The sequence below is a fragment of the Sorangium sp. So ce363 genome (assembly GCF_051520435.1).
Classification (GTDB): Bacteria; Myxococcota_A; Polyangia; order Polyangiales; family Polyangiaceae; genus Sorangium; species Sorangium cellulosum_B.
In genome coordinates this window covers 7,395,487-7,452,081 of record NZ_CP150333.1, presented here as the reverse complement: position 1 = coordinate 7,452,081, position 56,595 = coordinate 7,395,487, and the positions used below count along the sequence as shown (strand labels likewise).

General features: G+C 71.1%; 50 protein-coding genes and 1 tRNA gene (2 of these 51 cut by a window edge). 29 read left to right on the top strand and 22 right to left on the bottom strand.

Annotation, left to right across the window (positions count from 1 at the left end):
* Window positions 1-672 carry the end of a GMC family oxidoreductase gene (locus tag WMF12_RS27940; protein WP_437850273.1) on the top strand. Its footprint begins 942 nt before the window's first position, so 672 of the gene's 1,614 nt are visible here — the last part of the coding sequence; its start codon lies off the left edge, out of view; it ends in the stop codon at window positions 670-672.
* A 255-nt stretch (window positions 673-927) separates the two neighbouring features.
* Here WMF12_RS27940 and WMF12_RS27935 read toward each other — a convergent pair whose 3' ends face one another.
* Window positions 928-1,611 (bottom strand): HAD family hydrolase, encoded by a 684-nt coding sequence (locus WMF12_RS27935; protein ID WP_437850272.1) that lies wholly within the window; start codon window positions 1,609-1,611, stop codon window positions 928-930.
* A gap of 801 nt (window positions 1,612-2,412) precedes the next feature.
* Between WMF12_RS27935 and WMF12_RS27930 the strand changes: the two genes are divergently transcribed.
* The 6 genes from WMF12_RS27930 (at window position 2,413) to WMF12_RS27905 (ending at window position 8,454) form a co-directional block, all read left to right on the top strand.
* Window positions 2,413-3,453: a hypothetical protein gene (locus WMF12_RS27930; RefSeq protein ID WP_437850271.1), complete on the top strand. Its 1,041-nt coding sequence runs from the start codon at window positions 2,413-2,415 to the stop codon at window positions 3,451-3,453.
* A gap of 583 nt (window positions 3,454-4,036) precedes the next feature.
* Entirely contained in the window at window positions 4,037-4,693 is a 657-nt protein-coding gene (locus WMF12_RS27925; RefSeq protein ID WP_437850270.1) for a hypothetical protein, read from the top strand.
* Window positions 4,690-5,571, top strand: a complete 882-nt coding sequence (locus WMF12_RS27920) for a hypothetical protein (RefSeq protein WP_437850269.1) — start codon at window positions 4,690-4,692, stop codon at window positions 5,569-5,571. Before WMF12_RS27925 ends, WMF12_RS27920 begins: the two co-directional genes overlap by 4 nt.
* A 56-nt stretch (window positions 5,572-5,627) precedes the next feature.
* Window positions 5,628-6,422: a hypothetical protein gene (locus tag WMF12_RS27915; protein WP_437850268.1), complete on the top strand. Its 795-nt coding sequence runs from the start codon at window positions 5,628-5,630 to the stop codon at window positions 6,420-6,422.
* 194 nt (window positions 6,423-6,616) lie between these two features.
* Entirely contained in the window at window positions 6,617-7,411 is a 795-nt protein-coding gene (locus WMF12_RS27910) for a hypothetical protein (protein ID WP_437850267.1), read from the top strand.
* A gap of 245 nt (window positions 7,412-7,656) precedes the next feature.
* Window positions 7,657-8,454 carry an AraC family transcriptional regulator gene (locus WMF12_RS27905; protein WP_437850266.1) on the top strand — a complete coding sequence of 266 codons (798 nt, stop codon included), beginning with the start codon at window positions 7,657-7,659 and terminating at the stop codon, window positions 8,452-8,454.
* Here the strand turns inward: WMF12_RS27905 and WMF12_RS27900 are convergent.
* Entirely contained in the window at window positions 8,420-9,181 is a 762-nt protein-coding gene (locus WMF12_RS27900; protein WP_437850265.1) for a methyltransferase domain-containing protein, read from the bottom strand. The genes WMF12_RS27905 and WMF12_RS27900 overlap by 35 nt on opposite strands.
* A gap of 354 nt (window positions 9,182-9,535) precedes the next feature.
* Here WMF12_RS27900 and WMF12_RS27895 point away from each other — a divergent pair, with 354 nt between their 5' ends.
* Both WMF12_RS27895 and WMF12_RS27890 read left to right on the top strand, forming a co-directional pair.
* Complete coding sequence (locus WMF12_RS27895; RefSeq protein ID WP_437850264.1) at window positions 9,536-10,822, top strand: efflux RND transporter periplasmic adaptor subunit; 1,287 nt, start codon at window positions 9,536-9,538, stop codon at window positions 10,820-10,822.
* On the top strand, window positions 10,819-14,001 hold the full coding sequence (locus WMF12_RS27890; RefSeq protein ID WP_437850263.1) for an efflux RND transporter permease subunit: 3,183 nt from the start codon (window positions 10,819-10,821) through the stop codon (window positions 13,999-14,001). Before WMF12_RS27895 ends, WMF12_RS27890 begins: the two co-directional genes overlap by 4 nt.
* Here the strand turns inward: WMF12_RS27890 and WMF12_RS27885 are convergent.
* Entirely contained in the window at window positions 13,978-15,333 is a 1,356-nt protein-coding gene (locus WMF12_RS27885) for a Vgb family protein (RefSeq protein WP_437850262.1), read from the bottom strand. The genes WMF12_RS27890 and WMF12_RS27885 overlap by 24 nt on opposite strands.
* A gap of 157 nt (window positions 15,334-15,490) precedes the next feature.
* Here WMF12_RS27885 and WMF12_RS27880 point away from each other — a divergent pair, with 157 nt between their 5' ends.
* The 6 genes from WMF12_RS27880 to ribA all read left to right on the top strand — a co-directional run bounded on the left by WMF12_RS27880 (window position 15,491) and on the right by ribA (window position 19,973).
* A complete protein-coding gene (locus tag WMF12_RS27880; RefSeq protein ID WP_437850261.1) occupies window positions 15,491-15,628 on the top strand; it encodes a hypothetical protein in 138 nt (45 codons plus the stop codon).
* Between the two features lie 243 nt (window positions 15,629-15,871).
* Window positions 15,872-15,982: transfer RNA gene (locus tag WMF12_RS27875), tRNA-OTHER, on the top strand.
* 437 nt (window positions 15,983-16,419) lie between these two features.
* The gene (locus WMF12_RS27870) at window positions 16,420-16,662 is read left to right on the top strand and encodes an addiction module protein (RefSeq protein WP_437708192.1); all 243 of its coding nucleotides are present in this window, start codon (window positions 16,420-16,422) and stop codon (window positions 16,660-16,662) included.
* A complete protein-coding gene (locus WMF12_RS27865; RefSeq protein ID WP_437850260.1) occupies window positions 16,659-16,985 on the top strand; it encodes a type II toxin-antitoxin system RelE/ParE family toxin in 327 nt (108 codons plus the stop codon). The genes WMF12_RS27870 and WMF12_RS27865 overlap by 4 nt, the downstream gene beginning before the upstream one ends.
* Before the next feature lie 146 nt (window positions 16,986-17,131).
* Entirely contained in the window at window positions 17,132-18,934 is a 1,803-nt protein-coding gene (locus WMF12_RS27860; protein WP_437850259.1) for an acyl-CoA dehydrogenase, read from the top strand.
* A gap of 361 nt (window positions 18,935-19,295) precedes the next feature.
* Window positions 19,296-19,973, top strand: a complete 678-nt coding sequence (gene ribA / locus WMF12_RS27855; RefSeq protein ID WP_437850258.1) for a GTP cyclohydrolase II — start codon at window positions 19,296-19,298, stop codon at window positions 19,971-19,973.
* 15 nt (window positions 19,974-19,988) lie between these two features.
* Here ribA and WMF12_RS27850 read toward each other — a convergent pair whose 3' ends face one another.
* The 4 genes from WMF12_RS27850 to glmU all read right to left on the bottom strand — a co-directional run bounded on the left by WMF12_RS27850 (window position 19,989) and on the right by glmU (window position 23,098).
* A complete protein-coding gene (locus tag WMF12_RS27850; RefSeq protein ID WP_437850257.1) occupies window positions 19,989-20,792 on the bottom strand; it encodes a family 1 encapsulin nanocompartment shell protein in 804 nt (267 codons plus the stop codon).
* Between the two features lie 2 nt (window positions 20,793-20,794).
* Complete coding sequence (locus WMF12_RS27845) at window positions 20,795-21,178, bottom strand: encapsulin-associated ferritin-like protein (protein WP_437850256.1); 384 nt, start codon at window positions 21,176-21,178, stop codon at window positions 20,795-20,797.
* 18 nt (window positions 21,179-21,196) lie between these two features.
* The gene (locus tag WMF12_RS27840; RefSeq protein ID WP_437739731.1) at window positions 21,197-21,376 is read right to left on the bottom strand and encodes an FmdB family zinc ribbon protein; all 180 of its coding nucleotides are present in this window, start codon (window positions 21,374-21,376) and stop codon (window positions 21,197-21,199) included.
* Window positions 21,377-21,676: 300 nt separating this feature from the next.
* On the bottom strand, window positions 21,677-23,098 hold the full coding sequence (gene glmU / locus WMF12_RS27835) for a bifunctional UDP-N-acetylglucosamine diphosphorylase/glucosamine-1-phosphate N-acetyltransferase GlmU (RefSeq protein WP_437850255.1): 1,422 nt from the start codon (window positions 23,096-23,098) through the stop codon (window positions 21,677-21,679).
* A gap of 176 nt (window positions 23,099-23,274) precedes the next feature.
* On the opposite strand from glmU, the gene WMF12_RS27830 reads away from it, so the two are divergent.
* Window positions 23,275-27,144, top strand: coding sequence for a hypothetical protein (locus tag WMF12_RS27830; protein ID WP_437850254.1), 3,870 nt, complete (start codon window positions 23,275-23,277; stop codon window positions 27,142-27,144).
* Window positions 27,145-27,149: 5 nt separating this feature from the next.
* Window positions 27,150-28,646 (top strand): OmpP1/FadL family transporter, encoded by a 1,497-nt coding sequence (locus WMF12_RS27825; protein ID WP_437850253.1) that lies wholly within the window; start codon window positions 27,150-27,152, stop codon window positions 28,644-28,646.
* Here WMF12_RS27825 and WMF12_RS27820 read toward each other — a convergent pair.
* The 3 genes from WMF12_RS27820 to WMF12_RS27810 form a co-directional block, all read right to left on the bottom strand.
* Window positions 28,612-29,112: a host attachment protein gene (locus WMF12_RS27820; RefSeq protein WP_437739727.1), complete on the bottom strand. Its 501-nt coding sequence runs from the start codon at window positions 29,110-29,112 to the stop codon at window positions 28,612-28,614. The two genes, WMF12_RS27825 and WMF12_RS27820, sit on opposite strands and share 35 nt — an antisense overlap.
* Window positions 29,113-29,395: 283 nt before the next feature.
* Window positions 29,396-30,358, bottom strand: coding sequence for a prolyl aminopeptidase (pip, locus tag WMF12_RS27815; protein WP_437708176.1), 963 nt, complete (start codon window positions 30,356-30,358; stop codon window positions 29,396-29,398).
* Window positions 30,359-30,502: 144 nt separating this feature from the next.
* Entirely contained in the window at window positions 30,503-32,347 is a 1,845-nt protein-coding gene (locus WMF12_RS27810) for an AMP-dependent synthetase/ligase (RefSeq protein ID WP_437850252.1), read from the bottom strand.
* A 257-nt stretch (window positions 32,348-32,604) separates the two neighbouring features.
* On the opposite strand from WMF12_RS27810, the gene miaB reads away from it, so the two are divergent.
* The 4 genes from miaB (at window position 32,605) to WMF12_RS27790 (ending at window position 36,418) form a co-directional block, all read left to right on the top strand.
* The gene (gene miaB / locus WMF12_RS27805) at window positions 32,605-34,095 is read left to right on the top strand and encodes a tRNA (N6-isopentenyl adenosine(37)-C2)-methylthiotransferase MiaB (protein ID WP_437850251.1); all 1,491 of its coding nucleotides are present in this window, start codon (window positions 32,605-32,607) and stop codon (window positions 34,093-34,095) included.
* A 1-nt stretch (window position 34,096) separates the two neighbouring features.
* Window positions 34,097-34,681 (top strand): gamma carbonic anhydrase family protein, encoded by a 585-nt coding sequence (locus tag WMF12_RS27800; protein ID WP_437850250.1) that lies wholly within the window; start codon window positions 34,097-34,099, stop codon window positions 34,679-34,681.
* Window positions 34,678-34,878, top strand: a complete 201-nt coding sequence (gene thiS / locus WMF12_RS27795; protein ID WP_437850249.1) for a sulfur carrier protein ThiS — start codon at window positions 34,678-34,680, stop codon at window positions 34,876-34,878. The genes WMF12_RS27800 and thiS overlap by 4 nt, the downstream gene beginning before the upstream one ends.
* A gap of 163 nt (window positions 34,879-35,041) precedes the next feature.
* Window positions 35,042-36,418, top strand: a complete 1,377-nt coding sequence (locus WMF12_RS27790) for a VanW family protein (protein ID WP_437850248.1) — start codon at window positions 35,042-35,044, stop codon at window positions 36,416-36,418.
* A gap of 264 nt (window positions 36,419-36,682) precedes the next feature.
* On the opposite strand, the gene WMF12_RS27785 is transcribed toward WMF12_RS27790, so the two are convergent.
* Both WMF12_RS27785 and WMF12_RS27780 read right to left on the bottom strand, forming a co-directional pair.
* Complete coding sequence (locus WMF12_RS27785) at window positions 36,683-37,645, bottom strand: MBL fold metallo-hydrolase (protein WP_437850247.1); 963 nt, start codon at window positions 37,643-37,645, stop codon at window positions 36,683-36,685.
* 151 nt (window positions 37,646-37,796) lie between these two features.
* A complete protein-coding gene (locus WMF12_RS27780; protein WP_437739720.1) occupies window positions 37,797-38,768 on the bottom strand; it encodes an aldo/keto reductase in 972 nt (323 codons plus the stop codon).
* A gap of 267 nt (window positions 38,769-39,035) precedes the next feature.
* On the opposite strand from WMF12_RS27780, the gene WMF12_RS27775 reads away from it, so the two are divergent.
* On the top strand, window positions 39,036-39,605 hold the full coding sequence (locus WMF12_RS27775; RefSeq protein WP_437850246.1) for a hypothetical protein: 570 nt from the start codon (window positions 39,036-39,038) through the stop codon (window positions 39,603-39,605).
* A 64-nt stretch (window positions 39,606-39,669) separates the two neighbouring features.
* Here WMF12_RS27775 and WMF12_RS27770 read toward each other — a convergent pair whose 3' ends face one another.
* Window positions 39,670-40,650, bottom strand: coding sequence for a LysR family transcriptional regulator (locus WMF12_RS27770; protein WP_437850245.1), 981 nt, complete (start codon window positions 40,648-40,650; stop codon window positions 39,670-39,672).
* A 240-nt stretch (window positions 40,651-40,890) separates the two neighbouring features.
* Here WMF12_RS27770 and WMF12_RS27765 point away from each other — a divergent pair, with 240 nt between their 5' ends.
* Entirely contained in the window at window positions 40,891-41,439 is a 549-nt protein-coding gene (locus WMF12_RS27765) for an ester cyclase (RefSeq protein WP_437850244.1), read from the top strand.
* 93 nt (window positions 41,440-41,532) lie between these two features.
* Here WMF12_RS27765 and WMF12_RS27760 read toward each other — a convergent pair whose 3' ends face one another.
* Window positions 41,533-42,828 carry a hypothetical protein gene (locus WMF12_RS27760; RefSeq protein ID WP_437850243.1) on the bottom strand — a complete coding sequence of 432 codons (1,296 nt, stop codon included), beginning with the start codon at window positions 42,826-42,828 and terminating at the stop codon, window positions 41,533-41,535.
* Between the two features lie 283 nt (window positions 42,829-43,111).
* On the opposite strand from WMF12_RS27760, the gene WMF12_RS27755 reads away from it, so the two are divergent.
* Window positions 43,112-43,750 (top strand): hypothetical protein, encoded by a 639-nt coding sequence (locus WMF12_RS27755; protein WP_437850242.1) that lies wholly within the window; start codon window positions 43,112-43,114, stop codon window positions 43,748-43,750.
* Between the two features lie 52 nt (window positions 43,751-43,802).
* Here WMF12_RS27755 and WMF12_RS27750 read toward each other — a convergent pair whose 3' ends face one another.
* Both WMF12_RS27750 and WMF12_RS27745 read right to left on the bottom strand, forming a co-directional pair.
* A complete protein-coding gene (locus WMF12_RS27750; protein WP_437850241.1) occupies window positions 43,803-45,077 on the bottom strand; it encodes an expansin EXLX1 family cellulose-binding protein in 1,275 nt (424 codons plus the stop codon).
* Window positions 45,078-45,502: 425 nt separating this feature from the next.
* A complete protein-coding gene (locus tag WMF12_RS27745; RefSeq protein ID WP_437850240.1) occupies window positions 45,503-46,246 on the bottom strand; it encodes a formylglycine-generating enzyme family protein in 744 nt (247 codons plus the stop codon).
* 145 nt (window positions 46,247-46,391) lie between these two features.
* Here WMF12_RS27745 and WMF12_RS27740 point away from each other — a divergent pair, with 145 nt between their 5' ends.
* Genes WMF12_RS27740 through WMF12_RS27730 form a run of 3 tightly spaced genes read left to right on the top strand, consistent with a single transcriptional unit; the run spans window position 46,392 to window position 49,856 of the window.
* Window positions 46,392-47,165: a hypothetical protein gene (locus tag WMF12_RS27740; protein ID WP_437850239.1), complete on the top strand. Its 774-nt coding sequence runs from the start codon at window positions 46,392-46,394 to the stop codon at window positions 47,163-47,165.
* Window positions 47,166-47,186: 21 nt separating this feature from the next.
* A complete protein-coding gene (locus WMF12_RS27735; protein ID WP_437850238.1) occupies window positions 47,187-48,155 on the top strand; it encodes a hypothetical protein in 969 nt (322 codons plus the stop codon).
* Window positions 48,156-48,176: 21 nt separating this feature from the next.
* Entirely contained in the window at window positions 48,177-49,856 is a 1,680-nt protein-coding gene (locus WMF12_RS27730) for an NFACT RNA binding domain-containing protein (RefSeq protein ID WP_437850237.1), read from the top strand.
* An 84-nt stretch (window positions 49,857-49,940) separates the two neighbouring features.
* Here the strand turns inward: WMF12_RS27730 and WMF12_RS27725 are convergent, their stop codons facing one another.
* Together WMF12_RS27725 and WMF12_RS27720 are read right to left on the bottom strand one after the other, a co-directional pair.
* Complete coding sequence (locus tag WMF12_RS27725) at window positions 49,941-50,399, bottom strand: tellurite resistance TerB family protein (protein WP_012237886.1); 459 nt, start codon at window positions 50,397-50,399, stop codon at window positions 49,941-49,943.
* A 25-nt stretch (window positions 50,400-50,424) separates the two neighbouring features.
* On the bottom strand, window positions 50,425-51,204 hold the full coding sequence (locus tag WMF12_RS27720) for a sensor histidine kinase (RefSeq protein ID WP_437850236.1): 780 nt from the start codon (window positions 51,202-51,204) through the stop codon (window positions 50,425-50,427).
* 268 nt (window positions 51,205-51,472) lie between these two features.
* On the opposite strand from WMF12_RS27720, the gene WMF12_RS27715 reads away from it, so the two are divergent.
* Window positions 51,473-51,688 (top strand): hypothetical protein, encoded by a 216-nt coding sequence (locus WMF12_RS27715; protein ID WP_437850235.1) that lies wholly within the window; start codon window positions 51,473-51,475, stop codon window positions 51,686-51,688.
* On the opposite strand, the gene WMF12_RS27710 is transcribed toward WMF12_RS27715, so the two are convergent.
* From WMF12_RS27710 to WMF12_RS27700, 3 genes are all read right to left on the bottom strand, one after another.
* The gene (locus WMF12_RS27710; protein ID WP_437850234.1) at window positions 51,685-52,998 is read right to left on the bottom strand and encodes a lamin tail domain-containing protein; all 1,314 of its coding nucleotides are present in this window, start codon (window positions 52,996-52,998) and stop codon (window positions 51,685-51,687) included. The two genes, WMF12_RS27715 and WMF12_RS27710, sit on opposite strands and share 4 nt — an antisense overlap.
* A gap of 99 nt (window positions 52,999-53,097) precedes the next feature.
* Window positions 53,098-53,568, bottom strand: a complete 471-nt coding sequence (locus WMF12_RS27705; protein WP_437850233.1) for a hypothetical protein — start codon at window positions 53,566-53,568, stop codon at window positions 53,098-53,100.
* Window positions 53,569-54,058: 490 nt separating this feature from the next.
* Window positions 54,059-54,553, bottom strand: a complete 495-nt coding sequence (locus tag WMF12_RS27700) for a DUF1801 domain-containing protein (protein WP_437850232.1) — start codon at window positions 54,551-54,553, stop codon at window positions 54,059-54,061.
* A gap of 310 nt (window positions 54,554-54,863) precedes the next feature.
* Between WMF12_RS27700 and WMF12_RS27695 the strand changes: the two genes are divergently transcribed.
* Window positions 54,864-55,715: a hypothetical protein gene (locus WMF12_RS27695; protein ID WP_437850231.1), complete on the top strand. Its 852-nt coding sequence runs from the start codon at window positions 54,864-54,866 to the stop codon at window positions 55,713-55,715.
* Between the two features lie 135 nt (window positions 55,716-55,850).
* On the opposite strand, the gene WMF12_RS27690 is transcribed toward WMF12_RS27695, so the two are convergent.
* Window positions 55,851-56,595, bottom strand: partial view of an SDR family oxidoreductase gene (locus WMF12_RS27690; RefSeq protein ID WP_437850230.1) — the 3' portion only. Its footprint extends 11 nt past the window's final position; 745 of the gene's 756 nt are visible here — the last part of the coding sequence; its start codon lies beyond the right edge, outside the window; it ends in the stop codon at window positions 55,851-55,853.

The following is a 56,595-nucleotide window of genomic DNA, read 5'->3' as shown; positions in this document are numbered from 1 at the left end:
CAGCTGAGCTGGGCGCTCGCCGGGGAAGCGCTCGGTCAGCCCCGCGGACCGCTCTCGACGGGGGGAATCGACGCCACGCGGAACAGCGCCTCTCGGGGGGTGCGCGCCGCGTTCCGGGTGGAGCTCGGCAACAGCGGGTGGCAGTGGCCGATCGGCGGGCCCGAGGTCGCCGCGGCCGATCTCGTGCGCAAGGGTCTACGTGGCCAGCAGCTCGCTGCCGAGCTCGCGTGGCATTGCACCCGGCAGCTCTGCGTGTCCAGCTTGATGGAGCAGCTCCCCGATTCCGACAACCGCGTCACGCCTGCCTTCGATGAGCGCGACGCGCTCGGGTTGCCGCGGCCGCGCCTTCATTACCGGATCGACCCCTATACCCGCGACGGCATGACGGCCGCGCGCGCGATCCACGACCGGATCTTCGACGCGCTCGGGGCCACGCTCCGCGAGCACCGGCTCGATCACGAGGGCGCCGGGCACATCATGGGCACCTACCGGATGGGCGCCGACCCGAACACCTCGGTGGTCGACCCGAACCTGCGCGCGCACGACCACGACAACCTCTACCTGCTTGGCAGCGGCGTCTTCTCCACCGGCGGCGCCGTGAACCCCACGCTCACCATCGCCGCTCTCGCGCTGCGCGCCGCGCATTCCATCGCGACCGCGCTCGGGCGCTGACCCCGGGCGTCGCGAGGAACATTGCCGGTGCTGAATGCAACATGTCGTACAGAGTTGTATCCGCCCCGATGCGCCCCTCCCTCACCCTCGACGTGCTCGGCCGTTCGGTATCCCGGAGGGTAGGTCATCTTGGAACTTTCGCGGACTTGTGGTCTGGGATCAAACGGCCGGTTATGCGCGCTTCATGTCGCAGAGGCACTCTGTCGTATCGGCGCCGCAGCGGTCAGCCGGCCGCTCGTCGAGAGATCTCGGATCTCAACCGAGCAGCGCATCGAGCGCGCCCCTCGCCCGGAGGTCGGTGAAGCTGTGGGTCGGGGCGCATGCGGCGAGCTCTGCGAGGGCGTAGGTGCCGGTGGCCACGGCGATCGACTCGGCGCCGATCGCCCGGGCCGCCGCGATGTCCTTCGGGGTGTCGCCGATGACGACGACGCGGCACGCGTCGAGCGGCGCCTCGAGCATCGCCGCCCCGCGCGCGGCGCCGATGCGCAGGAGCTCGTCGCGGCGCTCGTGATCGCAGCCGAAGCCGCCGAACGCGAACCGCTCGTAGATGCCGACCCGGGTGAGCTTCGCCTGCGCCCCGGCGCGGACGTTCCCTGTGCCGAGGCCGATGGCGCACTTCGCGCGCCGGGCGGCGGCGTCGAGCGCCTCGATGACGCCGACGTGGACCCGGGTGTCGCCGGCGAGCGACATCTCCTGCGCGAGGATCTCGACGTAGATCGCGAGGAGCGCGTCGATGGCGTCCTCCGTGGCCTCGCGCCCGACCGTCTCGAGCCCTGTCCGGATGATGGCCCGGTCGGTCATGCCGGCAAACGAGAACGCCTCGCACGCGTCGCGCCGGTCGGCGTACCGGGCGAACGCGTGCTCCATGGCGCGCCGGCCTGCGCCGCCGGTGGAGAGCAGGGTGCCGTCGATGTCCCAGAGGAGCACGGTGGGGCGCATGTCCCCATGGTATAGACCGGCGCCGCCCCAGGGCGAGCGCGGAAGGGCGGCGGGCGCGACGGCCTCGTCGCGGCCTCGGCTGGCGGCTCGGCCGGGGGTCGTCGGCGTCATCGTGGGTCGACCGGCGCGGGGACTTCCGGTGGCTGGTTGAAGGCTCGCCGCGTCGCCCGCCCCGCGCGAGCTCACCCAGGTTGGGAGCTTCCGGAGCGTCGGCTGACCCATCGGCTGACCCAGACCCAGGTTGAGGAGCTGTCAGCTCGCCCCGTCAGCTCACCCAGGTTGAGGCGCCAGCTCAGGTTGAGGCGACAGCTCTCTGCGTCGCGTCGGCTGACCCAGGTTGAGAATTCTGGGAGCGTTAGCGCATCAAACATGAGAAAATTATACCGCTCGATGCAATGCGACGAGCTCGCCTTGATGTCGATCCTACATAGTGAGTGGTTCGAACGCAGCTGTGCGGTGATCTCGGGCGCCAGCTGATCCAGGTTGAGAACACAGTCAACTTTTGGGGGCAAAAGCTCATTTGGTGTGAGAATTTTTGTTCGCTGAACGCAATGCGCGCTGTTGGCCCTGGCGCCTTCTTGTCGCGTCGTTCGTCCTCACATCTTCTCTTGATGTCGAGCGTTTCGAGCGCAACCGTGCGGTGATCTCTGGTAAGAGAGGCGCTGGAAATCGAGAGAGCGCGTTGCCCGAGCGCCCGTGCCAGGCCCTCGACCCTGAGCCCGAGGCGCTCCACGCCTGCGGCGCCCTCGCGACCTGCGCAGGGCGCCCTCGCCGCGCGGAGGAGACCCGGAAGACAAGACCATGCGACGCCCGCTGCTCAGCCCGATCACCGCGATCCTGCTGCTGCTCACCTGCCCAGCGCCGGCGGCGGCAGCGCCCCTCCCGCAGCGGCCGCCGCCGACCGGGCCGGAGCGTGAGATGCTCGACGAGGCGAAGCGGCTCCTGGACGAGGGGCGGCTCGCGGACGCGCGCGACATCCACCTGACGCTGTGGGGGCTCACGAAGAGCGCCTCCGATGCGTTCCGCGTGGGGATGCTGTCGTTCAGGCTGCACGACTTCGAGAGGGCGGCGGAGTTCCTCTCGATCTACTTCGACATGGTCGGCACCCCCGACGCCCCGAAGATCTGGGTGCCGCCGGGCTTCAAGGAGAGCTACGAGCTCGCGAGGGCCAATTTCGCGGAAGCGCGGCGGCACGTCGGCGCGCTCGATGTGCGCGTGAGCGAGCCTGGCGCCGCCGTGCTCGTGGACGGGCGGCAGATCGGTGTGTCCCCGCTCCCGCGCCCCGTGTACGTGGCTCCCGGCCAGCACCGCGTGAGCGGACAGCTCGCCGGGGCGCAGCGCGAGGACGTGGCCGCGGTCGACGCGGGCGGCGAGAGGACCGTCTGGCTGACGTTCCCGCGCTCCCGAGCCGAAGCGCCAGCGCATCCTCCGGTGAGCAAGGTGGCCTCGCGGCCCGTCGCGCCACCGCCTCCTTCCACGCGCAGCCCCGCGCTCCGGTGGTGGACTGTGGGCGCGCTCGCGGCCACGTCGGCCGCCTTCGCCACCGTCGGGGCCCTCTCGGTCGTGGAGGCCAACGACGCTGCCGAGGAGCGGGACGCCGCCTTTTCCCGGGCGGAGCGGGAGGTCTTCCATTGCCGGCCGGGGCTCCCTGCCTGCGACGCATATGCCGACGCCGATGGGCGCACGAAGACGTTCACGGCCCTGTCCGTGGGCGCCTTCGTCGGTGCGGGTCTTTCGGCCGGCGGCGCCGTGGCCGCGGGGTTCCTGCTCGCGCCACAGGCAAAGGTCCGCGTGGAGGCCGCGGGGACCGCCCCGGGCCTGGGGCTCTCGTTTTCGTGGTAGCGCCCGAGCTCCGCAGAGACGTGCTCCCGCGCGGAGAGCCGACTTCATCTTTCTGAATGGCAGTTCATCTTTGGTGGAGAATTTGCGGACGTTGATCGCAATGCGAACAGCACGCGTCGATCGACGCATGGCTGGGATCTCCACGATCCTCCGGACGAGGAGGCCTGATATCATGGCTCCAATGTGGCAGCGCGGGCTGTGCGCTTCCGGCGCGGTGTTCCTGGGCTGCTTGCTCTGGGCTGCCTGCAGCGGTGACGCCTATGTCGATGTGGAACAGGAACCTCTCTGCGATTCAACCGCAGACTGCCACCCCAAGCTGAGCGGAACGCAGTGCATCGACGGGCGCTGCCGGTGTCCGGACCCGGAGGAGGCGCGCTGCTGCGAGCCCGGTGCGAGGGAGGAAGACGGCGATTCCTGCAAGCGGGAGTGTCGGCCCATCAGCGAGTGCAACGCCATGCTGTGCAAGACAGCCGAGGATTGCCCGAAGCCTGCGGACCCCCGCTGCGGCGAGGCCATGTGCGACGCGGAGGTCTGCAGGCTCGCCCTGCGAGAGCGATTCCCTAACCAGCGGGCTGGCGATTGTGTGACCCTGCGCTGTGACGAGGCTGGGCGGGTGGTCGCCGAGGCCGACGACGGCGACGTCTTCAACGACGGCAACGAGTGCACGATCGACGCATGCGTGCAAGGGGTCAGCGTGCACCGTCCGAGGGCAGCGGGGAACGCCGAAGAGGGTTCCGGGTACTGCGATGGCGAAGGGCATCTGGTCGGATGCCTTCGCGACGAGGACTGTGGGACCCCCTCGTACGCCTGCTCGACATCGGGCACGTGCGTCCTCGAGTGGTGCGACAACGCCATCTTTGACGATGCCTCGGGCGAGACGGCGCGGGACTGCGGTGGCCGGTGCCAGCCTTGCAGGGCAGGACAGCCGTGCACGGCCGACAGCGACTGCATCGAGGGTGCGTGCGGCTCGGACATGCTGTGCAAGGAGACGAGCTGCCGTGATGGCATCCTGAACGGCGCCGAGACCGACGTCGATTGCGGCGCGCCGTCGTGTCCCGCATGCGCCGCCAGCCGGCGGTGCGACGCTCACGAGTCCTGCCAGAGCGGTGTGTGCGCGGACGGCAGGTGCCGTCGCCCGACGTGCGAGGATGGAGTGATGAACGGCAACGAATCAGGCATCGACTGCGGCGCGAACTGCCCCACTGCCTGCCCGCTGTTCATCTCAGGCGAAGAGACATGAAGAAAGGCAACATGACCACGAGCAGGCACCTTTGGGCCGCCGGCGCGATGCTCTCCGTGGCCTCGCTGTGGATCGCGTGCTCGGAGGGGGCCCCAGCGCCTCCGCCGGAGCGCCCCGAGTGCGTGACCGAGTACGATTGCGACGACCCGCCGGACCCCGCCTGTGGCACGGTGAAGTGCGTCGATGGCAAGTGCCAGCGAGAGGTGGGGGAGTACCGGGGCCAGTACCCCGGCGACTGCATGACGATCGCGTGCGACAGGGACGGGCAGAAGGTCGTCTTGCCCGCGCCGGACGACGTGCCGGACGACGGCAACCCTTGCACGGATGACTTCTGCGACGGCGCGCATCAGCTGAACGAATGGACCCGGCGAGGTCCGGCCCCTGACGGCTCGGGGCTGTGCGACGGCCAGCAAAACCTGGTCGAGTGCCTGTCGGACGCGGACTGCGGGGACACGACCATGTACTGCTCACCGCGCAGCAAGTGCATCCCGCTCGACTGCGACAATGGCGAGCTCGATGTAGGCACCGGCGAGTCCTATGTGGACTGCGGTGGCCTCTGCGATCCGTGTCGCCCGACGTACCCGTGTACCACGGGCGAGGATTGCAATACCGGTGTGTGCGGCTTCGATGACCGGTGCAGCTTTGCCACGTGCAGCGATGGCATCCAGAACGAGCATGAGGTCGACATCGACTGCGGATCCAACTGCCGTACCTGCGCCGCTGGAGACAAGTGCATCGACGGCCCGGATTGCCTGACGAAGGTGTGCTTCCAGGGCAGGTGCCAGCCGCCGAGGTGCGATGACGATCGCCAGAATGGCCTGGAAATAGGTGTAGATTGTGGTGGTGACTGCCCTCCCTGCCCGGAGGGGCTCCCCTGAGCGGAAGGCGCATCGTCGCCGTCTCCCTCAAAAAGCACGGGAGCGAGGCGGATATCATGAGCAATATCGCGAGGCCGGCCGTGATCGCGGCGCTGGGTCTTTCGGGAGTGGCGTGCGCGCCGGACGAGTACCGGCCGCTCGCGGAGAACGACGCTGTTCGCATCGACGTCTACGGGTTCGAGCCGCCCCTCGTCCGCGATGGCGTCACGTACCGGGGCGAGGTGGAGGGCTACGTCTGGAAGACGGACAACCCCAATGCCTTCGGTGTCCGGAAACACGACGACGGGGAGTATCTCCCCGACAGGTTCGTCGTGAGCAACGGCCTCGAGGAGACGACGCTCCGCTGCGTCCTCTACGAGGACAGCTATCCGGAGGACGACCTCATTGCCACCTTCTGTCGCGGTCAGTTCATCCAGGCCGAACCCGGCCGTGGGATCCGTGCCACCTTCAACGAGTTTGACGGCTGGGAGGTCGTGATGCCCGAGCTCTCGAAGCTCACGTCTCCCGAGCAGGACATCGAGTTCAGCCTCAGCTCCGGCGAGGATCTGGTGCTCTCGTGGGAGCCGCTAGGCGCGGACGACCGGATGGGATGGTCTCTCGGACCCGTCAGCTTCGACGACCCAGGGCCGTGTGTGGATGACGTAGAGTGGTACCGTTCGGACGGGTCCATGGATGACACCGGGGCGTTCGTCGTTCCCAGGGACTCGTATCCCACGGGCCTGCCCCCCGAGGGGTGTCAGGCTTTCCTTCGGTTCGACCGCGGCCGGCGCGGGACCATCGATCCTGGCGTCCAGAGGGGCTCGATCTTCGCGCGCCAGTCTTACGAGGTACGGATCACGCTGAAGCCGTAGCTTCGTTCAAACGGGAACGTGCACAGGTTGGGTAGTGCTCAAATTTGCCCGGAGAGAGTTCACATGAAGGCGGGAAGATCATTGAGCTTTTCTTCCCGCCTTGCCGCCTCCATGTTCAATTTTGAGCACTACCCACAGGTTGCCCCGTGCGGCGCAGCCGTCTCTTGCAAAGACGTCGGATCGTGGAGGATCTCATGAGAGACATCGTGTGGTTGGCTTTGGTCGCCGTCCTGGGTCTTTCCGGGGCAGCGTGTGGGCCGGACGAGTACCGGCCCTTGGCGGATAACGAGGCGGTCGTCATCCGGGTCTACGGATACAACGTGCCGATCGTCCGCGATGGCGTCGAGTACCTGGGCGAAGCGGAAGCCTACGTTACGAAGGTGGACGCCAGCGGCGGGTTCGGTGTGCGAGATCCCGGGGACGGGGAGTACCTCCCCGACAGGTTCGTCGTGAGCAACGGCGCCGAGGAGGCGGAGCTCGCCTGCTACTGGTGGCATGACAGCAAGCCGGAGGACAACCTCATCGCCGCCAAGTGCCGCGGTTATCTCAAGCACGCCGAGCCGGGCCGCGCGATCCGCGCCCGATTCAACGACCTCGACGGCTGGGAGATCGTGATGCCCGAGCTCTCGGAGCTCACGTCTCCCGAGCCGGAGAGCGTGTTCAGCCTCGGCTCTGGCGAGGATCTCGTGCTGGCGTGGGAGCCGCTGGGCAAGGACGACATGATGAGATGGTCCATCGGACCTGTCAGCTTCGATGAGCCGGGCCCTTGTCTGGATGACGTATCCTGGGTCGACTCGTCGGGGGAGGTGGACGACACCGGCTCGTTCACCGTTCCCGAAGGCTCGTACCCCACGGGGCTTCCCGCCGAGGGCTGTCAGGCCTTCGTGCGCTTGAGCCGCGGTCGGGACGGGACCATCGATCCTGCCGCCCCGGCGGGTGTGATGTTCGGTATGCAGGTCTACAAGATGCGGATGACGCTGAGGCCGTAGCTCCGTCCGGCAGGCGCGCGCGCAGGTCGGGCCCGCCAGATCTTCGCTGGCCTTTCGCTGGCGCAGCGCAGAGCTCCTTACTATCCAGCAGCCTGCTCGACGGAGAGCGCCGGCGCTCGCTTCCTGCTTCCGCCGATGTCATCATGGCGCTCATGCCCCCCGCGCCGGCGATCCAGCGAGAAGACCTTGTGGGCGGGGGCCGAGCGATCTTTTGCTGCCGGCAGCCCTCACCGGTGCAGCCGGTCATGCGGGCGTCCGTGACCCACGCCTTCGCCGCGCTGGCGTTCTACACGAGCGGCTCTTCTCGCATCGAGCAGCGCGGTCGATGGAACGTTGAAGCTGGAGACGTCCTCCTCGTGCCTGCCGGACAACCGCACCGCTCGATCGAGAAGGCGGCCCCGGACTGGATCGGCGTTGGCTTCTGTGTCCCCTGCTTGGCCGCCGAGGAGGCGGGCAGCTTGCTCGAGCCGTTCGAGCGCGTGCGCGCCGGCGCATCCCCCGTCGTTCGGGTGCCCACGGATCGTCACGCGCACATCGAGATGCTGCTCCGCGAGCTCATGCGCGTGACGGAATCGCGCGATGGCGGCGCTCCCGACGTCGTCCAGCGGAGCCTCCTTGTGCTCATCCTCAACGAGGTTCAGCAGGCAGCGCGCTCGCAACACCCTGCCTCGCCATCGCCGGGAGTCGTCGTCGATGCCCTTCGCTTCATCGAGCGAAACTGCCTTCGACCGCTCTCGCTCAAGGACGTCGCGCGATCCGTGGGGCGGAGCCCGGCGTACGTGACGACGGCGCTCTCCCGGGCGACGGGCCGGAGCGCGGTCGAGTGGATCGTGGCTGGGAGAATGGCGGAGGCTCGCCGCATCCTCCTCCACTCCGACGAGAGGGTCGAGATCGTCGCCGAGCGCGTCGGCTACGCGGACGCGACGCACTTCATCCGCATGTTCCGTAGAGAGCACGGGGCGACGCCGGCGGCGTGGCGCGCCGAAGCGCAGAGCAAGGGCCGCACGCTCACCCAGGAGACGGTGTCCGGCCGCACACGCTGAAGACGAGGTCGCCGACGAAGGTGGTATTGGCCTTCGTCCGTTCGGCGGCGAGACGTTCTTCCAGGGTGTCCACGTCGACCTCGGCCTCCGACGCCACGCCTCGCTGGACGATCCGCGGGAGCATCGCGCGAACGATGAGCGCGAGCTGATGCTGGATCTTCGGCGTCTGCACGATGGCCTCGGCCCTCACGAGCTGCACGGTCAGGCCCACTTCTTCAAAAACGCTCGGCATCTGGAATCCCATGTGGAGGCTCGCGCCCTCACGCTCGACGGTCCGCCAGATCCACTGGTGCACCTGGCGGTGCAGATCCATGGGCATGAGGCTGCCCTGGCCCATCGTCGGGTCGTTCTCCTGAAGCAGGATCAGGCCGCCGGCGCGCACGGCGCCGGCCATGGCACGCACCGCAGCGACAGGATCCGGCTGGTACATGAGCACCCTCCGGCCGACGGCGGCATCGAAGCGCTCGGCGGCGGGGGAGAGCGCGCCGAGGTCCCGCTCTTCGAAGGCGACTCGGCGGAGTCCCAGCTCGGCGGCTCGCCGGCGAGCGACCGCGATGGGCGCCGGATCGCGGTCTACCCCGAGCACGCAACCCCCTTCGCCGACGATCCGGGCGACCATGAAGCTCACGTCGCCGCGGCCGCACCCCACGTCGAGGACGCGCATGCCGGGAGCGATGCCGGCATCGCGCAGAAATCGTTCGGTCATGTCGTTGACCAGGTCTGTCATCGTCGTCTCCGCCAGTTCGTGTCAGCTCGCCCGTCGTTGCTGGTTTCACGCCGGGCTCGCGGGTCAGCATCCCTGCTGTTTGCAGGACTGTACGGACTGTCTGTCCTGCGCGGCAGTGCGTGTCTTTGTGCTGGATCGGCGGGGTTTGCGATCGGTGGGCGGCGGAAGTCCCGGGCGCCCGTCGCGACCGCCGCGGTGCGCGCCGCCGGCCAGATCGGGCCGCGCGTACCGTGCTCCCCGGCGCTCCGCCGTGCGCGGGCCCCGCTGCGCGGCCTGTGGCCGGCGTGACGCTGCCCGGTCACCCCCGCTCGGCCCCGCGCACAGCGGCTCAAGTTGCGCTACTCCTCCACCTAGATGGTGCTCCAACCGATTCGCGTGGCCGCGCTCGCCCTGGTGACGGGGCTTGTCCTCCTCGGATCTCCGGCGTGCAAGAAGGGCGGGGAGGCCTCGCCCGAGCAGGGGCGCAAGCCCGCGAAGCAGGGGCTCAGCTTCCCGGTCGAGGTCGTGCCCGTCGCGGCGGAGCGGGTCGAGTACGCCGTGCCGGCCGTCGGAGCGGTCGAGGCGTTCGAGCAGGTGCAGCTCACCGCGCGCGTCGCCGGCGTCGTCGAGGCGGTGCGGTTCATGGAGGGCGCCGAGGTCAAGGCAGGGCAGGTGCTCGTCGAGATCGACCCGGCCCGGTACAACCTCGCCGTCCGCGCGGCGCGCGCGACGCTCGATCGGATGACCGCCACCCAGGCCGAGGCCGCCGCGGGGCTCGAGCGGCGCGAGGCCGAGGGCGCCGACGGCGTCTTCAGCAAGGAAGACGTCGCGTCCTGGCGCTCGAGGGCGGCGACGACCGCCGCGCAGGTCGCCGAGGCGAAGGTCGCCGTCGACCAGGCGCTCCTGAACCTGCGCGACGCCTACGTGCGCGCCCCCATCCAGGGGAAGATCCAGACGCGCACCGTGCAGACCGGCCAGCACGTGCCTGTCGGCACCGTGCTCGCGACGCTCCTGCGCCGCGATCCGCTCCTGCTCCGCTTCCAGATCCCCGCGGCCGACGCCCCGCGGGTCAGGCCCGACATGGAGGCCCGTTTCACCGTGAAGGGCGACGCGCGGACCTACAGCGCCAGGCTGACGCACGTCGCCGACGCGGCGGATCCGGCGACGCGCATGGTCGCTGTGACCGGCGAGGTGCAGGGCGAGGGCAAGGAGCTGCTCCGCCCGGGGACCTTCGCCGAGGTGACCGTGCCCGTGGGCGCGAGCGGCGACGCTCCCGTGATCCCACTCACGTCCGTGCGACCGAGCGAGCGGGGGTTCCTCGCGTACGTGGTCGACGGCACCACCGCGCGCGAGCGCGTGCTCTCGCTGGGCCTGCGCACGCCCGACGGGCGCGTCGAGGTCAAGTCGGGCCTCTCCGTGGGAGAGCTCCTCGTGGCGCGCGGCGCGGAGGCGTTGCGCGAGGGGGCGCAGGTCCGCATCGCGGCGCCCGGCAGCGTGCCGGGAGGCCAGGCCGCGGGGCACCACCCCGAGGGAGGCGCAGACGCCAGCGCGTCCGCGGCCGGCGCGTCGCCGCCCGCCGCCTCGTCCGGCGCGTCGCCGCCCGCCTCGTCCGGCGCATCGCCGCTGACCGCTCCCGCCAGCTCGTCACGGAGCGTGCCGTGAGCCTCACCGAAGCCTGCCTCAGGAAGCCGGTCTTCGCCTGGATGCTGATGGCCGCGACCATCGTCTTCGGCCTCGTCGCCGTTTCGCGCATCGGCATCAGCCAGTTCCCCGACGTCGACTTCCCCACCATCACCATCTCCGCCACGCTGGAGGGCGCCGCCCCCGAGATCATGGAGCACGACGTGGTCGAGCCGCTCGAGGAGGCGGCCGTCCAGGTCGAGGGGATCCGATCGATCACGTCGACGTCGCGCCAGGGGAGCGCCTCGGTCACCATCGAGCTCGACCTGTCGCGCGACGTCGACGTCGCGCTCCAGGACGTTCAGACGAAGATCTCCCAGGCGCAGCGGCGGCTGCCGCTCGACCTCGACCCGCCCGTCGTCTCCAAGACGAACCCGGAGGACCAGCCGATCATGTGGGTCGGGCTCTCCGGCCCCTTCTCTCCCCAGCTCGTCGCCGACATCGCGCGTTACCGGCTGAAGGAGAAGCTCCAGACGGTGCCCGGCGTCGGAGAGCTCACGCTCGGCGGCTACCTCGAGCGCAACGTCCGCATCTGGCTCGACGCCGATCGACTCGCCGAGAAGGGGCTCACCGTCGCCGACGTCACCGAGGCCCTGCGCCGCCAGCACATCGAGCTCCCCGCCGGCCGCATCGAGACAGAAGGGCGGGAGCTCAACGTGCGCGTGATGGGCGAGGCGCTCGATCTCGCGACCTTCAAGCGGATCGTCCTCCGCCAGGGCGATCCCGGCTCGGCCGCCCAGCCGGGCGCTGCCGCCCAGGCGGCGGGGCCGCCGTCGTCGGCGCGCGCCACGGTGTACCTGGAGGACGTCGCGCTCGTCGAGGACGGCTTCGAGGACGTCCGCCGGCTCGCCCGGGTGAACGGGGAGCCGGCCCAGGGCCTCGGCGTGAGGAAGCAGCGCGGCTCGAACGCGGTCGAGGTCGCCCGGGGGGTCCGGGCCGCGCTTGCCGAGGTCCAGAAGTCCCTGCCCGAGGGGATGGAGGTCGGCGTGAACTTCGACTCGACGAAGTTCATCGAGGAGTCGGTCCACGAGATCGAGCTCGAGCTCGGCATGGCCATCGCGCTCACGGCCCTCGTCTGCTGGATGTTCCTCGGCTCGCTCTCGAGCACGCTCAACGTCGTCCTGGCCATCCCGATGTCGCTGCTCGGCACGGTCGCCGCGATCTACTTCCTCGGCTTCACGCTGAACACCTTCACGCTGCTCGGGCTCTCGCTCGCCGTCGGCATCGTCGTCGACGACGCGATCATGGTGCTCGAGAACATCCACCGGCACGCCGAAGGGGGGAAGGACCGCGTCCGCGCCGCCCGCGAGGGCACGGCCGAGATCACCTTCGCGGCGCTCGCCGCGACGCTCGCCGTCGTCGCGATCTTCCTCCCGATCATCTTCATGGAGGGGGTGGTCGGCCGGTTCTTCCTCCAGTTCGGCGTGACCCTGTGCATCGCCGTGCTGCTCTCGTACCTGGAGGCGATCACCCTCGCGCCCGCCCGCTGCGCGCAGATCCTCGACGTCTCCCGCGAGGGCCGGGGCCGCCTCGGGCGGCTCGTCGATCGCGGCTTCGAGGCGCTCTCCCGCGGCTATGGCTGGCTGCTCGCCCGGGCGCTCCGGTTCCCGGTCGCGGTCGTCCTGCTCGGCGCGATCCTCTTCGCCGGCGCGATCGTCGCCATGCAGCGCCTCCCGACGGAGTTCGTCCCGTCGCAGGACCAGGGGCGGCTCCTTGTCCGCCTCCAGACGGCGGTCGGCTCGGACATCGAGGAGACCGACCGGCTCTTCCGTCGCGCCGAGGCGGCCGTGGGCGCGAACCCGGCGGTGGAGCGGGTCTTCGCCGTCGTCGGCGGCTTCGGCGGAGGGGGCGGCGTGAACACGGGCGTGCTGTTCGTCACGATGAAGCCGGCGGAGGAGCGGGCGCTCTCGCAGGCCGATCTCCAGGGCGCGCTCCGCAAGGAGCTGAACGGCTACCCCGGCCTGCGCGCCGTGGTCCAGGACCTCTCGCAGTCGGGCTTCACGGCCCAGCGCGGGTTCCCTGTCGAGTTCTCGATCCGCGGCCCCGACTGGGACGAGCTCACGAAGCACAGCGAGCGCATCCGGGCCGAGCTCGCGCAGAGCGGCGTCGTCGTGGATCTCGACTCCGACTACCAGCTCGGCATGCCCGAGCTCCGCATCGTGCCCGACCGGGCGCGCGCCGCGGATCTCGGCGTGAGCGTCGAGGCCATCGCGACGACGCTGAACACGCTGATCGGCGGCGGGCGCGTCGCCAAGTACAACGACAGCGGGCGCCGCATCGACGTCCGCGCGCGCCTGCTCGCGGAGCAGCGGAGCCGGCCCGAGGATCTCGCGCGCATCCAGGTGAGGAGCGCGTCGGGCGCGCTGGTCCCGCTGACGTCGGTCGTCACCTACGACGAGCGCCCCGCGCTCCAGGCGATCACGCGCCGCGACCGCGAGCGCGCGATCTCGGTCTTCGGCAACGTCGCGCCGGGGCGCTCGCAGGGCGAGGCGGTGGCCCGCGTCGAGGAGCTCGGCCGGGACCTGCCGGCCGGCTACCGCCTGGTGCTGGGCGGCGCGAGCGTGACGTTCCGCGAGTCGATGGGCGGTCTCCTCTTCGCGCTGGTGCTCGGGATCCTCGTCGCCTACATGGTGCTCGCATCCCAGTTCAACTCGTTCCTGCACCCGGTCACGGTGCTGACGATCCTGCCGCTGTCGATCGCGGGCGCCGCCTTCGCGCTGCTCCTGACCGGGCACACGCTCAACATCTTCAGCATGATCGGGATCCTCCTGCTCATGGGGATCGTGAAGAAGAACTCGATCATCCTCGTGGATCACGCGATCGAGGTGAGGCGCGGGCACGGCGAGGGGGAAGGGGAGGTGATGGACGCCCGCGAGGCGATGCTCCGCGCCGGCCCGGTGCGGCTGCGCCCCATCCTGATGACCTCGATCGCGACGCTGATGGCCGCTGTCCCGTCGGCGCTGGCGCTCGGCCCTGGCGCCGAGATCCGGGCTCCGATGGCCGCGGCGGTGATCGGCGGCCTCGTCGTCTCGACGGCGCTCAGCCTCCTCGTCGTGCCGGCGTTCTATGTGGTCGCGGACGACCTGCGGGCGCGCCTTGCCCGGCTCCGGCGGCCGGGCTCCCCGGCCGCCACGGGCTCACTTGGGGCCCTGGATCGGTGACCAGTCGGGGGGCGGGTTGAAGGCGAGGTCGATGAGTGATCCGAACGCCTCGCTCGTCAGGACGGTGGCTCCCGCTTCCACGTCTCCGCCCGCGACGAGCTCGGCCTTGGCGATCGCCGCCGCCGAACCGACCTTGGAGGGCAGCCACAGGTTCCCCTGCTGATCGAAGGCGATGCTCTCCGGAAGCGCCAGCACCCCCACTTCCAGTTGAACCTCGGGGGTGAGCTCCGCTGATGCTTCGAGATCGCCGGGCTCGAACCTGGCGATGGTGTTCGAGCCCCAGTAACCCACCCAGAGCGCGCCCTGCTCGTCGAACGCGAGCCCCGTCGGGTGGCCCAGCGGCCCGATCACCGGCTCGGGGGTGAGCGCCTTCAGCACCACGTCGGCGGGATCCCCGTCGTCCGCGGCGAGCCGCTCGGCCGCGTACATCAGCACCGCGTCCTGCTCGGCGCTCGCCACCCACAGGTTGCCCGATCCGTCGAACGCGAGCGCTTGAACGTTCTCGATCTCGTCTCCGGTGATGGTCACGGAGGGCTCCACCACGCCGGAGCCTTCGAGATCGGCCGCGTCGATCCTCAGCAAATGGTCGCGGATCCCGACCCAGAGGTTGCCGGCGGCGTCGAACGCCAGACCGCCCGCGGCGCAGGGGATGACGCCCGCGCACGCCTCGGACACGTCGAGCACGCGATCCGGGGCGGCCTCGCTGCTCTCGCCCAGCGTGTCGACGAGCCGCACGGTGATCTGGCCCGCGTTGGCCGAGACCCACAGGTTGCCGGCCCCGTCGAACGCGATCGCGCCCTGGTTGATGATCTCGGCGCTCCCCTGGAACGCGACGCTCGGCGTGACCTCGCCCGACTCGAGCAGCGCCTCGCCGTCGAGCGCGCCGACCAGCTGGTCGCCGTTCTGCGCGGTGAACCAGAGCTGGTGGCTCCCGGGCGTGAGCTCGTAGTTGAAGGTGACCTCGGTGGTCGCGCCGTCGGCGACGCAGGCGCTCTGCTCCGGGTCATCGGGCCGATAGACGAAGCCGACGCGTTCGTCCTCCGGGTAGTCGGCCACGCTGCCTGCGAGCAGCGTGTAGTCACCCGCCGGCGTGTCGAGGGACGCGCTCGAGACCACGCGCTCGTCCGGCACTCCCGGCGACGTCACGGCGACGTCTCCGGTGTCGTTCGGACTCACGATCTCGACGTCGAGCGTCCCGTCGCCTCCGGCTTCGCAAGCCGCGCCGCCACCTGCACCGCCGCCGCCCGAACCGGCCTCTGACGGGTCGTCGTCGTTGTCCCCACAGCCCGCTGAAATCAACGCTGTGAGCAGAACCCAGGAAAGTCGTCTCATGGGGCACGAGTCTAGGAACCCCGGGCAAGCACCGCAAAGAGCGTGTGGCCCCCGAACGCTCGATTTCGAAAAAAAGCGTGGATCCATCGCCGCGGGAACTGCTGGCCGGTCGGCCGTGACGCGCGCTTAACGGCGGTCGAGGAAGGCGGGAAGACGCTTGGCCGCCGAGAGACAGCATCAGGATCTCGCGCGGATCCAGGTGAGGAGCGCGTCGGGCGCGCTGGTCCCGCTGACGTCGGTCGTCACCTACGAGGAGCGCCCCGGGCTCCAGCCGATCACGCGGCGTTTGTCTTGACGGCGCAGTCACCGCGCCTATTCTGTGGAAGGGCGCCGCGGCGGTGCCGAATATTTGAGGCCCACCGGCCTCGGAAAGCTTGGGGATCAAGGCACAAGTTAAAGCAGCGATCGATATCTCGTTTGGGTTGGGCATGACCATCCTGGTCGTTGTGCTCGGAAGTTCGTTCACTGCGGTAAAGGATTTGCTCATGAACAATGCAAGCGTCGTTATGACATGTGTTTGGTGCGGAGTTGCGTTCCTGCAAGGGCCTTGATGGTAAATGCTCCAACCCAAACGAGAGATACGGTCGCCGTGGAGACTTGTGCTTCCCAAGAGTGACGCTAGAAGGTTCGAATCCTTCCCCTTGCACCAAGACGAACCATTGAAGCAGCACGCATCCGGCCGGTGCGGCGAGGCCAATGGGCTGTTTCCTGCGCCCAGTCGCATCGCGCGGAATAGGCTGCCAACTCGCCGCTGCTGCTGACGCCGCATCGAGCCTCTCTTCGCGTGGCGGGGCTCAATTCAGCAGAGCGCGAGGCGCTAGCCAGCGCAGCTCCGCTGACCCGCTGCAGGCGATCTCGGCGCCGAGATGAAGCATACCGCAGGACGGTCGCAATCTGGGGGGAGCGACGCGCGGACCTCGACGACAGGCCCACCGTCGGGTCCAGGCGTACGTTCACCGGCGGCGCTGCGGTCCCGGATCGGCGTGACGGTGCCGCGGTGCGCGGCTCGCCGTCGGCGCCGCTCGCTCTTGACCGCGTCAACCACGCGCTGCGCCGCCGCGTGCCCCTCGTGGTATCCTGCGGATCATGGAGCGAGCCATCCAGAACCCGCCGCCTGGCTTCGACGAGCTCACCGTGAACGAGCAGATTGAATACGTCCAGGCGCTCTGGGAGCGGATCGCGGCGAGGGAGGACGAGGTGCCGGTACCCGAGTGGCACAGCGCCGAGCTCGATCGCCGGCTCGCCGAGTATGAAGCAGCGCCAGACGCTGGCCGGTCCTGGGAAGAGGTCGAGGCCGACCTTCGTGCGAGCCTCGCGACGCGTCGATGATCCTGCTCATCGTACGCCCGTCTGCCGAGCTGGACATCCGGGAGGCGGCGGAATGGTACGAGGACGAGGAGGCCGGGCTGGGCGGACAGTTCGTTGATGAACTACGGCATATCGTCAGCCGGATCCGCGAGCTCCCGTCGCAGTTCCCCGACGTCGGGCGGGGGACTCGCCGTGCACTGCTCAGGCGATTCCCCTATGCGATCTACTTCCTGCTTCGTGGTGAAGCCGACCAGCGGGCGGCGGTAATCCTTGCCGTACTCCATCAGCGGCGCCGCCCGTCTGTTTGGAAGAAACGCACTCGAGACGAAGGCGGAGCGGGCTAACTCGGCGCCGGCGCCGACGCCGGCAGGATCCGGCCGGATCCTGTCGGTTCGTTTCCGCCCGCGCTCGCCGGACCCATGACCGAGACAAGCCGCTCGACATCCCGCTTCATGCGCGCCTAGCGTGCGCCACGTCCGGCTAGAGACACATGACCCCTCCCCAGAACCCGCTGCTCAACGACCGCGACGTCGAGTTCCTCCTCTACGAGGTGCTCGATGCGCCGCGCCTCTGCGAGCTCCCCTACTTCGCCGATCACGCGCGCGACACGTTCGACCTCTACCTCCAGAGCTGCCGGCGGTTCGCGCGGGAGGTGCTGTTCCCGACCTACAGGCCGGTCGACGAGGCGCCGCCGCGCTTCCAGGCGGGCGCCATCTCGGTGCACCCTGCCGTCAAGAGTGTCTTCCGGCCGATGGTCGAGCTAGGGGTGCTCACCGCGGCGCGGCCGGCCGCGGTGGGGGGCCAGCAGCTTCCGCTCGTCGTCGCCACGCTTGCGGGCGCCTACCTGCAGGCGGCGAACCTGAGCGCGTGCGGCTACCTCAGCCTGACGGCCGGCGCGGCGCACCTCATCGAGACGTTCGGCGACGACGCCCTGCGGTCCGCCTTCATGACCCGGATGTACGCCGGCGAGTGGACCGGGACGATGGCGCTCACCGAGCCCCAGGCCGGATCGAGCCTCGCCGACGTGCAGGCGAGCGCGGTGAAGACCGACGCGGGCCACTACCTCGTCCGCGGATCGAAGATCTTCATCTCGGGCGGCGACCACGACCTCACAGAGAACATCGTCCACCTCACGCTCGCGCGCATCGAGGGTGCGCCTCGGGGCATCAAGGGCGTGAGCCTGTTCGCCGTCCCCAAGCGGCGGCCCGAGGGCGGGCAGCTCGTCCCGAACGACGTCGAGGTCGCCGGCATGATCCACAAGCTCGGCTGGCGCGGGCTCCCCAGCCTGTCGCTCAGCTTCGGCGAGAAGGGGGACTGCCACGGCTACCTCGTGGGCAGCCCCCACCAGGGCGTCGCCTGCATGTTCCAGATGATGAACGAGGCCCGCATCCTGGTCGGCGCGAACGCCGTGGCGACCGCCTCCGCGGCCTACCACGAGGCGCTCGGCTACGCGCTCGTCCGGCCGCAGGGCCGGACGCTCGGCGCGAGGGACCCGGGGGCGCAGCAGGTGCCCATCATCGAGCACGCCGACGTGCGCCGGATGCTTCTCCGGCAGAAGGCCATCGTCGAGGGCGGCCTCGCGCTCGTCTCCACGACCGCGCTGTACGCCGATCTCGCGGCGCACGCCGCGGACGCGGCGGAGCGGGAGCGCGCCCAGCGGCTCCTCGACCTGCTCACCCCCATCGCCAAGACCTTCCCCGCCGAGAAGGGCTTCGAGTCGAACGCCCTCGCGCTCCAGGTCCACGGCGGCTACGGCTACTCGAGCGAGTACCTCCCGGAGGCCTGGCTCCGGGATCAGAAGCTCAACTCGATCCACGAGGGCACGACGGGGATCCAGGGCCTGGACCTCCTCGGCCGCAAGGTCGTGGCCGGGAACGGCGCCGCGCTCATCGCGCTCGGCGGCGAGATCCGGCAGACGATCGTCCGGGCGCAGCGGGCCGGCGTCGAGCCCGCGTGGGGCGAGCGCCTCGGCGCGGCGCTCGCGCTGCTCGGCGAGGTGACGGTGCAGCTCGCCGAGGCGGGGATGCGCGGCGACACCGAGCGGATGCTGCGGCACAGCGCCGATTACATGGAGCTCGTCTCCGTGGTCGTGGTGGCCTGGCAATGGCTCGCGATGGCCGCGGCCGCCCGCGAAGGGCTGGCCAGGGGCGCCGCTCCGGCCGGCTTCTACGAAGGCAAGCTCTGCGCGGCGCAGTACTGGCTCTCGACGGAGCTGCCCCGGGTCGAGGCGCTCGCCGCGCTCTGCCGCTCCGGCGAGGACTCGTACGCCAGGATGCAACCCGGGTGGTTCTGAGGCGGGCGCGCGGCCCCCGGCCTCCTCGGTACCCTCGGGGGGTTCCGAAGCGGCGGCGCTCCCCCGGCTTCCTCGCCGCTCCGACGGTCCGCCGGCGTCTCGTTGGTGATTTCGCTCACGGCCGGCGGTGCCGGCGATCGCGCGGGGACGAAGCAGATCGGCTGCTCCAGGTAGCTGATCGGCTGCTCCAGATATGTCCTTGGAGCAACATCTTGGAGAGCTTACCTTGTTCCTGCCGGGTGCTTACGCTACCTGATTGACGCCACCTTCAGGGGTGGCCGGACAAGGGCAGGGCAGCGGGCTACCCAGGCGCGCTCCTTGCTTGACAGGCGACCCAGGATTCCTCCACCAGGAGAGCGAGATGCACGTCCCGACGACGGCGATCCGGCCTCAGCTCGATATTCGCGCCCAGGCGCCCGTGCCCACGAAGCACGGCATCTTTCAGATGTTGGTGTTCCACTTCGGTGGGACGACGAGCCCCGACCAGGGGCTCTCTCCCGATCACGTCGCGCTCGTCATGGGCGACGTGCGCGGCCGGTCGGACGTGACCCTGCGCGTCCACTCCGAGTGCCTCACGAGCGAGGTGTTCGGCTCCCTCAAGTGCGACTGCCGCGAGCAGCTCGAGGCGGCCCAGGCCGAGATCGGGCGCCGCGGGCTCGGCGTGGTGCTCTACCTTCGGCAGGAAGGGCGCGGCATCGGGCTCGCCAACAAGATCCGGGCGTACCAGCTCCAGGCGTTCGGCCACGACACGGTCGACGCGAACCGCATCCTCGGCCTGCCCGACGACGCCCGCGGCTATGAGCCCGCGGCCGCGATGATCGAGCACCTCGGCATCGAGTCGATCCGGCTCCTCACGAACAACCCCGACAAGATCGACGCGCTCCGCGCGCTCGGCGTCCGGATCGCCTCGCGCTCGGCGGCCATCGTCCCGGCCAACCCGTTCTCCGCGCCCTACCTCGAGGCGAAGCGCCTCCGGATGGGCCACGTCATCCCGTCGCTGAGGGACGGCGAGAGCGCCGCGGTCGGCGACGCCGAGTAGCCGCGGGGACTTCTTTCAGCCCCGCCGCAGCGCCACGGCCGCGGCGCGCTCGAGCACGCGGAACGTGAAGCTCTCGGTGAGGAAGAGCTCGACGACCTGTTTGTCGTGCCCGTCGTAGCCGATGGACAGGTCTTCCCCCACGGTCAGCTCGAAGTCGCCGCCTCGCGTGCTCAGGAGCACGCCGCCTTCGAGCGCGGGCGCCCACACGATCGGCCCGTCGACGAGCTGGCGCTCGATGTGCTTGAGGAGCGGATAGCCATCCTCCGCGGCCGCGGCCACCTCGTCGTACGCCTTCGAGCCGAGCGCGAGCGCGTAAGGACCGTCGACGCCCGCGGCGCGGAGCACCTCCTTCGCCTCCACCACGGCGCGCGGCCACGCCTCCGGCGCGGGGATCCCCACGGGCTTGTGCGGCGCGACCTCCAGGATCCCTTCGATCCCGGCGGCCGCGAGCCCGTTGAAGATGGCGTCGTCCTCGAAGCGCGCGGCGTGCTCGGCGGCGCGCACGACGTCCTCGATGTTGGGCTCCTGCGCGCCGCGCCCGACGGCGTCCAGCTCGGCGAGATCGAGGCGGATGGGCGCGCGGAACTCGACGAGCGGCCGCACGAGGCGGACGCCCGCGCTCACCGAGGACGCCTCCTTCCGCTCGATCGCGCGCAGGCGGCCCGTGTTGACGGCGGCGACCTCCCAGCCGAACGGACCGCGGAAATCGACGACCTTGCGGCCGGCGAGGTGCAGCTTGAGCACGCGCGTCGCCTCGTGATCGATGAGGTCCCACGCGGCGGGGAGGATGGGAGCGATCTCACGCTTGAGAAGATCCATGATCATGCCCCCTTCAGGCTCCCGATGCCGAGCGCGCCGCTCGGCACCATGGCGCCGGTCTTCGCCGTGGCGCCGAGCTTCGCCGCCTCCTCGGCCGCTTCCACCTCGGTGATCGGCCCCTGGCTGTTGAGATAGATGTCGATCTTCTCCTGGAAGACGCGATCATTTCGCCGGAGCCACTCGAGGTTCATCATCGCGTGCTCCACCTCCTCCTCGAGGTGGTGGAGCAGCACGGCACGGAGCTCCGCGTCCGAGCACGCCTCGGCGCGCTGCTGGTACCAGTCGATCGCCTCGAGCTCCTCGATCAACGAGACGATCGCGCGGTGCCGTTCCTTGGTCGCCTCCGACAGGAGCTCCGGCAGCTCGTGGTAGTTCTCGCTCGACACGCCGCTTTGTCCTTCTGCCTAGGCGCTCTTTCGCGCCGTTTGCACCTGGAACGCCACGATCTCCGGCTCGACGTTCGAGCGGCCGCAGGCCGTGCACTGGACCGTGCGCTCCCGCTTCTGGCGCTCGAACTCGGAGAGCGACGCGACCACCTCGAACTCGGCGCCGCAGTCATTGCACTTGAACTCGTACGTCGGCATGGGACTCCTGTCCTGCAAATGTGAATTGAATCACATACGCGGGCACAGGCGAGATCCGTGCCCTCCCAGGATTCGAGCCGACCCAGGTTGCAGCCGGACGACCGCGGGGGCCTTCGGCGTCACGCGAAAATGACCCTGCGCGGTCGTTGCCGGAGGCCGATCTGCAGCTGCGGCCGGAAGCTCGGGCCGGATCGCCGATGCGCCCGCGGCGTGCCTCCCGGCGCTGGAAGGTGTGATCTCGAGGGGCCGGCCGGTCGCCTCGCTACCGCCCCTCACCGTGCGTGAACAGCACGGCGCCCGCTACTTCTTCGCCGCGTCCTTCAGCCGCGCCTTGAGCCGCGTCGCGTAGCCCTCCTTGTTCTCCTGCTTCACCCGGCCGATCGCCAGCGCCTCGTCCGGCACGTCGCGGGTGACGGTCGTGCCCGTCGCCACGTAGGCGCCGGCGCCGATCTTCACCGGGGCGACGATCTGCGAGTCGCTGCCGATGAAGGCGCCGGCGCCGATCTCGGTCCGGTGCTTCCGGAAGCCGTCGTAGTTGCAGAAGATCGTCCCGGCGCCGACGTTCGCGCCCTCGCCGATGTCGCCGTCGCCGAGGTAGGCGAGGTGGTTCGCCTTCGCGCCCTTCCGGACCACGGTCTTCTTGGTCTCGACGAAGTTGCCGATGTGCGCGTCGGCCTCGATCTGGCTCTCCGGGCGGAGGTGCGAGAACGGCCCGATCTGCGCGCCGGCGCCGATCGACGACTGCGAGGCGACCGTGTACGGCTTCACCGAGGCGCCTGCCTCGACGACCACGTCCGTGAGGACCGAGCCCACGTCGATCCGCGCCCCCGCGCCGACGCGCGTCCGACCCCGCAGGACCACGGCGTGCTCGATCACGGCGTCCGGCTCGACGACCACGCCCGCGTCGATGCGGGCGCTCGTGCGGATCGTGACGCCGCTCTTGCGCAGCCGGTCGGCGATGCGGCCGTAGAGCACCTCCTCGGCGGCGGCGAGCTGCGCGCGGTCGTTGATGCCCACGAGCGAGCCGACGTCCCTGGCCACGACCGCCGCGGCGCCGCCGGCCTTCGCCGCCTGCGCGACGATGTCGGTCAGGTAGAGCTCGCCCTGTGCGTTGTCCGTCGTCAGCCCGGCCAGCGCGCGCCCGAGGAACCCGCTGCGGGCGAGGTACACGCCGGGGTTCACCTCGGTGATCGCGCGCTCCTCGGGGGTCGCGTCCTTGTGCTCGCGGATGCCGATCACGCGGCCCGACGCGTCGCGAAGGATCCTGCCGTACCCCGTCGGATCGGAGACCTCCGCGGTGAGCATCGCGATCGGCGCGTCGCCCGCGCGGTCGAGCGCCCCGCGGAGCTGCGTGAGCTGCTCCGGATCGAGCAGCGGCGTGTCGCCGCACAGGATCAGGACCGCCTCGGAGGTCGCGTCGATGTGCGGCATGGCGCAGCGCACCGCGTCGCCCGTGCCGCGCTGCTGGGCCTGGAGCGCGGTGCGGACCTTCTTCCCCTGGGCGCCGAACGCCTTGTCCAGGGCCGCCGAGACCTCGTCCCGGCCGTGGCCGACGACGACCACGACGTCCGAGGCGCCGGCGGCCAGCGCCGCGTCGACGACGTAATGGAGCATCGGCCGGCCGCAGAGCTCGTGGAGCACCTTCGGTCGGGCGCTCTTCATCCGAGTCCCTTGTCCAGCAGCGAGAACGACAGCGGTGAGCGGGGTGGGTTGGGTCGCCATCGCTCCGCAGCGTATACCCACGAGCCCGCCGCCGTCCTCGTCGCAGCGCAGTGACGCTGGAGAACTGGAGAACGCGCGCTCCGGCGCCACCCACCTGACACCCGCAGGGGCGCCAAGCCCCTACGCACCTGGGGTGGAATCGTCTACCCTGGGGGTAACTGGGGGAGGTTGTCGTCATGCGCAGGCGCGCGCTGGGTTCCTCGGCCGCTGTCGTACTCCGGCTCGTCGCGCTCATCGCGGCCGGCGGGGCGATCGCTTCGTGTCACGAGCCGCTCGACACGACGCGGAAGCCGCCTCCGAAGGTCACGGAGGGCGGCGGGCTGGGCGACGACGTCTTCGGCATGCTCTGCGACCGCGTGGGCGCGTCGAGCCTCCACGAGGACCACACGGGCGCCTCGTACCAGCGTGTCTGTCACTACGACCGCGAGGGCCGGTACGAGGACGAGGTCGACGTCTCGCTGCTCCCGCCGGTCTCTGGCGAGCGGGCGGAGCAGGCGCGCAGGCTGGGCGTGGCCAAGGTGGAGGCCATGGCGCGGTGGCGCAACGCCCTCGTGGACGCCGTCAACGCCGCTGTGCCGGACATCGAGATCGACAACGTCGCGCCCGGCGAGGGGGGCGGCAAGATCCGGCTGCACGATGCCGTCCTGAGCCTCTCGCAGACCCTCGCGCCGCTCTACGAGACGAACCCGTTCGACGCGGCGGGGCCGGCGGTCCTGCCCGCGTCGACCCGGGGGATCGCCCGGCTCCTGGACGCGCTCATCCACGGCGGCGAGGAGAGCGCGCGGCCGGAGGGACCGGAGGAAGAGGAGGGCGACCAGAAGAGGCAGCGGGAGCGGGCGCCGATCGCCTGCGACCGGGCAGAGGGGCAGGAAACGCCCGTCTGTGCGCTCGCGAGCATCTGGGGGCGCCAGGGATATCGCTCGGCGGAGGTGGGGCTCGGCATGGCGGGCGCGGCGCTCGCGTACCCCGGGCTGCGCCCGATGACCGTGGCGGCGCTCGACGTGCTCGGCCCCGGCGGCCCGGGGGCGCCCGCGCTCCAGGCGCTGCTCGCCGCCGGCGAGCAGGAGCTGGCCACGCTGTCGCTGCCGGAGCGGGCGCCGCTCGCGATCGACGCCGCCACCGCGCAGCCGAGCCGCCCGCGCACGGCCCTGGAGCTCGCGCAGGCGGCGCTGCTCGCGGAGCACCCCGAGCTCGCCGCGCCGCCGTCGATCTTCATCGCCCGCCGCGATGGGCGCGGGTGGGTCCTCCCCCAGGGCGACGGGGTCCCCGCGCCGTTCGCCGACGTGGACGGCGACGGCCTCGCCGACGTCGACGCGTCCGGCAGGTTCGTGGACCGGACCGGCGCGCCGCTCGCGATCGAACCGCCGTTCGCCATCCCCGGCGTCACCGAGCCGCCGCGGGACCCGTTCGGGGGCCTCTCGCCGGAGCTCTACGCCTACGTCGACACCTCCCGCACCGTCCTCGGCGCGGCGCTGCGGTCGATCGTGCCGCTCGTCGACGGGACCCGGTACGCGGGCAAGGGCGATCCGGAGCCGTGGAAGACCGAGCACGAAGGGCTCATGTACGCGCTCTCCGGCGCGTACCTGCTCTTCGGCGACCGCGAGGAGGCCCGCTACGACGTCCGCCGCGGCAAGATCGTGCCGGCGGACGAGCGGTGCGACGGCTGCCTGTCGTACCGCCGCTTCCGCGGCGAGGACTCGCCGCTCGCCGACCTCGCGCACGCGGTCGGCCAGGTGCTCGCCGACAAGGACTCGGACGTCCTCCTGCTCACGCTCATCGATCTGCTCGAGAACCGCGAGGCGGAGCTCGCGCGTATGACCGCCGCGGCGCTGCGCATCCGGGACGTCGCCCGCGAGCACGACCGGCTGGCCGCCCAGGGCAAGGAGGCCCCCGCGCGGATCGACGACGAGGCGCCGCTCTGGGACGAGCTCGCGGCGGTGCTCGGCGGGGCCGTGGAGCAGCCGGGGCTCGTGGCGCGCTTGCTCGAGGCGATCGCGGGCGGCGCGCTCCTCACCCCGCACGGCAGCGCGCGGCACGCGGGCGACGCGATCGCGGCGATGCTCACGACCCGCGACCAGTACGCGTACAACCCGTCGGACCTGAACGGCCCGGCCATCAACCTCACGGTCGGGGCGCCGTCGACGGCGGCCCCGAAGACGCCGGTCGACCCGAAGAAGCCGAGGGGCGGCGACAACCGCTCGGGCATGGAGCGGCTGATGCAGCTCATGCACGACACCGCCGGCGTCAGGCAGTGCAACAAGGAGGGCGCCGTGGTGAGCGCCTTCGAGGTCACGGTGCCTTTCGTCGAGTTCGCCGAGTGCGAGCTGTTCCAGATCGACGACCTGGCGGCCTTCTACCTCGACTCGCTCCTCCCCGACGGGGACCCGAAGCGGGCCGAGCTCGAGGTGAAGCCCTCGGCGCTGGCGCTCCTCGTGACCGACTCGGTGCTCGTGGACTCCAGCGGCATCGGCGGCCTGACGAGCCACCCCACGCCGGCCGCGCTCAGCCGGCTCATCTACTTCGGGGCGGACTCGGCCAGGTTCCCGGGGCTGCCGGACCTGGATCCCTTCCGGGCCGGCGCGAACCTGACGACGAACCTGTTCATCTCGGGGACGCTCGAGCCGGCCGGCACGATCCATTGCCCCAGGAACGCGCTGGGCGTGAACGAGTGCAGCTCCCCGGAGAACCTGATCCGGGTGCGCCACCCGGGGACGACTTACCTCCTGGAGCAGCTCGGGCTCGCCGCGTACCTGGGCCCCATCGTGAAGGCGTTCGCCGACGTCGACCACGGCACCACCGGCGAGGCGATCCTGACCGATCTCTTCAGCACGGCGTACCGCCACTGGCCGGGCAAGGAGCACGGGCCGGAGTGCATCAAGGCCGGCTCGCCCGAGACCAACACCGCGTACTGCTCGGAAGCAGGGGTCAACAGCTACGAGCCGCTCATGGCCGACGCGCTCCGGGCCGAGGACGTCCTGGCGTCGTCGGTGGCGTTCGCCCGGGTGGCGCGCGACACGTCCGTGACCGTGCGGCGCGGCCCCGCGGCAGATCGGCCGCTGACGAAGGCGCAGGTCATCGAGAAGCTCGCGCGCATCCTCTTCAGCACCCGCTACGCCACCGGCGTGGGCATGGTCGACCGCTGGGGGAAGAAGAAGGCCACGTGGGCGGATGGCCGGGTCCAGGACCAGCTCACCGTGTTCACCCTCCTCGCCGGCGCTCTGAACGGCATCGACGCGCGCTTCGCGCAGCGCAATGCGCCCGACGCCGCCGAGCGAGAGGGCCAGTGGAAGCGCGGCGTGGACGAGCTCGTCGATGCGCTGCTCGCGGTCGAGGGGTCGGGGCCCGAGGCCCGGTTCAAGAACCGCGCGCTCCCGAGGATGGGCGCCCTCGTCCTGCGCGTCCTCCGCGAGCAGCTGAACGCCCACTGCCCCGATCGCGAGACGACGGGGCGGTGCGCCTGGGCGCAGAAGGAGCTCGGCGCCACGGTGAGCGACCTCCTGAGCCATCCGCTGTTCGCCGCCGCCGTCGACGTGATGGAGGCAGTCCGCGCCCACGAGCCGGCGCGGCGGGAGATCGAGCGGTTCCTCACCTACCTGCTCGACGCGGACGCAGCCGGCGCCCCGTTCCAGGTGCTGCCGACGACGCTCGCCGACGGCCTCCAGCTCCTCGCCGACGACGACGCTTTGCGCCGGATCCTGAAGGCCGCGTCGACCGCGCTGACCCCGGCGGGGGGCGCCGGCGGGCCGGGCGCGGCCGACGCGGGGCTCAAGGCGCTGAAGGCGCTCAACGACGATCGCTACGACAGGTATCGCGTGATGGGTCGCGTGCTCCCGGCGCTGGTGACGCCGATGGCGGACGGCCGAGCGCCGCTCGACGTGTTCCTCGACGCGTTCGCGGACGTGAACCGCATCGAGGCCGGGAGCGGCGCGCCGCTGACGGCGGAGGACTACCGGCAGCTTTTTGTCTCGGCCAGGGACTTCCTGACGGACGAGACCCGCGGGCTCGAGCAGATCTACGCCATCGTCAAGAACCGGCCGCACGAGTGATCCACGTGCAAACGCCCACGATCCGCGCCGTGCTCTCCGTGGCGTCCGCCGCGGGGGCGCTCCTCCTGCCCGCAGGCGACGCCGGCGCCGCCGGGCTGTACTTCACCGACCGCGGCGTCCGCCCGTCGTCCCGCGGCGGGGCATACATCGCCGGCGGCGACGATCTCGGGGCGATCGCCTACAACCCCGCGGGGGTCTACGAAGCCGGCACCCAGGTCCTGTTCGACGTCGGGCTCTTCGAGTGGCGCAGCCGGCACACGCGCCAGGCGATCGTACGGCAGGTCGACCCGAACACCGGCGAGCCGACGGGCGCGAGCTTCGTCCAGACGATGGCGCCGGTGACCGGCAGCGCGCCGGTGCTGCCGATCCCCACGCTGGCGGCGTCGTTCAAGGTCGATCCGCGGTGGGTCGTCTGGGGCGGGATGTGGGCGCCGTACGCGGCCCTCTCCAGCTATCCGGAGCAGGTGAACGGCATGCCGGCGCCCCAGCGCTACGCGCTGCTCACGCTCGAGGGCTCCGCGCTCGCCCTCGTGGGGGTCGGGGCGGCGTACGCGCCGTCGCCCGAATGGCGCTTCGGCGCCGGGCTCGGCGCGCTGGTCGGCGCGTTCAACAGCCGGATGGTGGTCTCCGGGTGCCTCCCGGAGCGGATGTTCTGCGCGCCCGAAGATCCGGAGTGGGACATCCATTCCGAGCTCAGCGTCGCGCCCATCGTGGCGCCCACGGGCCAGCTCGGGGCGCTCTTCGTCCCGACGCCGCGCTGGCGCGTCGGCCTGGCCTTCCAGCTGCCCATCTGGGTGCGCGCGCCCGCCAAATTCAGGGCGCGGCTCCCGGCGGCGCCCGTCTTCGAGCGCGCCGTCCAGGAGGGCGAGGACGCCGACGTCGCGTTCGACCTGCCGTGGATCCTCCGCGCCGGGGTGGAGGCGCGGGTCGTGGACGACCTGCGCGTGGAGCTCGGGCTCGGCGTCGAGGGCTGGAGCATGCACGACGACATCCTCGTCGAGCCCGACGGCGTGGTGCTCCGGAACGTCGCCGGCTTCCCGGAGGAGTTCCGCGTGCCAGCCGTCTCGTTCCCGCGGCGGTTCGAGAGCTCGCTCTCGGCGAGGCTCGGGGGCGAGTATTCCTTCGATCTCGCGGGCGCGCGGTGGGATCTGCGCGCCGGCGTGAGCCTCGAGCAGAGCGCCGTCCCGCCCGGGTACCTGTCGGTCCTGACGATCGACGCGACGAAGCTGACGACGGCGGCCGGTCTCGGCGTCCACCTCGGCCGGTGGCGCCTCGACGCGAGCTACGCGCACGCCTTCGCCGCGGACGTGAGGGTCGATCCGAGGGAAGCGCGGCTCCCGCAGGTGAGCCCGGTGCGGGCCAATCCGCCGGAGAGCCCGAACACCATCAACGGCGGCGCCTACAGCGCCCGGGCGAACGTCGTCGGGCTCGGCGTCGCTTACACGTTCGAGGCAGCCGGGAGCGGCGTTATCCGGCCCGCAGCTCGCGCAGCCGCTCCGTGAGCCGGGGGCCGTCCAGCCAGCTCAGGTCCTTGTCCACGCTCGTCTCGATGTGGTTACTGACCTGCTTGCTCACCGTGCCGCGGAGCAGGCCGAGGAAGTGCGGCGGCGCGACGAGCACCAGCGTCTCGTAGGCGTGCTCGTTCAGACCCTTCTCCAGCACCTCCGCGAGCTCCTGGGCGAACTTCTGCTTCTCGACCTCCTTGGGATCGGTGTCGGGGGCCGCACCAGGACGGCCGAGGTACTGACCCCCCGGGCCGCCGCCGGGGCTGGCGTTCCCACCGGAGGTGCCGTTCGGCTTGCGGCCGTGCGCGTCGGCCATCAGATCCCGCACGCGCGCCCGGCTCTCGTCATGGTTGTATGACTCGAGCAGGGTGAAGCCCTTGCCCGCAGGCTCTTCACGATAGAGCTGGGCACGGCTTGCGTCGGAGACCAGGATCCATGTCTTCCGTGCTGCCTTTTTCGCCATAAGCCTCCACGAGGGAATCAACCATTCCCTTTGTCTACGTTAAAGACCGACCCCACGCGGCGCAAGCGGCCGGAGAGCCAAGTCCGATATAATTCGGCCGGATCGCACCCCGAGAGGCAGGCTCCAGCAGACTCAACAACCTGCGCGCGGCCTGAATTCGTGGAGAGCGAGAGGGGGCGATCGGCTCTCGGGAGGTGGTTGACCGCGAAATACAGTGTTTGGTGTACCGGGTATGTCCAGCGAGCTCGGCCGCTCCGCCGCGGCCGCGCTCGTTGACCGCGGGTCAACGGAACCGGTCGGTCGCCTCGACCAGCTCGTGCAGGATGCCCGGCTCCATCGCCGAGTGCCCTGCGTCCGCCACGATGCGCAGATCGGACTCGGGGAACGCGCGGTGGAGCGCCCACGCGCTCTCCGGCGGACAGACCACATCGTAGCGGCCCTGCACGATGACGGTCGGGATATGGCGGATCCGGTGCACGTCGTCGAGCAGCTGCGTCTCCGTCGTGAAGAACCCCTTGTTCATGAAATAGTGGCACTCGATCCGGGCGAACGCGAGGGCGAACTCATCACCTGACGTCTTCGCGACGAGCTCATGGTTCGTGAACAGGCAGCTCGTCCGCCCCTCCCAGACGCTCCACGCGCGCGCCGCCCGCTGCTGCAACCCGGGGTCCGGGCTCGTGAGGCGCCGGTGGTACGCCGTGAGCAGGTCGTCCCGCTCGGGCTCGGGGATGAACGCGAGGTACTCCTCCCACGCGTCGGGGAAGATGGCGCTCGCGCCCCGCTGATAGAACCAGTCGAGCTCCTGCTTCCGCAGGAGGAAGATGCCGCGCAGCACGAGCTCCGTCACCCGCTCCGGGTGCCGCTCGGCGTAGGCCAGCGACAGCGTGCTCCCCCACGAGCCGCCGAACACCTGCCAGCGCTCGATCCCGAGGTGCTCGCGGAGCTTCTCCATGTCCTCGACGAGGTGCCAGGTGGTGTTCTCCTCCAGGCACGCGTACGGCGTGCTCCTGCCGCAGCCCCGCTGGTCGAGGAGCACGATCCGGTAGGCGGCCGGGTCGAAGAAGCGCCGCTGCTTCGGCTCCGTGCCGCCCCCGGGGCCGCCGTGCACGAAGACCACCGGTTTGCCGCGCGGATTGCCCGACTCCTCGAAATAGATCTCGTGAAGATCGGAGACGCGCAGCCTCCCGGCGCGGTACGGCTCGATCTCGGGATACAGAGTTCGCCTCTGGGTGCCTGTTGTCGTCATGCCGCTCCCGTTCGTCGGTCGACGTCGCGCGTCGCGCGCGCCGGCGCGTCCAGCGTACGCGAAGGCGCGCCGGGAGGGGAGAGGGCGTGGACGGGGGGACGGCAGGTCGCGGCGGGGGACCGCCGGTCGGGGGGCGCGGGAGGCTCAGCCGGGCTGCGCGGCGTCGCGCGCAGCGGTCTTCTCCGCGCCGCCCACGCCGCCGTAGAGCGCCTCGAGCGCGGGCCCGTACTTCTGGAGCGCCACGCGCCGCTTCAGCTTCAGGGTCGGCGTGAGCATCCCGTTCTCCGCCGTGAAGTCCTCGGCCGCGAGGGCGATCTGCTTGATCTTCTCGAAGGACTTGAAATCAGACGCGTACCTGTCGACCTCCGCCTGGACGTGCGCGACCACCCGCGGGTGCTTCAGCATCGCCTCCGTCGACTCGAACGAGAGCCCCTCGGCCCGCGCCCATTCCGTGAGCGCCGCCATCTCGGGCGCGATCACCGCCACGTTGAAGGGGCGGTTGTCGCCGTAGATCATCGCGCCGTTGATCAGCGGAGAGAGCTTGATCTTCTCCTCGAGCGGGGCCGGCGCGACGTACTTGCCGTTCTCCAGCTTGTACTGCTCCTTGATGCGGCCCGTGACGAAGAGGTAGCCGTCGTCGTCGAGGTAGCCCAGATCGCCTGTGCGGAAGCCGCCATCCTCCGTGAAGACGGCCTTGTTCTCCTCGTCGCGCTTGTAATAGCCCACCATGACGTTCGGGCCGTAGACGACGATCTCTCCCTGCTTCGGATCGTTCGTCTCCGACCTGTCGATGACGATCTTCACGCCCGGGATCGGCTTGCCCACGCTGCCGAGACGGCGGGCCCCCGGGTAGTTCACGGTGGCGACGGGCGATGTCTCCGTGAGGCCGTAGCCTTCGAAGACGGTGATGCCGAGCGCGTCGACGAACTCGGCCACCTGATAGGCGAGCGCCGCCCCGCCGCTGATGGCGTACTTCAGCTTGCCGCCGATACTGGCGCGTATCTTCGAGAAGATGACGCGGTCCGCCGCGACGAGCGCGAGCCGCTCGACGAGGCCGAGGGGCTCACCCTTCTGCTTCTTCGTCGCGGCGCGCATCCCGGCGCGGAACAGGGCCTGGATGACGGCGGGCTTCCCCGCCATCTTCTTCTGCACGCCCTCGTAGATGCGGTTGAAGATCCGCGGGACGCTCATCAGCACGGTGGGGCGCACCTCGCCGAGGTTCGCGAGGATCTTGTCGACCGACTCGCTCAGCGCCATCGACGCGCCCACCGTGATCATCACGTGGAGCTCGCCGGTGTGGCCGAACGAATGGGCCCACGGGAGGAACGACAGGCTCCGATCGCCGCCGCCGAAGGGGATGAGATCCAGCACCGCGCAGACGTTGGAGGCGATGTTGCCGTGCGACAGGATCACCCCCTTGGGGTTGCCGGTCGTGCCCGACGTGTAGATGAGGCACGCCGTGTCCTTCGATGTCGGCTGGATGACCGGGGCCGGGCTCCCCTCGCCCGCGGCGAGGAGCTCCTTGTACGAGCTGGTCTTCGCCCCGGGGACGCCGTCCCTCGCCCCGTCGGGGTCGAACAGACAGACAACGTGCTTCAGCGAGGGCGCCTTCTCGGCGAGATCCTTGCATTTACCGTAGATCTGCGGCGTGGCGACGATCGCGGCCACGGCCTCGCAATCGTTGATGATGAACGCCCACTCGCTCGGGAGCTGCGCCTCGTACATCGGCACGACGGCGACTCCCATGCTGAAGCAGGCGTACGCCGAGACCGCCCACTCGACGCGGTTGTTGGAGATGAGGGCCACCCGATCCCCCCGCTGGATGCCGAGCGACGCCAGCCCACCGCGGAACCTGGCGACGAGCTGTCCGAACTCCGCATACGTGATCCAGTCCCAGCGGCCATCGGTCTTCGTGCCGAACAGCGGCCGGTGACCATGAAGCTTCAGCGCGCGATCGAGCAGGTCTACCAGGTTCTCCAGTTTCGCCATCGGTCTCCTCCCGATCCGATTGTTAACATGGTACTGCGCCGCGTCAGTGTCCTTTTGGCGGCACGTGGCGCCGGATGTTGTCGCGCCGACGCTGGAGCGGCCCCGCGCGCGTCGATCGGCGCGGGGTCGGCGGTGCCCGCGCGGGGTTGACGATGGGGGAGCGGGAGCGCTCGCGCGGCGCGCGGCGTCGACGGCGGGGCTCCTGGCGCGCGAGGTGGCGGCCTCGGGCCCCTTCTGTTAGAGCGTTCATCGCCTCGATGCCCCGGTATTCCATCACGACGTTCGGCTGCCAGATGAACGTGCACGACTCCGAGCGGATGCACGACGTGCTCCGTTGCGCCGGCTACACGGAGGCCGGCAGCGCCGACGAGGCGGACGTGCTCGTGCTCAACACGTGCAGCGTGCGCGAGAAGGCCGAGCAGAAGCTGCGGAGCGAGGTGGGGCGGCTCGCGCGCTGGAAGCGGGAGCGCGCGGACCGGGTGCTCGTCGTGGCGGGCTGCGTGGCGCAGCAGGAGGGGGAGCGCCTCCTCAAGCAGATGCGCGCGATCGACGTCGTGGTGGGGCCCGACAACATCCCGGAGCTGCCCGGCCTGCTCGGCGACCTCGCGATCGGTGGGCTGCCGATCGCGCGCACGGTGTTCGACCTCGACGCGCCCCGGTTCCTCGTCGCGTCGCCGCCGTCGCCCTCCTCCTCGCCGCGCGCCGCGCCGACGGCGTTCGTGACCGTCATGAAGGGCTGCGACGAGCGCTGCTCGTTCTGCATCGTCCCCCACACCCGCGGGCCGGAGCGGTACCGGCCGAGCGACGAGATCGTCGCCGAGATCGCGGCGCTCGTGGCGGCGGGGACGCGCGAGGTCACGCTGCTCGGCCAGACGGTGAACAGCTACCGCGACCCGCTCGGCGCGCTGCCGCGGGCCCCGGGCGCGAGCGCGGACGACCCGGACGAGAGCGAGTTCGCGGCGCTCCTCCGGCGCGTCGCGGCCGACGTCCCCGGCCTCGCGCGCCTGCGCTACACGAGCCCGCACCCGCGGCACCTCACGCCCTCGCTCGTCCTCGCCCACGCCGAGCTCCCGGTGCTGCCGCGCCACGTGCACATGCCGGTGCAGTCGGGCAGCGATCGGGTCCTCCGGCGGATGATCCGCCGCTACACGCGCGCCGAGTACGTCGCGAGGACGCGGGCGCTCGTGGAGGCGGTCCCGGGCCTGACGCTCTCGACCGACATCATCGTCGGCTTCCCGGGCGAGACGGAGGACGACTTCGCGGCGACGCTGTCGCTCGTGCGCGAGGTGGGGTTCAAGGGGCTGTTCGGCTTCAAGTACTCGCGCCGGCCGCACACGCCCGCGCTGAAGCTGCCGGACGACGTGCCCGAGGGCGTGAAGGGCGAGCGGCTCGCGCGCCTGTTCGAGCAGAGCGAGGCGCTGCTCGCGGCCCACCTGTCGGCCCTCGTGGGGACGACCCAGGAGGTGCTCGTCGAGGGGCGCGACAAGGAGCGGGGTCACGGCGGAGCCGGCGGCGCGCTCTGGTCCGGCCGGACGGGGCGCCACGAGATCGCGCACATCGAGGGCGCCGGGGAGCTCGATCTGCTCGGCGAGGTCGTCGAGGTCTCGATCGCGCGGGCGAACAAGCACTCGCTGCAGGCCGAGCTCACCGAGGCGGCGCGCGCCGCGGCCCGGCCGCGGCAGCGGGGCGGCCTGGAGCCGCGGCCCGCCCGGCGCTCGCTGCCGGTGGTCGCCGCCGAGGGCGGCTGAGGTGGCGCTCGTCCTCGACCTCGGCGGGGTGTCCCCGCGGCTCGGGCGCGACGTGTTCCTCGCGCCGAACGCGACGGTGATCGGCGACGTCGAGCTCGGCGACGAGGCGAGCGTGTGGTTCGGCGCGGTGCTGCGCGGGGACATCGGCGCGATCCGCGTCGGCCCGCGGACCAACGTGCAGGATCTCGCGTGCCTGCACCTGACGGGCGGCGTCTCGCAGACGATCGTCGGCGCCGACGTGACCATCGGGCACAGCGCGATCCTCCACGGCTGCCGCGTCGGGGACGGGTGCCTGATCGGGATGGGCAGCATCGTGCTCGACAACGTCGAGATCGGCGAGCGCTCGGTGATCGCGGCGGGCGCGGTGGTGCCGCCGGGGCGGGTGATCCCGCCGCGCTCGATGGTGCGCGGCAACCCGGCCCGGGTGGTGGGCGAGGTGCGGCCGGACCAGGCCGAGCTCGGGAAGCTGGGCGCCGCGGGCTACGTGGAGAACGCGCGGCGCTTCCGGGCGGCGCTCGCCGGGGAGGCCGTCGAGCCGCCGGAGGTCGCGGCGCGCTTGGTGATGCGAGAGGTGAGGAAGCCATGAACATCACGGTGAACGGGGAAGCGCGCGACGTGCCGGCGGCGCTCACGGTGCGGAGGCTCGTCGAGCTGCTCGGGCTGACCGAGGGGCCGGTGGCGGTGGAGCGCAACGGCGAGGTGGTGCCACGCGCCGAGCACACGGCCGCCGAGCTCGCCGAGGGAGACGTGATCGAGATCGTCCATTTCGTCGGCGGCGGCTGAGATCGCCTCGGCGATCTTGGCGTTCTGACGGTTTTTTCTCTTCTCAACGGTCTAGCGATCTTCCAGATCGTCCGCGATCCGGCTACCATGGCGAGCTGCCGTGGATACGAGGGCCCTCGTTCTGGTCTTGGCGCTCGGCGGATCGGCCGGCGTGGGTGCCGCCATGGGGGTGCGCCATGTGTTGCCGGCCTCTCCGGTGGTCCGCGGCCTCTCGGTCGGCGAGCGCTTCCTGCCGAACGGCGCCGCGCCGGCGGCCTGGCTCGCGGCGCGGCGTGACGCGCTTCGCGAGCGCGTGGTCCGGCTGCGCCACGACGACGTGGAGCTCACCGCCACGCTCGGTGAGGCGGGCGTCGAGGTCGACGTCGACGAGACGCTCGCGGCGGCGCAGCGCGTCGGCCACGAGGGGCCCTGGGCGCGGCGGCTCCGTGAGGCTCGAGGAGCGCGGCGCGGCGAGATCGACGTGCCGCTCGCCTGGGCCGTCGATGAGCCGCGGGCGCGGTTGTTCCTCGAGCAGCTCGCTCCGCAGATCTACCGGGCGCCCGTGGACGCGCGGCTCGACCTCGCGAACCGGCGCAAGATCCCGGAGCAGGCCGGCCGGGCGCTCGATGTCGACGCCTCCCTCGCGGCGCTGCGGGCCGGGGAGCACGGCGACGAGGAGCTCATCGAGCTCGCCGTCCGGCAGATCTTGCCGCAGGTCGTCGTCGCCGACCTGGTGAGCGTCGACGTCACCAGGGTCGTCGCGGCCTACGAGACGAAGTTCAAGCAGCACGGCAAGGAGGCGGGGCGCGCCCGCAACATCAGGAACGCCGCCTCCAAGATCGACGGCACCATCCTGGCCCCGGGCGATACCTTCTCGTTCAACGCCCATGTCGGCCCCCGGACGGCCAAGAACGGGTTCACGATCGCCCCGGAGATCCTGGGGGACGAGACCGTCCCCGGCTACGGCGGGGGGACGTGTCAGGTCTCGAGCACGCTCTACGCCGCGTCGCTCTTCGGCGCGCTCGACACGCCGGACCGCCAGAGCCACTCCCGCCCGAGCGCCTACATCCCCATGGGGCTCGACGCGATGGTGACCTACCCGGAGTCGGACCTGAAGATCAAGAACACGCTCCCGTTCCCGATCATGATCCACGCGTATCTCCCCGAGCCGACGGTGCTCCGCGTCGAGATCCTGGGCGGAGACCCCGTGGCGGAGGTCGAACACCACGTCTCGGCGGAGCACACCGACGATTTCATCCGGCGCATCTACGTGAAGTCCGAGCTCGCCGAGGGCAAGGTGAAGCGCCACCAGAAGGGCTCGTGCGGCTACGACGTGAGGTCCTTTGTCACCGTCCGTTACAAGGACGGCAGGGCCTCGGAGCGCAGCTATTCGAGCGAGTACAGGCCCGCGCCAGAGGTGTTCTGGGTCGCGCCCGACTACGACCCGCAGGCGCTGCCGGCGCTCTCCGAGCACGCGAAGGCGGTGGAAGAGCTCCGCGAGGGGGAGTCCCCCGCCGAGGCCCCCGCTGCGGCGGGGCAGGGCGGCGCCTACTCGATGTGAGCCCGTTCGAGGGCGCCGGACCCCTCGAACGCCGGCGCGACGGCAAGGACATTGGCTGTCCGCGCGCCCCTGGCGTCGCTTGACCAGGAATCGTCCTCAGGGGAAACTCTGTGTCCATGGCGGCGGGCGGCGCCCCTCTGTGCGCGGCCGATGCGCCGAGGATCGCCTGCTGCCAGGGACGACGACGGGCGTGATCTTCGCTTAGCTTAACTTCGCTGCTCGCGACGACAGACTCATGATGATCGTCATCTTCTTCTGGCTCGCTCAACGTGGCCGGCGCGCGAGCTCGGCCATGAGGCCGAAGAGCTCGATCGGGCCCGGCGAGGGGAGCTTCCCGCCGCTGAACTCGCGGTAGAGCGTGTGCACGTTGACCACGATGCGCTCGGCGTCGCTCCAGCTCGCGTAGTCGGCGAGCGCGATGTCGCGGGCGGCGTCCGCCGGGGGCATGCCGGCGTCGTAGCGGCGCCGGGCCTCGTCGCGGATGTACACGAGATAGTCGCGGACCGCGCGCACTCCCGCGCGATCCGTGATGGGGCCGTGCCCCGGCACGATGACGTCGACGTCGGCCGCGAGGAGGATGTCGCAGGCCTTGAGCCAGTTGCCGACGGGCCCTGCCCACATGATCGGCGTCGCGTCGATGAAGAGGACGTCTCCCGTGTAGATCACCCGGTCCGCGGGCACGTGCACGAGCAGATCGCCCTTCGTGTGCGAGGGGCCCACCTCGATGAGGCGGACCTCCTTGCCCCCGACCGCGACGGTCAGCTCCCCGTCGAACACCCGGGTCGGCGGCGTGGGGACGATCCCGTCGAAGTCGAAGGCGCCGAAGCAGTGGACGAGGTACTCGCCCAGCGCGCCCGCGGCGCCGCTGCGCGCCTGTCGCATCAGCATGGCCAGCATCGGCGCGGGGACCTCGTCCATCTCGGCGGCGCCGGCGCGCGTGGCGATGAGGGTCGCGCCCTCGACGAGCGCGTTGCCGTAGCAATGGTCGCCGTTCGCGTGGGTGTTCACGACGGTGCCTATCCGCGCCGCGGCGGGGGCCGCCGCGCGCATGGCGTCGAGCATCTCGCGCGTGCGCTTCAGGTCGAAGAGCGTGTCGACGAGCAGGGCCTCGCCGTCCGAGGTGACGAGCCCCGCGTTGCTGAGGCCCCAGGTTCCGGCCGGCTGGAGATAGGCAAAGCAGCCATTGCCGATGTCCTCCAGCCCTCGTTCATACCGCCATCGGCTCATGGCCACTCCCTCGTTCCCGGGCGCCGCCGGGCGCTTCTCCGAGCCTCGAAGGTAGGCCATCCGCTGGCCGCCATGGAATCGAAATCAACCCCCGCACGCCGCCGTGAGCGAGGGGCCCGGGGGATTGGTCAGGAGGCGGTCGCGGTCGCGGTCACCACGCGTACGCCTCCGGCGCCTCGCCGCCGGGGCCGGGGAACATCGCGTCGAGCCGCCCGAGGTGCTCCGGCGTCAGCGTGATCTCGAGGGCGCGCAGGCTCCCGTCGAGCTGCTCGGCGGTGCGCGGGCCGAGGATGGGCGACGTCACGACGGGGTTCCGGAGCAGCCAGGCCACGGCCACGTCGGCGGGCCGCTCTCCGATCTCGGCGCAGAACGCCTCGTACGCCTCCAGCTTGGCGCGGTTCTTCTCGATGCGCGCCTGCGCGTCGGCCGAAGAGCGCCGGCCCTCGCGCGCCTTCTGGAGGGCGCCGCCGAGCAGCCCGCCGGCGAGCGGGCTCCAGGGCAGGACGGCGAGGCCGAGCGCGCGGCACGCGGGCAGGACCTCCAGCTCGACGGTGCGCGCGTTGAGGTTGTACAGGCTCTGCTCCGAGACGAGGCCGAGGAAGTGCCGCTGCGCCGCGAGGCCGTTCGCCTGCGCGATCTGCCATCCAGCGAAGTTGCTGCTGCCGACATAGAGGACCTTCCCCTCGCGGACGAGCTGCTCCATCGCCTGCCAGATCTCGTCCCAGGGCGTCTCGCGGTCGATGTGGTGCATCTGATAGAGGTCGATATGGTCTGTCTGCAGGCGGCGCAGGCTCGCCTCGCAGGCGCGCCGGATGTGATAGGCCGAGAGCCTCCTGTCGTTCGGCCCATCGCCCATGAGGCCGTAGACCTTCGTGGCGAGCACGATGCGGTCCCGGCGCCCGTCGCCCTGGGCGATCCAGCGCCCGACGATCTGCTCGGTGATCCCCTCTCCGCGCTTCCGCCCGTAGACGTTGGCTGTGTCGAAGAAGTTGATCCCGTGTCCGAGCGCTCGGTCCATGATGGCGAAGCTGTCGGGCTCGCTGGTCTCCGGGCCGAAGTTCATCGTGCCGAGGCAGAGGGGGCTGACCTTCAGGCCGGTGCGTCCGAGATTGCGGTAGTCCATGGCGCCGGAGGGTAGCAACGCGCTCCGCGGGCCGTCCACGCCCCAGGGCTGAACGCGTCGTAGGGTTTCGCCGGAGTCGCCCCGTCATGAGCCGGCCCGACGGGCGGCGGCGCGCGGCGTGTGGCGCGCGACAGGCACCGCGCGCCGCGCGCCGCGCCGGACACCTTGTCGCGGTGTGGCGCCGGCGCGGATCCAGCGCGGAGGGCCGCTTCCTTGATGCGCAACGGTGCTTCACTTATGCTCGCTCGCCGGGGCGAGGAGACGACCATGTGGCAGCAGGAAGACACGGAGATCGCGCACGCCGAGAGCGTCCACGACGAGGCGCGGGGCATGCGCGGCGTCCGGTTCGTCATCGATATCGGGAACATCGACCCGCTCGACGCCGCCGCCATGTGGTGGGATCAGCAGGGCTGCGCGCGGGAGCTCTTCCCCGGGACCGGGTGCGAGATGCAGTCGGGATCGTACCGTGAGCCGCGCTTCGTCGTCCGGATGAGCGTGCCTCTCCCGGGCGTCGGGCATTTCACGCAGACGTTGCGCTTCTCCGCGGAGCGCGTCTCGCCCGAGGTCTGCGTCATCGTCGTCGATGCGTTCGAGGAGAACGTGCTGTGGACGCGGGGGCTCGGGACTTACCGCTTCTCGCCGGGCTCGGGCGGCACGACGCTGATCGAGGTGACGAGCCTGTATGCGCCCAAGGTGCCGATCATCGTCCTGAATCAGGCGTCGCTGGCGGCGGCCCGCGCGCACCAGCGGCGCTACCTCTCGGGCCGGCGCCCGACGGACGAGGAGAGAGAGCAGTTCCTGTCGGCGATCGGCGCTGGCCCGCAGGCCGACGCCTGAAGCGCGCCGCTCGTCTCGGCAGCGGCCGGCAGCGGCCCCGCCTTGCCCGCCGCGGGGGTGCTCCTCAGGCGCGTTGCTTGCCACGCGGCGATGGCGGCGGCGAAGGCGATGACGGCGGCTCCGCGCGCGGCGTCGAGGCGGCCAGCACCGCGGCCTCGTGCGCGGCGAAGCGCTGCTGGAGGAAGTCGACGAACAGCCGCGCCCTCGCGGGCAGGAAGCGCCGGCTCGGGTAGATGACGTTCACGGCCGAGCCCGGCGCGGGCAGGTCGGTGAGCAGCGGGACGAGGCGCCCGGCGTCGATGTCGGCGGCGACGTCCCAGATCGACTTGAAGGCGAGGCCATGGCCGGCGACGGCCCAGTCGCGCACCAGGTCGCCGCTGTCGGCCACGAGCCGTCCGGAGGGCCGGACGGTGTGCAGCCCTTGCTCGGTGCGGAAGGTCCACGAGAGGGCGCGCATGCCCGGGCGCTGCAGCACGATGCACTCGTGGTCGGCCAGGTCTGCGATCGTGCGCGGCCGCCCGCGCCGCGACAGGTAGGCCGGCGCGCCGCAGACCACGCGGCGGCTCCGGGCCAGCCGGCGCGATACGAGGCGGGAGTCGGCCAGCGCGCCGATGCGCACGGCCACGTCGACGCCGGCCTCGAACAGGTCCACCACGCGGTCCGACAGGCTGACGCGCACGCTGAGCCGCGGGTGCGCCGCCGCGAAGTCGGCCGCGGCCGGCCCCACCCACTGGCGGCCGAGATCCACGGGCGCCGACACGCGCAGGACGCCTCGCGCCTCGGCCTTTCCGGCGGTCACCGCGAGCTCGGCCTCGCTCACGTCGGCGAGGATGGACATGCAGCGCTCGTGGTAGGTCGCGCCCTCGCTGGTCAGCGTGAGCCGCCGCGAGCTGCGCTGGAGGAGGCGCACGCCGAGCGCCGCCTCCAGCCGTGTCATGCGCTTGCTCGCCACCGCCGGCGAGAACCCGAGCTCGCGCCCCGCCGCCGACAGGCTGCCGCTCGCGACCGCGCACACGAACAGCTGCATGTCCTCGAGCTCGACCATCGCGCGCGCCCTCGGCGAACCCGGGCAGCGTAGGCTCGCCGGCGAACATCTTCAACTTTTTCGAAAAGCTGGTTCGGCCAATGCGCTCGTTCTCCTTCGTGGAGGAAAGGATCAAGGTGTCCCTGTCGCCGTCCACGGCCCGCCGCGCTCGACGCTGCGCCCCGCCGTGCCGGCGGCGCCTCCTGTCGGCGCGTGCGCGCTGACCGGCTGCCCGAGATCGTCGTTCGAAGGAGACACGTCATGAGAAAGCCCTTGTTGATGAGCGCCCTCTCCCTCTCGCTCTTCGCCGCCGCGAGCGCCTGCTACGTGCAGGGCGCCGGCGCGGAGGACCTGCCCTCGCCGCGGTCGATGGTCGTCGACGCGAGCCTGCCCAGGGCGCAGGCGGACGCGGAGATCCTCGCTGCGCGCCGCTTTTACGCGTTCTGGGGCACCGGCGACACGCGCTACCTCGACGCGGCGATCGCGCCGACGTTCACCGACCGCACGTTGCCCGAGGGGCGCCCGCAGGGCCCCGAGGGCCCGGCGTTCGCGTCGAAGAGCTTCCGCGCCGCGGTGCCGGACCTGAGCTGCGAGGTGGAGCAGCTGATCGTCGCCGGCGATCGCGTGGTGGCGCACCTGCGCTTTCGAGGCCGCTTCACCGGCGCCTTCGGCGACAGGAAGGGCGCCGGGCAGGCCGTGGACTTCATCGCCACGGACATCCTGCGCGTGCAGGACGGTCGCATCACCGACAACTGGCACATCGAGGACAACCTGACGCTGTTCAAGCAGCTCGGCGTCGTGGCGCAGTGACCGCCGACGGGGGGCGGAGCGGGCCAGGGGTATTCGTCACATCGTGGCAAAACCATCGTGGCAACCTCGCCGGGAGCGCGACAGGCGCGCGGCTCACTTGGCCAGCTTGATCACCGACGCTGGCCGCTCGTCGGTGGCCCAGGTCGTCCAGTAGAGGGCGCCGCAGTCCTGGGCGAGATCTCGGATATCCGCGCTGTCGGCGAGCGGCTCCGGCGCGCCGCCCGAGGTGCGCACCCGCTGGAGCTGCCCCTCGCGGCTGTACCAGTAGACAAAGGTGGAGTCTGCCAGCAGGCGCGTGGGGAAGTCCGTCGCCACGAGCGCCCCTGCGTCGGTACCGTCCTTGTTCACGGCGTAGATGGCGTAGCCGCTGATCCAGAAGATCCGCTCGCCGACCGCGATGTCTCCGGGGAGATCGCCGTCGTGGATGGGGATCGACGCGACGATCTCGGTCTGGCCGGGCTCTCCGAGCGCCATCCGCCGAACGGTGCTGTGCGTCCCGCCGGGCGGGAGCTCGGTCCAGTAGAGATGGGTGGCGTCGAGCGCGAGGCCTCCGACGTACGTGTTCCGGTCGAAGACGGGGAGGCCTGTCTGATCGGTCGCGTCGGCCCGCGCCGCCCAGATGCGCTTCGGGACATCGCGCGCGTCGGGATCCTGCTCCGGGTCCTCGATCACTCCGGTGATCCAGTAGACCCAGCCGCCGCCGGCCACGGGCCGCCGGTAGCCCGCCGCTCCCTGGGCGCTGGCGACCGTCGAGACGGTGACGTTCCCTGTGAGCGGCATCCGGTACACGTCCGGCTCGGTCTCGTCGGTGATGAGCAGCGAGCTCTCCGAGCGCGCGAGCAGGGTCGCGAGCGAGTCGAGCACCACCAGCGGCTCGGTCGAGCCGGAAGCCGCCTTCTCGGTCGCGAAGATCGTGTTGCCGTAGCCGCTCGCCCAGAGCACGCGCCCATCGTCCCCGTCCCCATCCACAGCGAGGCCGATCGCTTCGTGCTCCTCGTCGTTGGCCGTGGCGAGGACGACCGGCAGACACCTGCCCTCCTCACAGGCGCCGCCGAGGCAGCTCCTGCCGGGCACACAGCAGTTCTCCGGATCGGAGAGGTAATCGTGGGCGCCGTCGGCGGCCTGGCACGCGCCCGGCGCGCGCCCTGTGAACGGCTCAAACGGGCACTCCGCGGAGGGCCCGCCGGCCGCGCCGCCCCCGCCCCCGCCGGCCCCCGAGCCTGCGCTCGCGGTGGCCCCTGCGCCCCCTGAGCTGCCCGAGCTGCCCGCGCCGCCTGCCGCGGGATCCCCGCTGGCTTCTCCGTCGGGGATCCCCCAGATCGCGTTGCAGCCGAGCGCCGTGCTCAGGGCGGCGCGCGCCGCCAGGCCGGTCCAATAGGTTTGTCGCATCGCGGTACTCTAGCGCCGCGTGCTTTCGGTGGAGAAGCCGGACGCGCGCGCGATGTCGGTTTCTGATCGACGCGCGTCGACTCCCGTCGGCAGGCAGACGCTCAAGGCGCCAGCCCCGCTGCCACGGTTGGAATTTGGCGACCACCTCGTCCACCATCACGCGATTGCGTCGCGTGCGTTCACATGCTTTCTAGTCTCTTCGTCAATCGCTCGCGCGGCGAGCGCCGCGTGACCAACACCATCATGAAGAGGTACCTTGCTTTATCACAACGATTCGCTTCGATTGGTCCTTTGCCTGGCTCTCGGGCTCTCGGCGGCGGCTTGCTCCGATGACGAGTCCACGGGCACTGGCGGCGGTGCCGCCTCCAGCACGACCAGCAGCGGCGGCGGCTCCAGCCACGCCAGCAGCGGCAGCGGCTCCAGCCAGGGCGGCGGCGGCGCTGGCGAGGGCGGCGGTGCGGCCGGCGCGGGGGGAGAGGGCGGCGGCGGTGCGCCGGCCGGCGCGGGGGGAGAGGGCGGCGGCGGTGCGCCGGCCGGCACGGGGGGCGAGGGCGGCGGCGCGCCTCCGGGCGATCCCGCCTGCGGCGCGGACACGGCGGCGTTCGCCGACGTGGAGCCCATCCTGACGAGGAGCTGCGCGAACCAGTACTGCCACGGCAGCGCCGGCGCGCCGTCCGGCGGGCTCGACCTCCGCGCGAGCGCGGCCGTCGGCAAGCTCGTCGATCAGGACAGCGCGTCCTGCTCCCGCGAGCAGGCGCTCGTCGTGCCGTTCAAGCCGAGCAGCAGCTATCTCATGAACAAGCTGAAGGATGTCGGCCTGTGCGACCCTGACGAGAGCAGTATGCCGCCGAGCGCGCCGCTGCCCGAGGCCGATATCAAGACGATCAACGACTGGATCTGCGCGGGCGCTCCCTCCCGCTGATCTCTGCCTCGTCGAGATCGTCGATGCGACCGCGCCTGCCGGCGCACGCCGATCACTGGCAAACCGGGAACTGCGATGAGGTGAGTTGCTCGGCGGTGGTGGTGTTGATCGAGGTCTCGATCGTCTTGCCGAGGACGTCGGTCACACGGACACGCCAGGGCCCTTGCCCCATGCTGCCGCTGCCGACGCGCCAGTAGTTGTACGGCTGCCGCGTGGCCTCCGTCCAGCGCCCGCCGACGTACACCTCGAGCTTGCGCACCGGGGTGCGATGGCCCTGCACGCGGAGCTCGTTCCACCAGGCGTTGCCCGGCTCCTTCAACACGATGGATACGTTCTCCTCGACGGGGCACGGGACGTATTTCCACGAGATCTTGCCCCTGACTCCGCCGTTGCCGGTCCCCAGATACCCCTCGTCGAGCGCGCCGATCTGCGCAAAGGCCTCCTTGCTCAGATCGATGTGCCCGGCCTTGCATTTGGGGTTGCTCGCCGTCGGGCATTGATCGACGACCGTCGCCACGACCTTGCGCCCATCGTCGCGGCTCACCTCGACGCAGGCGCCGCACGCGGCCGCGGTGTTGTAGTCCGCGGTGTTCAGGGCGGCGAAATACCGCCCTCCGCCGGTCGCGACGTGGCCTATGCTGTCCGGATTGCGCTGCTGGATGGGCAAGCTGCAGTTCACCTGGGCGGTCCCCTGGTCGAGGGAGTACCAGGTCGCAGAGCCGTTGCCGCTCGTGTAGCTCGGCAGCGGCATCGAGCAGGTAGCGCTGCTTCCGCCGGCGCCCGTGGATCCTCCGCTGCCGCCGCTTCCACCGGCCCCGGCCGTGCCGCCACCGCTTCCTCCTGCCCCGCCAGCGCCGCCGGCGGTGCCGGTGCTGCTCGCACTGCTCGAGCTGCTCGCACTGCTCGAGCTGCTCGAGCTGCTCGATTCCCCTCCTGTCTTGGTCACCGACACCAGCGTCGGGCGGTAGTTGCTTCCGGTCGCGTTCGCGCAGAACCCGAAGCTGACAGAGCTTCCGACCGGGATGGAGGGGCTGCCGGAGCGCGGGCTCACCGTCAGGATCGAGCCGCTCTGGCTCGACGCCGCGTTCCACAAACTGCTCACGGCGGACTGATTGAGATTGATCACGACGGTCCACGACGTCACCGGGGCGGTCCCATCGTTCGCGACGATCACGTTGGCGCAGTAGCCGCTCCCCCAGTCCGACGGCATCGTCAGCGCTGCGGGCGTGAGCCCGTCGGTCGTCACCACAGCCCCGTACAGCGCGTCCGCCTCCTCCTCCTCGCCCCCTGTCCCGACGGTGCACGCGGCGGCGACCAGGCCGAACAAAGATATCGCAACAGCGGAACGACAAGCTCCCAATCGCATCATGATTCTCCAAGTCATCGGGGCGCCGAGAGGGCGCACCTGACGATGTAATAGACACGGATTGGCCATCTGACCATCACCTGATGGTCAGTCAGATCGTTTTGACAGACAATAACTCTGAAATGTTCGTCCGCGGCCGGAGAGCACCCGCGGATCCGTCGAACATTTCACCTCAAGCACAACAATCTGCGCTGGCGTCGATTGTCCACATCAGGCGCCATGGGCTCCCACGGTGCCACCAATACGCCAAGTGTGCATGCGTCGAAGGGGCCGCGTTCGCTCCACGGCACGCGGGGCTTCGCTCGGCGTGACCTCCATCCGGTCTCCTCCGCTCTGTGCACTCGGGCAACCGATTCTCTCGCCGATTCGCCCTCGGGGGCCCTGTGCTACGGCCCTGGCCGCGGATCCTTGCAGCAGCGAAACCCGATCTCGTAGAACCGGAACATCGGTCCATGCGAGTCGTTGGTCCCCCGGCACCCCGCCCACGGCTTGGACCAGTAACCGCCCTTCAGCGACGAGCGGTGTGGCCACTCGGGGCGCGAGGTCGACACCCACTCTTCGACGTTGCCGACCAGGTCGACCACGCCGTACGGGCTCACGCACGCTGGATACGAGCCCGACGGCTCCCCCTGCCAGAGCCGCTGCGTCTCGGCGGCCCGCACCGCCGGGTCGTCGGACGCGAGCCGCCGCTCGCTGATCCCTCGGTACGGCTTGCTGACGTTGCAGGCGGCCGGATCGTGCGCGTAGCCGTAGGGGAAGGGGAGCGAGGACGGCCCCTCGCAGGCGAGCTCCCACTCGAACTCGGTGCAGAGGCGCTTGCCGACGGCGGCGCACTCCCGCTCGGCCTCGATGAAGCGGAGCATCACGACCGGCAGCGCGCCGGCCCGGTTCGGCCACTCGTGGCGGTCCATGCACGTGCGCACCGGCGTGAAGCGCGGCTCGGCGGCGAACAGGCCGGGGAAGAAGTCGAAGCAGTGGCCGCCGCGGTAGCTCGTGCAGATCCGCTGCACGTTCTCGGCGTGGGTGCCATCGACGAGCACCATGTCGGGCGGGCAGGACGCCGCGGGTCCGGGCCGGGGCGGCGCGTCGGCCTGGGCGAGCAGCGGGGCGAGCAGGAGGTCGAGGAGCACGCGGCGGGTCTCTATCGCAAAGCCGCGCGGCGGACGAGAGGCCGCGCGGCGGCTCGCCTCGATCCGCGCCCGTTGCGCCCGTTGCGCCCGTTGCGCCCGTGCCGCGCTCGCGCTCGGGCGCCCACCTGGGGTACTCTCGCGGTCTATGCGAATGGCGCTGCTCAGGATGCGCGCCGCTGCGCTCGCCGCCCTGGCGTGGGGAAGCGCCTGCGGTGGCAACGTGGTGGTCGACGGGATGCCGGACGGGTCAGGAGGCGCCGGGGCGACGAGCTCCAGCGCGATCAGCACGGGCGCGCTCGGCTCCAGCGCGATCAGCACGGGCGCGCTCGCGGTCAGCGTCGGCGTGGGCGGTTCCACCTCGGTGACCGTCGGCGTGGGCGGCTCCAGCGCGATCAGCACCAGCGCGACCTGGATGGCCACGTCGGGAACAGCGAGCGCCTCCACCGGGGCGGGCGGCGGCGATGCCTGGTCGTCGTGCATGAAGTTCTGCGAGACCTATACGGATGCCTGCGGGCAGGTGGAGCCGGGGCAGTGCGAGGGGTTCTGTAAGGGGTATGTGAACGAGGCGCCCCAGTGCAACGAGCCGCTCGCGCTGTTCTTCGACTGCGCGACGAACGGCAGCATCGACTGCGACTTCCTCCTGGAACGGTGCCGGCCGTTCCTGGCCGAGTACGACGCGTGCCAGGCCAGCGGCGGCTGCACGCCGCTCGAGTGCTTCGCCGATCGCAACCGGGCCTGCTCCTGCAAGGGCTCGTGCCCGACCGCGGCGTTCGCGGTCGAGTGCCGCCCCGACATGCGCAGCGGGATCCTCTGCTCCTGCTTCGTCAACGGCGAGGAGGTGGCCACGTGCCAGAATTTCGGCCCGGCGTGCGACCTCGCCCATGGCTGTTGCGAGCCGATCTTCGACGAGTTTCGCTGAGGGGCGCCCGCGGCGTTCGCCATGGAGGGCCAGCCGGAGAGCGCGGCGCAGGGCGGAGCGCTCGCCGAGACGAGCGCGCGCTGCGTGGGGGCGCGGGTCGACGCGGCGCTCGCGCCCGGGCGCGCTCCTGGGCTACTCTTGCGGCCCATGGGAATGACGATGCTCAGGATGCGTACCGCTGCGCTCGCCGCCCTGGCGTGGGGGAGCGCGTGCGGTGGCAACGTCGTCGTCGATGGAATGCCCGACGGGTCAGGAGGCGCCGGGGTGACGAGCTCCAGCGCGATCGGCACGGGCGCGTTCGGCTCCAGCGCGATCAGCACGGGTACGGTCGCCGCAAGCGCGGTCAGCGTCGGCGTCGGCGGCACCAGCGTGGGCGGCTCCGGCGTGGGCGGTTCCACCGGGGTGACCGTCGGCGGGGGCGGCTCCAGCGCGGTCGGCACCGGCGGGAACGGCTCCGGCGCGGTCAGCTCCAGCGCGACCTGGATGGCCACGTCGGGGACAGCGAGCGCCTCCACCGGGGCGGGCGGCGGCGAGGCCTGGTCGGCGTGCATGCGCTACTGCGAGCGCTACGAGGACTTGTGCGGGGCGCTGGAGCCGGGCGACTGCGGGACGATCTGTGACACGGAGCTGGACCAGGCGCCCCAGTGCAACGATCTGCTCATCCCGTACTTCGACTGCCTGACGAACAGCAGCTTCGACTGCAACCTCATCGGGCCCCGGTGCAAGCGGTTCCTGGACGAGTACAACGTGTGCGCGAACGGCGACAGCTGCCCTGGGATCGAGTGCGCCGGCAATCCCGGCGGGGCCTGCAGTTGCAAGGGAGCGTGCCGGGGCGTGGTCGTCGCGGCCGAGTGCCGCACCCAGCGCTTCGGCAGGACCCTCTGCTCCTGCTTCGTCAACGGTGAAGAGGTGGCCTCGTGCGAGGACCGCGGCGAGACCTGCGAGCTCGGGCTTCGCTGCTGCGGGCCGTACTTCGAAGCGTTGCGCTGAGGGGCACGAGCGGCGTTCGCCATGGAGGACCACACGGGGGGCGCGGCGCAGGGTGGGGCGCTCGCCGAAGCGCTCGCGCGCTGCGTGGGGGCGCGGATCGACGCGGCGCACGCGAACCCGGCGACGGGGCTCGTCGCGCTCGCCGTCTACGGCGGGACGCGGCGCGTGCTCGGCGCCGGCATCGGGCCGCGCGTCTCAGGGGTAGGGATCCTGCCGAGGCTGCCCCGGCTCCGCGCCGGCGCGTCGCACCCGCTCGTCGCCGCCATGAGGGCGCACCTGGTCGGCCGCCGCGTGCTGGCGATCGAGGTGCGGAGCGACGGCATCGTGATCGTCGCGGGTGATGATGATGCGGCCATGGTGGAAAATGACCGAGGTGGTGGAGAGGGCGCACCCGGGTTGAGGTTGGCCGCGCCCGAACCCGGGTTGAGGCCGGCGGCACCGGGGTTGGGGTTGGCCGAACCCGGGTTGGGGCCGGCGGTCATGGTGGAAAATGACCGAGGGGGTGGAGAGGGCGCACCCAGGTTGGGGTTGGCCGCACCCGAACCCGGGTTGGGGCCGGCGGCAGTTCCCGAACCCGGGTTGGGGCCGGTGGCGCCCCCACCCAGGTTGGGGGCGTCCCCGGGAGCGCGGCTGGAGCTCACGCCGGGACGCCGCGGCGAGGCGCGGCTGCTCGACGCCGCCGGCCACCTGATCCTCCGCTGGCCGCCTCAGGGGGGCGCCCCGCAGGCAGCGGTCGCTTACCCGGCGGATCCGCTGGCCGCCGGCGCGGCGCTCGTCGAGGCGAGCGACGACGCCGCCGCCGGGCAGGAGAAGGCGGCGCTCGCGCGCGCCGTGAAGACGCGGCGCGCGGCGCTCGAGCGCAGGGCCGAGGCGGTGCGCGGCGATCTCGGGCGGCTGGGCAGCGTCGCGCGCCTGCAGAAGACGGGGCAGCTCCTGCTCGCGCAGGGCGCCCGTGTGCCGCGGGGCGCCGCGAAGGCGCTCCTCGACGACTGGGAGACCGGCGGCAAGATCGAGGTCGCGCTCGACCCGGCGCGCCCCGCCAAGGCGCAGGCCGAGGCCTTCTTCGCCAAGGCGCGGCGCTACCAGCGCGGCGAGGCGGTGATGCGCGCGCGCCTCGCCGAGACCGAGCGCGCCCTCTCGGCGATCGCCGCGCTCGAGGCGGACGTCGCCGCGGCGGAGGCGCGCCCCGAGTCGCTCGATCCGCTCGCGCAGCGCGCCCGCTCCCTCGGCGTCTCGCGCGCGGAGCTCGCCGGCGAGCCCGGGACGTCCGGCGCCCGCGCCCTCGGGGCCGGGCGGCCCGCGCCGCGGCGGCCGTTCCACGCCTACCGCAGCGCGTCCGGCGCGGCGATCCTCGTCGGTCGGGGCGCCGAGGACAACGACGCGCTGACGACGAAGCACGCGCGGCCGCACGACCTCTGGCTCCATGCGAAGGGCGTCACGGGCTCGCACGTCGTCGTGCCGCTCGCGAAGGGGGCGAGCTGCCCCGCGGACGTGCTGGTGGACGCCGCGACCCTGGCGGCGCACTTCAGCGACGCGCGCGGCGAGGCGGTGTGCGAGGTGAGCTACGTCCAGCGCCGCTACGTGCGCAAGCCGCGCGGCGCGGCCCCGGGCGCGGTGGTCTACGACCGGGAGAAGGTCATCGCCGTCCGCATCGAGGACGACCGCCTCTCGCGGCTGCTCGCGACCAAGGAAGAGGGCTGACGCCGCGCACGGCCGGCGGAGGCCACGCCCGGCGGCGCAGCTCTTCGCCCCCGGCGGAGCCCGCGCCGCCGGCGGGGGCCGCCGTCAGGTCGCGAACGCCGCCCGGACCTGCTCGTTCAGCTGATCGAGCCGGCGCGCGGGGAGCTCGGCCGCGCGGGCGAGCGACTCGATGACCGCGCGCTCCGCGTCGGAGATCCCCTCGCTCGCGTGGGCGACCGCCAGCGCGATGATGATGCCCTCCTCCACCGCGTCGCAGTCCATGAGGATCTCCGCGAGCAGGCGCACCCGCGGCTCGACGCCCGCCGCGGCGATCACCTTCAGGCTCGCCTCGATGAGGTAGCGGACGAGCTCGACGTTGAGCTGGGCGCCGAGCATCGGCTCGATGAGCTGGCGCAGGGCGTCGATCTCCTCGGCGTCGACGGTGCCGTCGGCGTTCGCCACGAGCGCGCCGAGGTCGACGATCGGGGTCGGGTTGTACTCGTTGAGATCGAAGCGGGCGCGGAGCAATCCGGCCGCCTGCTGGACCAACTCGGGAGGCTTCATGTCTCCACCGCCCCGGCGATTCGCCTCATGACTCACCACCTTTCGGGCCGCGGCGCCGCACCGCCTCGGATTCGCTGAGGCCGAGGCAGAGCTGCGCCCGGAGCGCGCGCAGCCGCGCGAGCACCTCGGCCGAGGCCGACTCGGCCTCGGCCCGCTCGATGGTCGCGTCGAGCGTCGCGAGCCTGCCTGTCTGGAGCGCCTTGAGCGAGTAGGTCATCTGCACGAACGTGTCGAACAGGTCCCCGAGCTCATCGCCCTTTCGCAGCCCCTCTCCGATGGTGAGCCGCGTCGTGCCGACCTGGCGGCAGAGGCGCTTCAGCTGGTGGACCGGCCCCACGATGCGCTGGGTGATGAAGACCCCGAGCACGCCGAGGACGGCGAGGAGGAACGCGCCGCCGCCGACGAGGATGCCGAGGAGGCGACCTTGCAGCGCCTCGACGTCGGCGCGCCGCTTGGCGACCTCTGCCAGGTTGCGCTCGTACTCGCGGTTCGTCTTCTCGAGCTCCTCGTCGAGGGTGCTGCCGAGGTCGGCGCCGTCGCCGCCCAGGGCGGCGGTGCTCATCTTGAGGATCTTGGCACTGTTCGCCGCCTCCTTGAGCGCGAGCTCCGCCTGGGTCGCCGCGTAACGCGCCTGTTCGTTCGCGACGCTCGCGGTCTGCCAGATGACGAGTCCGAGCGCCAGCATGACGGCGAGCACCACCGAGACCAGGAGCCCGGTGTATTTGAGCTGGAATCGCGGATTGAGGAGCAGCTTGCGGCGGGATGCCGGGCGGGCCGTGGCGCGATCCTGGGCAGGTGAGGTCATGAGGGCTCGTCAGCGGGCGCGCGGCATCGCCGCGTGTCCAAGATAGACCAGGAGCGGGCCGCGCCGGTGCGACCCCCCACGAAAACGCACTGCGGTCTCCGTGGTACAGCATTCCGTGCGCCGGTCGCAAGGCCCAATCCGCGGGCGGGGCTCCGACGCGGTTCGCGGCTTGTGAGGGCCATGAGGCCGCGGCGCTGGTTGTCCGGGGCCGGCGCGGCACCGCCGCAGCGGCGCGGCGTGATGGCTGCGCACCCCGCCGGGGCATCGTGTGAGCTCCTGTCGGGCCCAGTCGGGGCACAGGAGGTCGTCGGCGTCGCGCGAGGCGTCGTTCGGCCCCGCCCAGCTCAGGGAGAGCAGCGGCACGGGTGCCCCGGTGATTCCCGATCTCATCGTCATGAGTGATGAGCTCGACAGCGGCTCAGGGGTGGCGTTCGTTCCGGCGCCCGAGGCGCTGCCGCTCCACCACACGACCTTCAGTCGCTAGAGGCAACCGCAAGCGAGCGAGCCTTCGCGCACCGAAAAGCCGTCGGCGTCGGCGTCGTCGGTCCAGAAGAACGGCTTGACGCCGCCGCTGCACTCCGCGTCCGGCGCGAGCGCGATGCCTTCGTTGTTGGAGTCCGGCAGCCCGCTGGGGGGACTGAAACGCCGCTCCAGCACGAAGCGCCCGAGCGCGTCGTCGATACCGAAGACGGCGGATTGGTTGTCGCACGTGTCGTCGCAGGATGCCCACAAGCTCCCGGTGTCACGGTCGAGCTCGAGCCCCATCACGCCCGCGAGCGGCGTCGAGATGCTGGCCACCAAGGTGGCCGCGCCGCTCTCGTGATCCAGCGCGAAAGCGTGCACCTTGCCGGTCTCTTCCACGCCCACCAGAAACAGGCCGGCGCCGTGCTCGCCGTAGTCGCTCGGGAGGTAAGCTCGGGCCTTGCTCTCGTCGAAGAAGTGGTGCGCCGTGAGCAAGCTGTCAGCCGCCCAGGTGACCGCTTCCAGGCCCGCGTTCGCGTCGACCTCGGGCAAGAGCGCGGTGAGGTTCCACTCGTGAGTCGCGGTCAGCGTCGCTCCGGCGGCCGTCACGTCGTAGCGCAACACGGAAAGCCGGCTCACGGACGGATCGTCCGTGTCGCGCTCGGCGCACACGTAGACGCCCGCGGCGCTCGTGGCGGCGAGCGTGACTCCCTCCGCGTCGGGGGTGCCCTTGCCGTTCGGGTAACGTAGCCGTTTGCCGGAGGCCCAGCCATTGGAGGTGTCCGGCGCGTAGCTCGCTCCGCTCTTCAACAACCGAAACAGCCTGGCGGAGAGGTTGTCGGTCGCCCACAGCACTCCGGGCGCCTCGTAGGTCAGCCCGCTCAGATCGCTCTCGAACGCGTCCTCGCTGTCGAGCGTGCGTACCTCGGCCTTGCCAGGCCACGGCGACATCTGCGTCGAGCCCGCCGGGCATGCGCCGTCACCGCCCGCCCCCGCGCTCGCACCACCGGCTCCGGCGCTGTCGGCGGCTCCGGCGGCGCCGCCGGCGTTCGGGCTGCCGGCCACGCCGGTCGAGCCCGCGACAGCCGCAGCGCCGCCGCTCGCTCCCGCGCCGCCTGTTTGTGCTGCGCTCCCGCTCGATCCTCCTGCCGCGGACGAGACGCCGGCCGCCGACGTACCGCCTGCTCCGCCCGACGGCGCTGGCAGCGGCGGCTCGCTCGACCCGCTGCCGCACGCGGCCAGCCATGCCATGGCGACGACGGTCGCATGAGACCGGAGGTTCATCGTCCTCTTCCCCTCGGCCTTGAGCTCTCGCCAACCGGTCGCCGGCACCAAGCAACGATAGCACTCGAGCGCGCCACGTCACAACGGCTGATATTCGAGATCCTCCGCGCGAGCGCCAGCGTGGTGTAATGCCAGGGCGACGAGGGATTAGCGCAGCGGGGCCATGTCCCGCATCAGATAGTCGATGCAGGAATTCCACGTGGAGGGCTCGAGGAGCTGCGCGAGCTCGTCGGATGAGCCGCCGAGCGCCGCTTCTTCACCCGTGCCCATCGCATCCATGAGCCGCCGCAACCTGGCGTCGTCGCCGCGAACGAAGCAGCGGACCATGCTGGCCGCTTGCACATAGAACATCAGGGCATCGTCCGTGCGGAGCGTGTAGGGGACCGCCTGCTCCATCAGCTGCAGGGGCATCGGAGCGTGCCTCACCTGCTCGAGCCTAGCCGGGGCGAGCCACCATATCTCTTGCGCGATAACCATGGCAATGCCCTCTTGCGCCCAGGCCGGCCCCAGCATGCCGTGGCTCATCAGCACGTGATGCGTGTACTCGTGCACGACGCTGGTCCGAGTGTCCGCGCGCGTCGTGACAACGTGCAGCGCGCCGTCGTAAAAGGCGACCACGCCGCGCTTGGTGCAGGAGGCTCGCCAGGCGCCGGCCGGCTCGGGACGGAGATGGCGCTGGGCTGCAGCGCGGGAGGGGAGGGTGGCTCGGGTGCGGAGGCGCCAGCTCGGACCACCGGCGGTCGCGGCCGCTGCGGGGTGGGGGTGCTCACGATAGCTGAGGCCCACGCGATCACCGCGATGACCATGATGAATCCGAGGCCGAGCGCGAGGCGGCGAGCAAGTGTCACGGTGCGGTGATGGCAATCATTGCGCCGCGTGGATTCACGTGATTCGAGGTCCTGCACGCGGTTCGTGCTGCGTTATGGTGGACAAATCGTCGAACGCAAGCAGCATTGTCGACGATCTGTCGCGACCCACCCAGGTTTGCGCGCCGCCGCTGGGTCAGTAGCGGCGGCCGAGGCCGTTCGCCGGTCATCCAGGGTGCTCTCACGCTGCGCCGCTGACGACAGGCACGCTCGACCCCGCTCGCCCGCTGCCAGTGCAGGGGTTAGAGCCATCGGAGCCACGCGCGCAGCACGGACTCCAGCGCCGCCCGCTTCGCCTGGACGTCCTCTCCGTCGCTGAACGTCACGAGGCAGCGATCCTTGGCAAGCCACTCCAGGAGGCCAGCCGGGTCCGCGATCTCGAGCCCCTTCGCCGCCGTGTCCTTCACCTTGGCTCCGAGGTGAAGGATGAGCCGGACGCGGTCCTTTGCGCGCAAGTTGAACGTGGCGAAATGCTCGGTTGTCCGGAAGCTCGGTGCGTTCCACTTGATCTCCTCGCGGATCGCCGGGCTGACGCCGAGGATGATGTGCCGGAGGGCCACGATCGCCTCCTTCCGCGGATGATCCAGCTCGCGCAGGAACGCGACGACGGCCGGGCTCTCCTGCGCGCCGGCGGGCGCGGCGGGCGCTCCGGGGGCCTCCCGAGGCTCGCGCCTTTCGGGCGACCCCTTCTGCGCCTTCGCTCGCGGCTTGCTCGGCTTCTCGGTTGTGCGCTTCATGATGTGTTGTACGCCTGACTCGATGGCCCGAGCTCCAGCGCCCTTTCAGGGGATCTCGCGTGACCCGACCGTCGTGATCGGACGCGCTCAGGGTGAGAAAAGACGAACCGACGCGAGGATGTCAAGGCGGTGAGGTCGGCCTCGGAGAGGGTGAGCGGCGTGGCCGCGCGGAGGCGGCCCCACTGCGCGGCGGAGAATCCCTCGTACCCGGCGGCGGCGGCGTCCATGCTCGGCCGGGGACGATGATACGCCACGAGCGCTCCCGGCGAGCCGCTTCTCGCCGCGCGGTGGCACGTGCGATCATCGCGGCATGGACATGTCCTTTGCGCCCCGCGCCGCGTTCTCGGTTCTCGCTGCCGTGCTCTCCCTTCCCGCGTGCGGCGCGCGCAGCTCCCTCGAAGGCGACCTCGGCGCCGGCAGCGGCATGGGAGGCAGCGGCGGCGCCCCGGCCGCCTCGACCCACGCGGCGTCCTCGACGTCCGCCGTGTCGACCGCCTCGGCCTCGATCGCCGCCTCCTCGTCCGCCGCGTCGTCTTCCACGGGCGGCGGCACGAGCAGCGGCTGCAGCGACGGCACCCGCGAGGGCTTCCTCGACGAGGCGGTCTATCCGCTCATCGCCGCCTGCTCCGGCGGCTGGTCCATCCCCGGGATCCTCACCGCCACCGCGCCGCGATGCGCCCACCTCGCCGGCAACGACAGCGCCAACCCCACGGGGCTCAGGTGCGGCGCCGCCGACCTTTGCGCGCCCGGCTTTCACGTGTGCGCAGGGGCCGAGGACGTCGCCCGCCACTCGCCCACGGGCTGCGAGGGCGCGCAGTTCGGCCCCGACCTCTTCTTCGCCACGCGCCAGGGGAGCACCGGGTGCGCGATCTGCGCGACCGGCTCGCTCGAGGACTCCCCGTCCTGCACGGGCTGCAGCTGCGCCCGGGGCTGCGCGACCTCGCCGCTCACGGCCAACGACCTCTTCGGCTGCGGCTCGAGGGGCGACCGCCCTATCGCCGCGAGCTGCGGCGTGCTCGATCGCTTCTCGGACGACCTGTGCGGAGCCATCGGGTCGATGTGGAATTGTCGCGGGGATGGCAGCGGAGATGGCTGCAATGAGGCCAACGTGGTGACGAAGACGTCCGACAAGGGCGGCGGCGTGCTCTGCTGCGCGGATTGACCGCGCTGACGCGCCGCACCCCCGGCGCCACGGGTCCAGCCCGGGTCGGAGCGCTCCGGCGCAACGTGCTTCCCTCCCTCGACGGCCGCTCGTCGCCCCACGCCTCCCCCTCCTGCCGTCCACATAGCGTCCGTGTCAGGCCGCGACGAGCCCGCCATCGATGGGCAGGGCGACCCCGGTCACGAACGACGCTTCGTCGCTCGCCAGGAAGAGGGCCACCCGAGCCGGCTCGATCGGGTCCGCGAACCGGCCGATCGGGTGGCTCGCGAGGACGTGTTGCTCCATGGCCCCATCCTTTATCCACCTGTCGAACATCGCGGTGTGCGTGCCCCCGGGGCAAATCGCGTTCACCCGCACGTTGCGAGCAGCGAAATCGATGGCCGCGGCCTTGGTCAGCCCGATGACGCCGTGCTTCGACGTCACGTACGCGGACAGACCAGGCGTCGCCACGAGGCCTCCGACGGAGGACGTGTTGACGATCGCGCCCCCGCCGGCCTTGAGCATCTCCGGGATCTGGAACTTCATCGACAGGAAGACGCCCTTCAGGTTGATGTCGATCACGCGATCCCACTCGTCCTCCTCGAGCTCGGGCAGGCTCTTGATGACCTGCTCCACGCCTGCATTGTTGAACGCGACGTCGAGCCGCCCGTACCTCTTCACGGCGGCTGCGACCATGGCGGCGCAGTCGGACGCGCGCGACACGTCCGTCGGAACGAAGATGGCTTCTCCCCCTCGGGCGACGATCTCCGCGGCCGTCCTCTCGCCCTCGGCCACCCGGCGAGCGGCGATGACCACCTTGGCGCCTTCCTGGGCGAACAGCAGCGCTGCGGCCTTGCCGATTCCCATGTTTCCACCCGTGATGAGCGCGACTTTTTCTTGC

Coding starts and splice junctions, on each gene's coding strand:
- WMF12_RS27935 (WP_437850272.1), bottom strand. CDS start 1,611: ATGCGCCCCACCGTGCTCCTCTGGGACATCGACGGCACCCTGCTCTCC.
- WMF12_RS27930 (WP_437850271.1), top strand. CDS start 2,413: ATGCGACGCCCGCTGCTCAGCCCGATCACCGCGATCCTGCTGCTGCTC.
- WMF12_RS27920 (WP_437850269.1), top strand. CDS start 4,690: ATGAAGAAAGGCAACATGACCACGAGCAGGCACCTTTGGGCCGCCGGC.
- WMF12_RS27915 (WP_437850268.1), top strand. CDS start 5,628: ATGAGCAATATCGCGAGGCCGGCCGTGATCGCGGCGCTGGGTCTTTCG.
- WMF12_RS27910 (WP_437850267.1), top strand. CDS start 6,617: ATGAGAGACATCGTGTGGTTGGCTTTGGTCGCCGTCCTGGGTCTTTCC.
- WMF12_RS27905 (WP_437850266.1), top strand. CDS start 7,657: ATGCGGGCGTCCGTGACCCACGCCTTCGCCGCGCTGGCGTTCTACACG.
- WMF12_RS27900 (WP_437850265.1), bottom strand. CDS start 9,181: ATGACAGACCTGGTCAACGACATGACCGAACGATTTCTGCGCGATGCC.
- WMF12_RS27895 (WP_437850264.1), top strand. CDS start 9,536: ATGGTGCTCCAACCGATTCGCGTGGCCGCGCTCGCCCTGGTGACGGGG.
- WMF12_RS27885 (WP_437850262.1), bottom strand. CDS start 15,333: ATGAGACGACTTTCCTGGGTTCTGCTCACAGCGTTGATTTCAGCGGGC.
- WMF12_RS27870 (WP_437708192.1), top strand. CDS start 16,420: ATGGAGCGAGCCATCCAGAACCCGCCGCCTGGCTTCGACGAGCTCACC.
- WMF12_RS27865 (WP_437850260.1), top strand. CDS start 16,659: ATGATCCTGCTCATCGTACGCCCGTCTGCCGAGCTGGACATCCGGGAG.
- WMF12_RS27860 (WP_437850259.1), top strand. CDS start 17,132: ATGACCCCTCCCCAGAACCCGCTGCTCAACGACCGCGACGTCGAGTTC.
- ribA (WP_437850258.1), top strand. CDS start 19,296: ATGCACGTCCCGACGACGGCGATCCGGCCTCAGCTCGATATTCGCGCC.
- WMF12_RS27850 (WP_437850257.1), bottom strand. CDS start 20,792: ATGGATCTTCTCAAGCGTGAGATCGCTCCCATCCTCCCCGCCGCGTGG.
- WMF12_RS27840 (WP_437739731.1), bottom strand. CDS start 21,376: ATGCCGACGTACGAGTTCAAGTGCAATGACTGCGGCGCCGAGTTCGAG.
- glmU (WP_437850255.1), bottom strand. CDS start 23,098: ATGGCGACCCAACCCACCCCGCTCACCGCTGTCGTTCTCGCTGCTGGA.
- WMF12_RS27830 (WP_437850254.1), top strand. CDS start 23,275: ATGCGCAGGCGCGCGCTGGGTTCCTCGGCCGCTGTCGTACTCCGGCTC.
- WMF12_RS27820 (WP_437739727.1), bottom strand. CDS start 29,112: ATGGCGAAAAAGGCAGCACGGAAGACATGGATCCTGGTCTCCGACGCA.
- pip (WP_437708176.1), bottom strand. CDS start 30,358: ATGACGACAACAGGCACCCAGAGGCGAACTCTGTATCCCGAGATCGAG.
- WMF12_RS27810 (WP_437850252.1), bottom strand. CDS start 32,347: ATGGCGAAACTGGAGAACCTGGTAGACCTGCTCGATCGCGCGCTGAAG.
- miaB (WP_437850251.1), top strand. CDS start 32,605: ATGCCCCGGTATTCCATCACGACGTTCGGCTGCCAGATGAACGTGCAC.
- thiS (WP_437850249.1), top strand. CDS start 34,678: ATGAACATCACGGTGAACGGGGAAGCGCGCGACGTGCCGGCGGCGCTC.
- WMF12_RS27790 (WP_437850248.1), top strand. CDS start 35,042: ATGGGGGTGCGCCATGTGTTGCCGGCCTCTCCGGTGGTCCGCGGCCTC.
- WMF12_RS27785 (WP_437850247.1), bottom strand. CDS start 37,645: ATGAGCCGATGGCGGTATGAACGAGGGCTGGAGGACATCGGCAATGGC.
- WMF12_RS27780 (WP_437739720.1), bottom strand. CDS start 38,768: ATGGACTACCGCAATCTCGGACGCACCGGCCTGAAGGTCAGCCCCCTC.
- WMF12_RS27775 (WP_437850246.1), top strand. CDS start 39,036: ATGTGGCAGCAGGAAGACACGGAGATCGCGCACGCCGAGAGCGTCCAC.
- WMF12_RS27770 (WP_437850245.1), bottom strand. CDS start 40,650: ATGGTCGAGCTCGAGGACATGCAGCTGTTCGTGTGCGCGGTCGCGAGC.
- WMF12_RS27765 (WP_437850244.1), top strand. CDS start 40,891: ATGAGAAAGCCCTTGTTGATGAGCGCCCTCTCCCTCTCGCTCTTCGCC.
- WMF12_RS27760 (WP_437850243.1), bottom strand. CDS start 42,828: ATGCGACAAACCTATTGGACCGGCCTGGCGGCGCGCGCCGCCCTGAGC.
- WMF12_RS27740 (WP_437850239.1), top strand. CDS start 46,392: ATGCGAATGGCGCTGCTCAGGATGCGCGCCGCTGCGCTCGCCGCCCTG.
- WMF12_RS27735 (WP_437850238.1), top strand. CDS start 47,187: ATGGAGGGCCAGCCGGAGAGCGCGGCGCAGGGCGGAGCGCTCGCCGAG.
- WMF12_RS27730 (WP_437850237.1), top strand. CDS start 48,177: ATGGAGGACCACACGGGGGGCGCGGCGCAGGGTGGGGCGCTCGCCGAA.
- WMF12_RS27725 (WP_012237886.1), bottom strand. CDS start 50,399: ATGAAGCCTCCCGAGTTGGTCCAGCAGGCGGCCGGATTGCTCCGCGCC.
- WMF12_RS27720 (WP_437850236.1), bottom strand. CDS start 51,204: ATGACCTCACCTGCCCAGGATCGCGCCACGGCCCGCCCGGCATCCCGC.
- WMF12_RS27700 (WP_437850232.1), bottom strand. CDS start 54,553: ATGAAGCGCACAACCGAGAAGCCGAGCAAGCCGCGAGCGAAGGCGCAG.
- WMF12_RS27695 (WP_437850231.1), top strand. CDS start 54,864: ATGGACATGTCCTTTGCGCCCCGCGCCGCGTTCTCGGTTCTCGCTGCC.